This window comes from Kitasatospora sp. CM 4170 (genome assembly GCF_032110285.1).
Lineage (GTDB): Bacteria > Actinomycetota > Actinomycetes > Streptomycetales > Streptomycetaceae > Kitasatospora > Kitasatospora aburaviensis.
In genome coordinates this window covers 5,309,942-5,365,868 of sequence record NZ_CP134877.1, presented here as the reverse complement: position 1 = coordinate 5,365,868, position 55,927 = coordinate 5,309,942, and the positions used below count along the sequence as shown (strand labels likewise).

The 55,927-nt window shown below is 71.7% G+C and carries 53 protein-coding genes and 1 tRNA gene (2 of these 54 cut by a window edge); 19 read left to right on the top strand and 35 right to left on the bottom strand.

Features of this window, described 5'->3' with window-relative positions; genetic code table 11:
* Window positions 1–1,244 carry the 3' portion of an SIR2 family protein gene (locus RMN57_RS22995; RefSeq protein ID WP_313765220.1) on the top strand. The gene continues 1,231 nt to the left of window position 1, outside the view, so 1,244 of the gene's 2,475 nt are visible here — the last part of the coding sequence; the start codon falls outside the window, past its left edge; it ends in the stop codon at window positions 1,242–1,244.
* A 309-nt stretch (window positions 1,245–1,553) separates the two neighbouring features.
* Here the strand turns inward: RMN57_RS22995 and RMN57_RS22990 are convergent, their stop codons facing one another.
* From RMN57_RS22990 to RMN57_RS22960, 7 genes are all read right to left on the bottom strand, one after another.
* Window positions 1,554–2,717, bottom strand: coding sequence for a hypothetical protein (locus RMN57_RS22990; RefSeq protein WP_313765219.1), 1,164 nt, complete (start codon window positions 2,715–2,717; stop codon window positions 1,554–1,556).
* On the bottom strand, window positions 2,696–3,217 hold the full coding sequence (locus RMN57_RS22985; protein WP_313765218.1) for a DUF4365 domain-containing protein: 522 nt from the start codon (window positions 3,215–3,217) through the stop codon (window positions 2,696–2,698). Before RMN57_RS22985 ends, RMN57_RS22990 begins: the two co-directional genes overlap by 22 nt.
* A 253-nt stretch (window positions 3,218–3,470) precedes the next feature.
* A complete protein-coding gene (locus RMN57_RS22980; protein WP_313765217.1) occupies window positions 3,471–4,295 on the bottom strand; it encodes a hypothetical protein in 825 nt (274 codons plus the stop codon).
* Window positions 4,296–4,437: 142 nt separating this feature from the next.
* On the bottom strand, window positions 4,438–4,668 hold the full coding sequence (locus RMN57_RS22975) for a hypothetical protein (RefSeq protein WP_313765216.1): 231 nt from the start codon (window positions 4,666–4,668) through the stop codon (window positions 4,438–4,440).
* A 171-nt stretch (window positions 4,669–4,839) separates the two neighbouring features.
* Complete coding sequence (locus RMN57_RS22970) at window positions 4,840–5,424, bottom strand: hypothetical protein (RefSeq protein ID WP_313765215.1); 585 nt, start codon at window positions 5,422–5,424, stop codon at window positions 4,840–4,842.
* Window positions 5,425–5,489: 65 nt separating this feature from the next.
* Complete coding sequence (locus RMN57_RS22965) at window positions 5,490–6,158, bottom strand: Crp/Fnr family transcriptional regulator (RefSeq protein WP_313765214.1); 669 nt, start codon at window positions 6,156–6,158, stop codon at window positions 5,490–5,492.
* A 169-nt stretch (window positions 6,159–6,327) separates the two neighbouring features.
* On the bottom strand, window positions 6,328–7,278 hold the full coding sequence (locus tag RMN57_RS22960; RefSeq protein WP_313765213.1) for a hypothetical protein: 951 nt from the start codon (window positions 7,276–7,278) through the stop codon (window positions 6,328–6,330).
* 213 nt (window positions 7,279–7,491) lie between these two features.
* On the opposite strand from RMN57_RS22960, the gene RMN57_RS22955 reads away from it, so the two are divergent.
* The gene (locus RMN57_RS22955) at window positions 7,492–8,553 is read left to right on the top strand and encodes a phosphotransferase (RefSeq protein WP_313765212.1); all 1,062 of its coding nucleotides are present in this window, start codon (window positions 7,492–7,494) and stop codon (window positions 8,551–8,553) included.
* Here the strand turns inward: RMN57_RS22955 and RMN57_RS22950 are convergent.
* The 8 genes from RMN57_RS22950 to RMN57_RS22915 all read right to left on the bottom strand — a co-directional run bounded on the left by RMN57_RS22950 (window position 8,543) and on the right by RMN57_RS22915 (window position 15,940).
* Window positions 8,543–9,751, bottom strand: a complete 1,209-nt coding sequence (locus tag RMN57_RS22950) for a DegT/DnrJ/EryC1/StrS family aminotransferase (RefSeq protein ID WP_313765211.1) — start codon at window positions 9,749–9,751, stop codon at window positions 8,543–8,545. The two genes, RMN57_RS22955 and RMN57_RS22950, sit on opposite strands and share 11 nt — an antisense overlap.
* Window positions 9,752–9,792: 41 nt before the next feature.
* Window positions 9,793–10,761 (bottom strand): aminoglycoside phosphotransferase family protein, encoded by a 969-nt coding sequence (locus tag RMN57_RS22945; RefSeq protein ID WP_313765210.1) that lies wholly within the window; start codon window positions 10,759–10,761, stop codon window positions 9,793–9,795.
* Complete coding sequence (locus RMN57_RS22940; RefSeq protein ID WP_313765209.1) at window positions 10,748–11,716, bottom strand: Gfo/Idh/MocA family oxidoreductase; 969 nt, start codon at window positions 11,714–11,716, stop codon at window positions 10,748–10,750. The genes RMN57_RS22945 and RMN57_RS22940 overlap by 14 nt, the downstream gene beginning before the upstream one ends.
* The gene (locus RMN57_RS22935) at window positions 11,713–12,324 is read right to left on the bottom strand and encodes an AAA family ATPase (protein ID WP_313765208.1); all 612 of its coding nucleotides are present in this window, start codon (window positions 12,322–12,324) and stop codon (window positions 11,713–11,715) included. The genes RMN57_RS22940 and RMN57_RS22935 overlap by 4 nt, the downstream gene beginning before the upstream one ends.
* Window positions 12,321–13,850, bottom strand: a complete 1,530-nt coding sequence (locus RMN57_RS22930) for a hypothetical protein (RefSeq protein ID WP_313765207.1) — start codon at window positions 13,848–13,850, stop codon at window positions 12,321–12,323. The genes RMN57_RS22935 and RMN57_RS22930 overlap by 4 nt, the downstream gene beginning before the upstream one ends.
* The gene (locus RMN57_RS22925) at window positions 13,847–14,725 is read right to left on the bottom strand and encodes a glycosyltransferase family 8 protein (protein ID WP_313765206.1); all 879 of its coding nucleotides are present in this window, start codon (window positions 14,723–14,725) and stop codon (window positions 13,847–13,849) included. Before RMN57_RS22925 ends, RMN57_RS22930 begins: the two co-directional genes overlap by 4 nt.
* On the bottom strand, window positions 14,722–15,711 hold the full coding sequence (locus RMN57_RS22920) for a UDP-glucuronic acid decarboxylase family protein (RefSeq protein WP_313767926.1): 990 nt from the start codon (window positions 15,709–15,711) through the stop codon (window positions 14,722–14,724). Before RMN57_RS22920 ends, RMN57_RS22925 begins: the two co-directional genes overlap by 4 nt.
* A 97-nt stretch (window positions 15,712–15,808) precedes the next feature.
* The gene (locus tag RMN57_RS22915; RefSeq protein WP_313765205.1) at window positions 15,809–15,940 is read right to left on the bottom strand and encodes a hypothetical protein; all 132 of its coding nucleotides are present in this window, start codon (window positions 15,938–15,940) and stop codon (window positions 15,809–15,811) included.
* A 234-nt stretch (window positions 15,941–16,174) separates the two neighbouring features.
* Between RMN57_RS22915 and RMN57_RS22910 the strand changes: the two genes are divergently transcribed.
* The 3 genes from RMN57_RS22910 to RMN57_RS22900 all read left to right on the top strand — a co-directional run bounded on the left by RMN57_RS22910 (window position 16,175) and on the right by RMN57_RS22900 (window position 19,397).
* On the top strand, window positions 16,175–17,521 hold the full coding sequence (locus RMN57_RS22910) for a transcriptional regulator (RefSeq protein ID WP_313765204.1): 1,347 nt from the start codon (window positions 16,175–16,177) through the stop codon (window positions 17,519–17,521).
* A 115-nt stretch (window positions 17,522–17,636) separates the two neighbouring features.
* Window positions 17,637–18,098, top strand: coding sequence for a hypothetical protein (locus RMN57_RS22905; RefSeq protein ID WP_313765203.1), 462 nt, complete (start codon window positions 17,637–17,639; stop codon window positions 18,096–18,098).
* A 264-nt stretch (window positions 18,099–18,362) separates the two neighbouring features.
* Window positions 18,363–19,397, top strand: a complete 1,035-nt coding sequence (locus RMN57_RS22900; protein ID WP_313765202.1) for a YncE family protein — start codon at window positions 18,363–18,365, stop codon at window positions 19,395–19,397.
* Between the two features lie 154 nt (window positions 19,398–19,551).
* On the opposite strand, the gene RMN57_RS22895 is transcribed toward RMN57_RS22900, so the two are convergent.
* From RMN57_RS22895 to RMN57_RS22865, 7 genes are all read right to left on the bottom strand, one after another.
* Complete coding sequence (locus RMN57_RS22895; protein WP_313765201.1) at window positions 19,552–19,878, bottom strand: hypothetical protein; 327 nt, start codon at window positions 19,876–19,878, stop codon at window positions 19,552–19,554.
* A gap of 137 nt (window positions 19,879–20,015) precedes the next feature.
* Window positions 20,016–20,399 carry a hypothetical protein gene (locus RMN57_RS22890; RefSeq protein WP_313765200.1) on the bottom strand — a complete coding sequence of 128 codons (384 nt, stop codon included), beginning with the start codon at window positions 20,397–20,399 and terminating at the stop codon, window positions 20,016–20,018.
* Between the two features lie 208 nt (window positions 20,400–20,607).
* Window positions 20,608–22,341, bottom strand: a complete 1,734-nt coding sequence (locus RMN57_RS22885) for a relaxase/mobilization nuclease domain-containing protein (RefSeq protein ID WP_313765199.1) — start codon at window positions 22,339–22,341, stop codon at window positions 20,608–20,610.
* Window positions 22,338–22,892, bottom strand: coding sequence for a plasmid mobilization relaxosome protein MobC (gene mobC / locus RMN57_RS22880; RefSeq protein ID WP_313765198.1), 555 nt, complete (start codon window positions 22,890–22,892; stop codon window positions 22,338–22,340). The genes RMN57_RS22885 and mobC overlap by 4 nt, the downstream gene beginning before the upstream one ends.
* Before the next feature lie 284 nt (window positions 22,893–23,176).
* Window positions 23,177–24,073: a DUF2637 domain-containing protein gene (locus RMN57_RS22875; RefSeq protein ID WP_313765197.1), complete on the bottom strand. Its 897-nt coding sequence runs from the start codon at window positions 24,071–24,073 to the stop codon at window positions 23,177–23,179.
* Between the two features lie 271 nt (window positions 24,074–24,344).
* Window positions 24,345–25,625 (bottom strand): DUF3631 domain-containing protein, encoded by a 1,281-nt coding sequence (locus RMN57_RS22870; protein ID WP_313765196.1) that lies wholly within the window; start codon window positions 25,623–25,625, stop codon window positions 24,345–24,347.
* A 203-nt stretch (window positions 25,626–25,828) separates the two neighbouring features.
* Entirely contained in the window at window positions 25,829–26,056 is a 228-nt protein-coding gene (locus tag RMN57_RS22865; RefSeq protein WP_313765195.1) for a helix-turn-helix domain-containing protein, read from the bottom strand.
* A gap of 531 nt (window positions 26,057–26,587) precedes the next feature.
* Between RMN57_RS22865 and RMN57_RS22860 the strand changes: the two genes are divergently transcribed.
* Window positions 26,588–27,844, top strand: coding sequence for a tyrosine-type recombinase/integrase (locus RMN57_RS22860; RefSeq protein ID WP_313765194.1), 1,257 nt, complete (start codon window positions 26,588–26,590; stop codon window positions 27,842–27,844).
* A 53-nt stretch (window positions 27,845–27,897) separates the two neighbouring features.
* Here the strand turns inward: RMN57_RS22860 and RMN57_RS22855 are convergent, their stop codons facing one another.
* Window positions 27,898–28,278 carry a hypothetical protein gene (locus tag RMN57_RS22855; RefSeq protein WP_313765193.1) on the bottom strand — a complete coding sequence of 127 codons (381 nt, stop codon included), beginning with the start codon at window positions 28,276–28,278 and terminating at the stop codon, window positions 27,898–27,900.
* Between the two features lie 111 nt (window positions 28,279–28,389).
* Window positions 28,390–28,462, bottom strand: a tRNA-Arg gene (locus RMN57_RS22850).
* Window positions 28,463–28,805: 343 nt separating this feature from the next.
* Between RMN57_RS22850 and RMN57_RS22845 the strand changes: the two genes are divergently transcribed.
* On the top strand, window positions 28,806–30,341 hold the full coding sequence (locus tag RMN57_RS22845; RefSeq protein WP_313765192.1) for a glycosyltransferase family 39 protein: 1,536 nt from the start codon (window positions 28,806–28,808) through the stop codon (window positions 30,339–30,341).
* A gap of 276 nt (window positions 30,342–30,617) precedes the next feature.
* On the top strand, window positions 30,618–31,508 hold the full coding sequence (locus RMN57_RS22840) for a YhjD/YihY/BrkB family envelope integrity protein (protein WP_313765191.1): 891 nt from the start codon (window positions 30,618–30,620) through the stop codon (window positions 31,506–31,508).
* 125 nt (window positions 31,509–31,633) lie between these two features.
* Here RMN57_RS22840 and RMN57_RS22835 read toward each other — a convergent pair whose 3' ends face one another.
* Complete coding sequence (locus tag RMN57_RS22835) at window positions 31,634–34,048, bottom strand: D-alanyl-D-alanine carboxypeptidase (protein ID WP_313765190.1); 2,415 nt, start codon at window positions 34,046–34,048, stop codon at window positions 31,634–31,636.
* Between the two features lie 297 nt (window positions 34,049–34,345).
* Here RMN57_RS22835 and RMN57_RS22830 point away from each other — a divergent pair, with 297 nt between their 5' ends.
* From RMN57_RS22830 to RMN57_RS22820, 3 genes are all read left to right on the top strand, one after another.
* Complete coding sequence (locus RMN57_RS22830) at window positions 34,346–35,095, top strand: GPP34 family phosphoprotein (protein WP_313765189.1); 750 nt, start codon at window positions 34,346–34,348, stop codon at window positions 35,093–35,095.
* Window positions 35,096–35,869: 774 nt separating this feature from the next.
* Window positions 35,870–36,733, top strand: coding sequence for a helix-turn-helix transcriptional regulator (locus RMN57_RS22825; RefSeq protein ID WP_313765188.1), 864 nt, complete (start codon window positions 35,870–35,872; stop codon window positions 36,731–36,733).
* The gene (locus RMN57_RS22820; protein WP_313765187.1) at window positions 36,730–36,939 is read left to right on the top strand and encodes a DUF397 domain-containing protein; all 210 of its coding nucleotides are present in this window, start codon (window positions 36,730–36,732) and stop codon (window positions 36,937–36,939) included. Before RMN57_RS22825 ends, RMN57_RS22820 begins: the two co-directional genes overlap by 4 nt.
* Window positions 36,940–37,132: 193 nt before the next feature.
* On the opposite strand, the gene RMN57_RS22815 is transcribed toward RMN57_RS22820, so the two are convergent.
* Window positions 37,133–38,248, bottom strand: a complete 1,116-nt coding sequence (locus tag RMN57_RS22815) for an ADP-ribosylglycohydrolase family protein (protein ID WP_313765186.1) — start codon at window positions 38,246–38,248, stop codon at window positions 37,133–37,135.
* On the opposite strand from RMN57_RS22815, the gene RMN57_RS22810 reads away from it, so the two are divergent.
* On the top strand, window positions 38,151–38,615 hold the full coding sequence (locus RMN57_RS22810; protein WP_313765185.1) for a tyrosine-protein phosphatase: 465 nt from the start codon (window positions 38,151–38,153) through the stop codon (window positions 38,613–38,615). The genes RMN57_RS22815 and RMN57_RS22810 overlap by 98 nt on opposite strands.
* Window positions 38,616–38,664: 49 nt before the next feature.
* Here RMN57_RS22810 and RMN57_RS22805 read toward each other — a convergent pair whose 3' ends face one another.
* On the bottom strand, window positions 38,665–39,045 hold the full coding sequence (locus RMN57_RS22805; protein WP_313765184.1) for a hypothetical protein: 381 nt from the start codon (window positions 39,043–39,045) through the stop codon (window positions 38,665–38,667).
* Between the two features lie 150 nt (window positions 39,046–39,195).
* A complete protein-coding gene (locus tag RMN57_RS22800; RefSeq protein ID WP_313765183.1) occupies window positions 39,196–41,769 on the bottom strand; it encodes a bifunctional FO biosynthesis protein CofGH in 2,574 nt (857 codons plus the stop codon).
* Between the two features lie 181 nt (window positions 41,770–41,950).
* On the opposite strand from RMN57_RS22800, the gene RMN57_RS22795 reads away from it, so the two are divergent.
* The 3 genes from RMN57_RS22795 to RMN57_RS22785 all read left to right on the top strand — a co-directional run bounded on the left by RMN57_RS22795 (window position 41,951) and on the right by RMN57_RS22785 (window position 45,125).
* Window positions 41,951–43,210, top strand: a complete 1,260-nt coding sequence (locus RMN57_RS22795) for a DUF2092 domain-containing protein (RefSeq protein WP_313765182.1) — start codon at window positions 41,951–41,953, stop codon at window positions 43,208–43,210.
* Window positions 43,211–43,285: 75 nt separating this feature from the next.
* Window positions 43,286–44,263: an ABC transporter ATP-binding protein gene (locus tag RMN57_RS22790; protein WP_313765181.1), complete on the top strand. Its 978-nt coding sequence runs from the start codon at window positions 43,286–43,288 to the stop codon at window positions 44,261–44,263.
* Window positions 44,250–45,125: an ABC transporter permease gene (locus RMN57_RS22785; RefSeq protein ID WP_313765180.1), complete on the top strand. Its 876-nt coding sequence runs from the start codon at window positions 44,250–44,252 to the stop codon at window positions 45,123–45,125. The genes RMN57_RS22790 and RMN57_RS22785 overlap by 14 nt, the downstream gene beginning before the upstream one ends.
* Before the next feature lie 102 nt (window positions 45,126–45,227).
* Here RMN57_RS22785 and rarD read toward each other — a convergent pair whose 3' ends face one another.
* Together rarD and RMN57_RS22775 are read right to left on the bottom strand one after the other, a co-directional pair.
* Window positions 45,228–46,316, bottom strand: a complete 1,089-nt coding sequence (rarD, locus tag RMN57_RS22780) for an EamA family transporter RarD (RefSeq protein ID WP_313765179.1) — start codon at window positions 46,314–46,316, stop codon at window positions 45,228–45,230.
* A gap of 114 nt (window positions 46,317–46,430) precedes the next feature.
* Window positions 46,431–47,294 (bottom strand): SDR family oxidoreductase, encoded by an 864-nt coding sequence (locus RMN57_RS22775; RefSeq protein ID WP_313767925.1) that lies wholly within the window; start codon window positions 47,292–47,294, stop codon window positions 46,431–46,433.
* Window positions 47,295–47,415: 121 nt separating this feature from the next.
* Between RMN57_RS22775 and RMN57_RS22770 the strand changes: the two genes are divergently transcribed.
* Window positions 47,416–47,805, top strand: a complete 390-nt coding sequence (locus tag RMN57_RS22770) for a helix-turn-helix domain-containing protein (protein ID WP_313767924.1) — start codon at window positions 47,416–47,418, stop codon at window positions 47,803–47,805.
* Between the two features lie 380 nt (window positions 47,806–48,185).
* Here the strand turns inward: RMN57_RS22770 and RMN57_RS22765 are convergent, their stop codons facing one another.
* Window positions 48,186–48,962 carry a TetR/AcrR family transcriptional regulator gene (locus RMN57_RS22765; RefSeq protein ID WP_313765178.1) on the bottom strand — a complete coding sequence of 259 codons (777 nt, stop codon included), beginning with the start codon at window positions 48,960–48,962 and terminating at the stop codon, window positions 48,186–48,188.
* A 51-nt stretch (window positions 48,963–49,013) separates the two neighbouring features.
* On the opposite strand from RMN57_RS22765, the gene RMN57_RS22760 reads away from it, so the two are divergent.
* The 3 genes from RMN57_RS22760 (at window position 49,014) to RMN57_RS22750 (ending at window position 50,887) form a co-directional block, all read left to right on the top strand.
* On the top strand, window positions 49,014–49,238 hold the full coding sequence (locus RMN57_RS22760; RefSeq protein WP_313765177.1) for a DUF6011 domain-containing protein: 225 nt from the start codon (window positions 49,014–49,016) through the stop codon (window positions 49,236–49,238).
* A 295-nt stretch (window positions 49,239–49,533) separates the two neighbouring features.
* Complete coding sequence (locus tag RMN57_RS22755) at window positions 49,534–50,268, top strand: hypothetical protein (RefSeq protein WP_313765176.1); 735 nt, start codon at window positions 49,534–49,536, stop codon at window positions 50,266–50,268.
* A 232-nt stretch (window positions 50,269–50,500) separates the two neighbouring features.
* Window positions 50,501–50,887, top strand: a complete 387-nt coding sequence (locus RMN57_RS22750) for a VOC family protein (protein ID WP_313765175.1) — start codon at window positions 50,501–50,503, stop codon at window positions 50,885–50,887.
* A 124-nt stretch (window positions 50,888–51,011) separates the two neighbouring features.
* On the opposite strand, the gene RMN57_RS22745 is transcribed toward RMN57_RS22750, so the two are convergent.
* The 4 genes from RMN57_RS22745 to RMN57_RS22730 all read right to left on the bottom strand — a co-directional run.
* Window positions 51,012–52,067 (bottom strand): 2-oxoacid:ferredoxin oxidoreductase subunit beta, encoded by a 1,056-nt coding sequence (locus tag RMN57_RS22745; RefSeq protein ID WP_313765174.1) that lies wholly within the window; start codon window positions 52,065–52,067, stop codon window positions 51,012–51,014.
* The gene (locus tag RMN57_RS22740) at window positions 52,064–54,151 is read right to left on the bottom strand and encodes a 2-oxoacid:acceptor oxidoreductase subunit alpha (protein WP_396327939.1); all 2,088 of its coding nucleotides are present in this window, start codon (window positions 54,149–54,151) and stop codon (window positions 52,064–52,066) included. The genes RMN57_RS22745 and RMN57_RS22740 overlap by 4 nt, the downstream gene beginning before the upstream one ends.
* 439 nt (window positions 54,152–54,590) lie before the next feature.
* Window positions 54,591–55,253 carry a response regulator transcription factor gene (locus RMN57_RS22735; protein ID WP_313765173.1) on the bottom strand — a complete coding sequence of 221 codons (663 nt, stop codon included), beginning with the start codon at window positions 55,251–55,253 and terminating at the stop codon, window positions 54,591–54,593.
* A 268-nt stretch (window positions 55,254–55,521) separates the two neighbouring features.
* Window positions 55,522–55,927: the 3' end of a polyprenyl synthetase family protein gene (locus RMN57_RS22730; RefSeq protein WP_313765172.1), read on the bottom strand. It continues 605 nt past the right edge of the window; only the last 406 of its 1,011 coding nucleotides appear in the window; the start codon falls outside the window, past its right edge; the stop codon is at window positions 55,522–55,524.

Genomic DNA, 55,927 nt, shown 5'->3' with positions numbered 1-55,927 from the left:
TTTCGAACGACATCGATCAACTGCTCCGAGAGGCCGCCACCAGCGATGCCAGCCTCTATGTCGTAGTCACGGAGTCTCCACAGAATGACCTCCGGCTAGAGGGGCGGCTTGGGGGCGGCTACCAGAAGAACATCACTCGAATTCCGTTCCGCCTCGACCGCAACGCGGCTGTTGCACTCGCTAAGAAGCTGGATGAGTTTGCTCGGCTGGGCTCGCTGGAGCTAGAGAATTCGAGCAGTCAGATCAGGCACTTCAAGGGGCGCGATGTCTTCTCCGCCCTGATGGAGGTCGAGCACGCCATCGGCTTCCGGAAGCGCCTCGAGGGTGAGGTCCACGCACTAGACACGCCCTGGAAGAGGGACCTCCTCCTGCTGCTGTCGATCGCCGCACAAGGCGCCCGCCAGGTGGGCATCGTGGAGGCTGCAATCGCAGTCGGCCAGCCATCCGACCGCCTATCCCGGGAGATCCTCCAGGACGAACATCTCAGCGCCGTGATCGAAGACGTTGCATCTCATCTGGTCGCACGGCAGCGCGAGTATGCGATCAAGGCAATCGTCAACGAGATCGGCCCAGACCAGGCTATCGCGCGAGTGAGAGAGATGGTCGAGAACCTCGCACCTCTGGCCACCAGGAACAGCCTCCAACAGCGCAACCGACCAGTGCAGCTGGTCGGCTACCTGATGACAGCCAAGCAGCTGCAAAACAACTTCCCGAATGTCGACCTCGACATAGACTTCTACGACCGCATGCGACCACTCTTCGGCGACTGGAACGGACGCTACTGGGAGCAGCGAGCCATCTACTCGAAGCGTCGCGGCATTTGGGCAACCGCCGAGTCGTTCGCGGCGCGAGCAGTCATGCTCTATGACGACGCCTTCACGCGAACAACCTACGGAACCATCCTTATCAACAAGGCTGCGAGCTTCGCGTCATTGGAGAACCCGACCTGGCACGAGTTCTATGCAAGGGGCCGCACGGAGTTCGAAACTGCCATGAAGCGTGAGAGCGGGAACAGGGTCACCGTATTTGCTTACCTTACCGCGGGGCTGGAGCTGGCCCAGTTCGTGGTGCCCTGGCAAAGCAAGGTTCAGGACGGATCGCCGGTCGGATCGGTCGCTGAGCTAAAGGAGGACTGGGAGCAGACCTATAACGGCCTGCGTATCTCGCTGGTCGGCGAGGAGAACTTCGAGTCGGCGCGACGTGCCGAGCAGCTGTCTTCGCAGTGGCAGGCGATCTGGGTTTGATCCAACCATCCGGACTGGTTCCTTCGAGCGGGGCAGTCGACCTCGCAGCGTCTGCTGGCTGTGCCGCCGGGCGGCACAGCCAGCAGACGGGTGCTGTGCCTGTCATGGTTGGTACTCGGGCTGGTCTGATAATTGATCGCTTGATCATCGCAAGCCATGACCTGCGGGTTCAACCCGGAATATACCGCTGACCAAGCGAAACTACCTTCAGTAGTGGCACTGGGTCAGCGGCATATTTGGACCTCATGTGCCCCAATCTGCCCTGTCCTTGCACGAGACTCCAGTGTGTGCAGCCGGAGACCCTTTCGCTCATGGGAGAGCGAGTTGAAGCTCGTCGATCGGTCGACACTTGACAGGATGGTCAACCACGAGCCGTCGGCCCACGCCGACAGCCACTTCTCCCTCAACGATGACGGCTCGCTGGGCGCGGTGCCACGAAACGGCAGCCTGGTAATGGGAGAACGGCAGTCGCACGCGGATCTCGGACACTCGCCCCCGGCGGACGGTGGAGACCGTCACGAAGCCGTAGGGGTCGTCCGTGCGCCGGCGTAGCTCGATGATGCTCCCCGAGAAGGTTGACCCTGCGTCGATGCGGCTTCTCTTGAGCAGCGCAGCGGCGTTCTCGATCTTCAGATGAGCCTCGTGCTCGATCGAGATGGAGCCGGGCATCGTGGCCGGGCCAGGCAGGGACTCCGCCCAGTCGAAGGTTGTCTCGAACTCCCCGACCGCCGGTTCGGCAAGGATTTGCGCGAGTGCCGCACAGAACTCTCTACTGACGCCCCGTTCGACGACGGTGTGGAGGTCGCTTACCGAGGGCGACCGCTCGGGATCGACAATGATCTCCTTCACGGCCATGATCGATTGTGCGAAGGTTCGCGTGACGCGCCTTTCGAACGGCTCAGGGGCGGCGGTGTAGAGCTCCATGTCCGGCAAGGTCATCTGCTCGCCCGCAACCTCGGGCGGTTCGGGCAATGGAACCAGCACCGGGATGATGAAGGAACCCTCCTGGGTATGGTCCATACGGGCCTTCTTGAGGACTTCATCCCCGCGGCGTGAGTAGTTCCCGCCGATGTCGCCGCGCTCGTGCCATGCGGTGGTGCCAGCAGCTCGTAGCAGCTTTCGGGCGGAGCCGATCACCGTGGCTGCGGCCTCGAACGGAATGGTGTCCGTGATGCGGTGGTCGTTGGCCGCCCGAAGTAGCGTCACGTCCATGCGGTGATACCTGATCTTGGGTGCGAGAGCGGCGGCAGAAGTGCGCTCGTGCGCCGCAAGGCGCTCCAAAACGCCCTTCGCGATCACGGGGTCATTCCTTGACAGCGTCGGGATCCCGATCTTGGCATCGCCTTTGATCCAGATGGCACCTCCCGCGCCTGGAGGTTGACTCAGCCAACCGGAGTGCTTCATGTAGGCACGTAGCTGCAGCAGCGTTGGGAGCCGCACCGGAGAGCTGCCTATGCCGCTGGGCTGAAGCATGCCTCCACCTCCTGGTGCCAGAGTCTCAACACGTCAGCGGTCAGCCGCTGCGACTTCGGGATCCGGATCTTGTCTCCGATCTCGCTCTGGTTCACCCTTACCCAGAAGGCGGCCGCTCTATGGTCGGTGCCGGCGTCGTGGTGATTGATCCAATGATGCCGGTCGTCCACATCGAGGATGACGAGGACGAAGTAGACCGGCAGGAGGCTCTGGGACCACTGTTCACGCCAGTAGAGTTCGGATTGCCACGTGGCGCTCTTGCCGGCGATGGAGAAGCCAGCCGAGCACTTGATCTGGATCCGTGCCGGTGCGAGCGCAAAGTCGACAGTGGCATCGACCGCGAGGACGTCCTCGTCCGGCGAGGTTTCGGTAAAGCCGACGCCCGCCTGACTTACTATCGAACGCACATACGAGACGCCGTAGCGCCCTTTGGCACCGTTCTGACTTAGGGTCACTACGCTGGAGAGGTCGGGTTCCACGCGCGGCAGCGGCACAGTCATGCCGGATATCTTGAGCCGTGTTGTCTGCTCCTGTCAGCGACTTGGTAATAATCGGTTCGCGAACCGCCACTTTTCCGTCACGCGGCTCCGTCTTTCAACAGGTCAGCAAGCTGGCAGGCTCACGCTTCGCGGCGCGCCGACACGGCTCAGGCTGACGATCTTGCTTGTGCGGCCCAGAGCTGGCGCACTCCAAACTCACCTCGGAGTACAGCAGGCCGGGCGTCTTCCCGGGGCACTGCGATGGTGTGCCCTGTCAGCTCGTGTAGGGCGCGTTCGTCGTAAGCGTCAGGTAGCCGATGCCAGCGTCGGTGATCCACTCGGCGGTAGCTCCGTCCAGTTCCCATGGCGCCTTCAAGAGCGTCGCGCGCACGGTGCTGCGGTCCCGCAGGCCGAGCGGTTCGGGCAGCAGTCGCTCGCGGTACTTCGCGCTGGGTCCCCAGTGGTCATCTTCGAGGTTGTCGAGCATGGCCATGAACCGGTCCACGCGTTCTGGCCAAGTAGGGTGGCCCCACCACTGCTGGCAGGCCAGCGCACCATGGCAAGCCGTGCGGAGCAGCCCGAAGCGAACGCCCTTGTCCTCCATCTGCGCGACGAAGCCGCGCAGGCTCTGGTCGGCGTGTTCCACGTACTCGTCGAGGTCCGCCTCGGTCCTCGCAAGCTCGCCAAGCGTGGCACCGGCCTGGAGCTTCCGCTCTGGATTGGTCAGCCACCGGAAGAGCCGGTAGCCGAGCGCATCGGCATCGTCCACGGTGAGCCCCGCCAATCCTTCACTGCTGCTGACGCCGAACTCCCTCGTCCACCCCCGAAGCCGCTGGCGCACGCCATGGGTGGTGTGGCTGTTAACCCGCATCATGTCGCCGTCGGACAGGCGCCCCTCGGCATGCCAGTTCTCGAGGCAACTGTTGCGCCAGGAGCCGTTGGTGATGCCGATCGCGAGAACGTCCAGCAGTGCGGCCAGATCGGCGGGGTCGGTCCCTGACTTCGCGAGCATTCCCTCGAAGACCTCTTCGGTCATCGCGGCCTGGGCCTCGTCGATGCGACGCTGGATATCATCCGCGATGCTGCTCGCGTCGGCCATCGGACTTCCTTTCAGGGTCTGTGTTCTGCCCAGGCGATCCTAGGCGGCACAGGGATGGCTCGACGGCCGGATCCGCGGCCCTGGCCGACAGTCCGCCTGCCAGGGCCGCGGTTCTGCAGGGCTCCTGCAGCCCGTGCGGGAGCTACGGCTCCTTGATCATCACAGCTGCGCGGTCGGCGGACTCTGCCTCTGGGCGATGTACAACCTCGGAATCAGGGCGGCCGACCTGGTTGCGCTCACCGCGGTGCAACCTGTCGCGGATGCCGTCTCGAACATCAAGCACCGCGTGCGCCAACTCGCCGATCTTGTTCACGACGATGGCTGCGCCAGCAAGCACTCCGATCACCGTTCCAACCCATCCAGCGGCGTTCAACTGCCAACCTCCTCGGCAATCAGCGGGACCGCGCACTTGCTCGTTGGTTGCCCATACACAGGGACAGCGCGTCGACTCTGGACCGCATCGTTCTTCGCCACGCGCTGCGATCGGGTCGGCCGGCAGCCGAAGGGAGTGGCGCGTGCGAACGCTGACGCGTCGATCATGCGCTCACCCGACCAGGGCGGGGCTTGCCCCGAACTCGGCTACCCAAGCTCGGGCGGCGCGCTCCTTGGTGCTGATCAGAATGCTGGTGAACTCAGGTCCGCCGGGGGTAGGAGGCTCCAACTCGCGCCACGCGCTCTCGGACACAGCCAGCGCCAGGACAGCGACGCTCGCGGCCAGAGTCCCCCGCAGTTCTGGGCCGTCGAGCAGACGGAACGCATGACTCACGTGTCGGCCGACGTAGCCGTGGTCGTCTCGGAAAACGTCACCACTGTGCAGTGCGGCGCGGAGCCGAATCTGAGCATCCGGCCGGGCTGAGTGGTTGTACTCGTGGATGGCGGAGGTCAGTGCTGGGACAACCCTGGAGGCCACAGTGTGGAGTTCTACGGACTCGTCGATCACAGCCATGATGCCGTCACCACGGTCAAGCAGGTCGTAACTCTCCGCCTCCAAACTGCCAGCGGCCAGCGCTCGACCAAGCGCGTCGTACAGGCCTCGACGCATATCGAGGCAGGCGATGTCCGTGCGGCCTGTTTGGTTGAAGCCGACGATGTCCAGGCCGAAGAAGATCTTGCGTACGTGCTCAATCAAGCGGTCACGCCCCCGAGAGTGGTATTCCTCAGCGTTCTGACTGAGTCAGAATACCACTCTGACGGCTAGTCACCAGCCTTGGACCGCAAGGACTCCAAGTCGTGGATGACGATCTGCCGCCGTTCGGTGGTCACTACACCCTCATCCCGCAGCAACCGCAGCGTCCTCACGACCGCCTCGCGGGAGGCGCCGGCCCATCCGGCCAGGTCCTGCTGGGAAAGGGGTAGCCGTACGACCCCAGCTGCTTCGTCCACTACTCCGATCTGCGGCACCAGGGCTACCAACCGCTCGGCGACACGCTGGGCAACGGTGTGGGTCGCCAGCTCCAGCCGACCTTGGTCAGCCTCGCGGAGCCGCTCGGTCACAATCCCGAGCACGGCGGCTGCAGCTTCAGGGTGCTTCGCTACCAGGGTCCGGAAGTCCTCAGCCGAGACTGCGAGGGCTGTCACATCGGTCAAGGCAATCACCGAGGCCGACCTTGGCGTGCCGTTGAGGGCGGCCTGCTCGCCGATGATCTCCGGCGCAGCTCGCAGGCCCAAGATGATCTCGACGTCATCTGCGTTGCGAGTGACCACCTTGGCGGATCCGGTGCGCAACATCACCACGTGGTTCGAGAGATCGCCCTCTTGGATGATCGTCTGACCTGCACGGAACCGGATCGCGGAGCCCATATCCTCCGCCGCAACCAGGCGCTCCAAGAGTGCGGCCTTCGAGAGGGCGCTTGCATCAGACATGGGAACTTCCTTCTGGACTCGGGCGGGCTCGCCCACAACGTAGAACACTTTGGTTGGACCCGGAATGACGGGAATTCAGCCTGGTCACGGTTGAGCTCGCCTGCGCCACGACGGACGTTGACTGGGCCATCAGGGCGAGGGTGGCCACCAGCGGGGGTCTCGGTGTTCCTCAGACGGTGGCAGCCTGCACCAGGCTCCTGCCCTCCAGAGCAGTCCTTGCCGCGTTCATCGCTGCCCTGGCCCGAGCAGCTCCCTGAGTGGCGATGCGTGCTCCGCTGACGCGTCCGGCCGCGCGGGGGCTGTGGCCCGCACAGGGCCTGCACATGCCCGGCTGGGGCACTGGGTCGCGGCACACGGCGCACTCTGCGTATGCAGGCCTTGCAGGCCGAACCGGTGGTGGCATCTTGCGCCCCAGGCGGGATCGGAGCACCGCCACCGCCGCATGCACCGGGGTCGGCAGGCCGGGCAGCAGGGCGTGCGCGAGGTCGGCCTGGGTCGCTCCGCGATCCAGCCACTGGGCGACCAGCGGGGCGAGCGTCCGCGCCTCGGCCTCGCCAAGGTGCAGGCGAGGTTCGGGGCGGATCACCCGGAACAGGGTGGCGACCGCCTCGCAGACCTGCTCGTCCGGCATCGCCGGGGCATCCACGGCGTCCGGGCGGTCTTCCTCCCGCCCTCCCGGCTCCTCGCTCGCCTCGTCGGCGGCCGGCTGGCCGTCGACCTGGCCGGCAGGGAGGGTGGGTTCTTGGTACCGGTTCTTTACTACAGGGGCGTCAGCATCACTGGTGGTCGCTTCACCGGAGACCGGACGGGTGGCACCCGGCAGCGCGAGCTGCGGGGTGTCGTAGACGTGGGTCTCGGTGCGGATGGTGCCGTCGGACATCCGGATCTTCTCGACCCGGTAGAAGCCGGCCTCGGTCAGCTCCTTCAGGGCCTTGCGGATCGCGCCGCGCCCCTGGGGGCTGGTGTCGGCCATGTGCCGGCCGTCCTCGCGCCAGCCGTCCGGGCGGGAGAGGAGGTCCGCGAGCAGGCCGCGGGCGGTGTAGCTCAGCCGCCGGTACTGGAGTACGGCGTTGGGCAGCACGGTGAAGTTGCGCACGTGGGCGCTACGATGGACGCGCATCTGGAGTGTCAGCTCCTGTTGCCGGACCCCGGAGCGTTGGCGCGCTGCCGGGGTCGCCTATTTTCGGTTGGATCACGGAACGTACCACGTCACGCCAGGCAGCAAGGGCCTTTTGCCGCAGCGGCCTTGATCACATTCCATGCTGGTCGATGGCATGGTTCGTGATGCTCGAACCGGCCGCGTTCGTGCTCCGGCTCCGCTAGCCTGCTTGGAGTGACGGAAGCGACTTACGACACCCCGAGCGGCGCGCGCTACAGCGAGATCACTGAGGATCTGGCGGTACTCGGCGAGGCTTTCGGGCTGGGTGAGGTCCGGCGATGCCGCTTCCTGTCGGACGGCCTGATGAACGGGAACTGGCGGCTGGATGCGGCCGAGGGCTCGTTCGCGTTGAAGCGGATCATGGATGTGCCGCTGCCGTTGGCTCGTCGGAATCTGGCTGTGCTGACGGCGCTGGCCGACGATGGCCTGCCGGTGGGCCGGGCCCGGATCTCCTCGATCGGAGACACGGTGAGCGAGGTCGCCGACCGCGGGTACTGCCTGATTCCATGGATGGAAGGCAGCCACCAGCCGGGCACGGCGCTCTCGATCGACCAGGCTGCTGACCTCGGCGTTCTCCTCGGGCAGATCCATCGGAGCCTGAACGGTGAGCGGCTGGCCGGCCTGCTGCCGCCTGGGCCGGAGCAGATGACCGTCTCGGTGACCAGGCCCGCTGCGGCCCTCCAGGAGGCGGACCGGTTCGTCGCGTTGGTCGCGGCCTTGGAGAGCCGGACGGCGTTCGACGCCGAGGCGGCCGCGGCGCTGGCCGAGCGCAAGGTGCTGTTGGAGAAGTACGGGCACGAGCGCCCGGCCGGCGAGGTGGCGGTCGGGCCGGTGGGGTGGACGCACGGGGATGTGCAGCACCGGAACGTGCTGTGGCTCGACGGCAAGATCACCGGGGTGATCGACTGGGACCGGATCCGGGTCCGGCCGTTCGGCGAGGAGGTCGCCCGCACCGCCACGGTGCAGTTCGGCGGTGAGGACGGCTTCCTCGATCTGGAGCGGACCTCCGCGTTCGTGGCCGGCTACCGGTCGGTGGTGCCGATCCCGGTGCCGGCGCTGGCGGACGCGGTGGAGCGGCTGTGGTGGAAGCGCATGTCGGACTACTGGCAGCTGGTCTTCCACTACGACCGCGCCGACCACTCGTGCGACCACTTGTTCCTGCCTGCCGAGCGCTTCCTGGCCTGGTGGACCGAGCGGCGTGCGGACGTGCAGGAGGCGTTCGCGGCTATGCCGTGAGCACCGCGCGGGCCAGGACGGTGGCGAGGGCCTCGGCCACCTGTTCCATGTAGTCAGAGGCAGGGACCTGCGGGACTTTGAGAACGATCATCTGCCGCAGGGCCTTGTAGTAGTTCGGCAGCGCATCCCTGGTCGGCAGCCGGTACGGGCTGGCGGCGAGGTGGGGCCAGTAGCGGGCGGCCAGGTCGGGACGTTGCAGCAGCGGTGTCTGGGTCCAGTCCTCGTACTGCGAGCGGATGGGGACACCGGCTGCCTTGCACTGCTCGTACAGCGCCCTGGGGTCGGGTACGCGGGCGCTGATCGTCAGCGGGGTGCCGTACCAGCCTCGGACCGAAAGCTCGCCGATCGAGGGCCAAGCGATGGGCGCGTCGTACTCCTCCAGGGCTTTGCGGAGGGTGGCCAGGTTCTGTTCCGCGGCGAGCATCCGGGTGGGCAGGGAGCGGAGCTGCTGGCGGGCGATGACGGCGGAGACAGCCGGCATCCGGTACTTGTAGGCGGCTCCGGTGCCGGTGAGTGGCCAGAGTTCGGGGAAGGTGAGTTCGGCGGCCAGCCGGGCAGGGTGATGGCCGAGGGTGAGGGCGCGCTCGTAGATCTCCCGGTCGGAGGTGGTGAGCACGCCGCCTTCGCCGCCGGAGACGGCCTTGGATTCCTGGAGGCTGAAGCACCCGGCGGCTCCCCAGGAGCCGACGGCCCGGCCCTGGTAGACGGCGCCGTGGGCGTGCGAGCAGTCCTCGACGATCGGCAGCTCGGTGGCCTTGGCGAGCTGGTCCATGCGGGCGGGAATGCCCCAGGTGTGGGTGGCGAGGACGGCGGAGCACTCGTCGGCAGACTGGGCGACGGCAGTGGCGGCGATGTTCGGGCTGTCCGGCTCGATGTCGCAGAAGACGGGGTAGCTGCCGGCCTGGAAGACCGCGGTGATGGCGGAGATCCAGGTCATCGGGGAGACGGCGACGCCGGCTTCGGGGTTGGCGCCGACCGCGTGGAGCGCGGCGTGCAGGGAGGCGGTGCCGGAGTTCAACGACAGCGCGTGGCGTGTGCCGGTGAGGCGAGTGAAGGCGGCTTCGAGCGCGTTGGTGGCCGGACCCCGGTTGATCTCGGAGAGGTGGCCGTCGTCGAGGAGCTTGAGGACGGCGTCCTTCTCGGCCTGTCCGTACTTGGGCTCGCGGGGGAACGGGAGCGTGACCTTGGGGTCGTTCATGGCGTCCTTCCAGTCGGAGCGGTGAGGGGGTGGCGGAGCGACTACGGGCGTCGCCGTTCGGAGGAGTGGCCGTCGGGGGTGATGCGGGGGACGGCGGTCAGGTGGCCGTGGTCGAGGTCGTCGAGGTCGGCCTGGATCTGGGCAGCTCGCAGCCGGAGCATGCTGTGGTCGTCGCAGGAAGCGTGGAAGCGCAGCAGCGAGACCGCGATGCGCAGGCGGAACAGGACGAGCGGCAGCAGGCTCTCGGCTGGGAACGGTCCGTCGAAGTAGCCGTCGAGGAGGGCCTCGGTCATCGGGGCCGGTTCGCGTAGGGACCAGCCGGCGAGTTCGGCCAGCGGGTGACCGCCTCGGACGCTCTCCAAGTCGACGACGCCGGTGATGTGCCGGCCGTCCGTGAAGAGGTGGCGTCCGGCCCAGTCGCCGTGCAGGAGCTTGGGCGGCGCCGGCGGGAGGCGGTCGGCTCCGGCTTCGAGAGTGCACCGGATGCGATCCAGCAGTCCGGGCAGGTCGAGGCCGTCGAGGCTGGGGGCGCTGCGGGTGGGCAGGGCGAGGAACCAGCCTTGGATGGTGGAGTGTTGGCCGATGCCGTGTCCGTCGAGCTGGCCGAAGCTGCTGACCTCGATGGTGTGCAGTCGGCGGAGGACCTCTCCGGCTCGGGCGGCGGCGTCCAGGTCTTGCGGCTGTGGCGGCTCCGCTTCGATCGGTTGGCCCTGGCACCGGGTCTCGACGCATGCCTCCCTGCTATGCCAGAGGACGTGGGCGGCAGGGATGCCTATTTCTCGCATCCGGGCGGAGGCCCAGGCGGCGGTCGGGTATCGCGAACGGCTGCCCGCACGGCGGACTTTGACGACCAGGTCGTGGCCGCTGCGGGTGGCGACGGCGAAGGGAAGGCTGTCCGTTCCGGACCGCAGGGGCGTGAAGCGCGCGTCGGTGGCGTCGAAGCCCGCTGCGGTGAGCACGTCGAGCAGCAGCGGGTGCGGGCGGTTGATCACGGCATCAGGGGCGGACATCGGGCACCTCCGGCACCGCGATGGGGCGGCGGCGGACAGCGGACTGGAGGGCGGCGTCCAGCAGCGCGATCGAGCCGAGGTTGTCAGCGGCGGGCACGGGAATGGCGTCCGCCTGGTGGAGGGCGTCCACCATGGCGGTGATGCACCGCTGGTAGGCCGGCGGCCCGGCCTCGGCCGCCTTCTGCCGGTTGGCGGGGTCTGGGGCCCAGCGTGCGGCGAAGCCACGGGCCTCCACACACCAGGTGCCGTTGGCGTCGGTCCGCAGGAACGGGTCCACGATGTACCCGCCCCGGTGGGTGAACAGCGAGCCGTCGGCGAACCGCACGGTGATCGCGGCGAGCGCGCTGTGCGGTGCGAGGAAGCCGGTCGGCGTCTCGGTGCAGGTGACCTCGGTCGGCGGTGCAGTGATCAGGGCGCGGACCTGGTCGAAGGCGTGCACCGCGAGGTCGGTGGTGACGGGCAGGTGCTGGCCGCTGCGGAAGCCCGGTCCGGACAGGGTGACGAGGGTGTCGGCGGTGACGACGAAGGGCGGCCTGCCGCCGAGGCGGACCGTGTCACGGAAGGCGAGGAAGCCAGGGTCGGCGCCTCGGTTCTGCATGACGGCCAGCAGCAGGCCGCGGTCCCGTGCGAGGTGGACGAGGTCCAGGGCGTCGGGCAGGTTCAGGGCCAGGGGCTTCTCGGTCAGGACGTGGAGTCCCTGGGAGAGGGCTTCACGGCTGACGCGGTAGTGGTGGTCGGGCGGGGTGAGGTTGACGACGACGTCGACCGGGGCCAGGGCGCGCGCCTCGTCGAGCGTCGTGGCGAACGCCGGGCTCAGCTCGTACCGGTCGGCGAGAGCGCGCGCCGCCTGCTTGTCGGGGTCGACGAGAGCGGCGATCTCGATGCGGTGGTCTGCGAGCAGGGAGCGAACCCAGCGGCTTGCGATGGCTCCGCAGCCGATCAGTGCGGCCTTCACGATGCCTCCTGGCGCTCGCCGGCCTGGTGGCGGTGGATGTGGTCGAGGGCGCGTGCGGCGAGTTCCTCGGGCGAGCCGGTGGTGGTGTCGAGTCGGACGACGGCGGGGGCGAGCGGGTGGTCGAAGTAGGCGTTGAAATGCTCGCTGAAGTGACGGTCGTAGAAGATCGTCGGCATGCCCTTGCGCAGGCGGGCCCGACAGGCGAGCACGTCCGGGTCTGCGGTGAGGACGACCGTCAGGTCGGGCATCGCCACGGCCCGGCTGGTGACGGCGTGTTGGGCCTGGTCGTCGCAGTCGAAGCCGTTCATCCGGCCGACGGCGTGCGCGTGGGCGAGGAGGGTGTCCACGGTGCGGTCGAGGATCACGTCTCGCCCCTCGGCGAGGGCCCGTCGGGCCCCGGCGAGCCGGAGGTCCTCGACGTCGAGGAACTGGGTGATGTTGGCGAGTTGGTGCTCGGCCGTGAAGGGTTCGGGGGCCGGCAGCCGGGTGGGGTCCGGACTGGCGTGGAAGTAGCAGGGGATGACAGCGGGCTGGTTGAGGTGCGTGGCGAGTGCGGCGGCCAGCGTGGTCTTGCCGACGCAGCTGACGCCCTCGATGCCGAGGATCACGGTGTCTCCCTGTCCGTGGTGAGGGGTGGGTCCGTGCGGCGGTTGCTCTTGGGGGCGAGCGCCGAGCACCTGGTGCCGGTGACGGCCCAGCGGCCGAGGGCGGTCAGCGGGCCGATGCTCTTGAGCAGCAGTCCGGCCAGCGTCTCCGCGCTCTGCGCGGCGGTCTCCCGTACGGTCAGCGACCGGCCTTCGGCCTTGGCAAGCCAGCGGACCGGAGCGACGGTGGCTGCCCAGATCGCGGTCGTGGCCACTGCCCGTACTGGCAGGCGCGTACGCGGCCCGAGCACGAGGGCCAGGCAGGCGGCCGTCGCGGGCGAGACCAGCAGCCAGGCCATGCCCCGGTAGGTGCCGATGGTGAGGGCTGCTGCGTGATCGAGGCGGCTGCCGTGGCCCTGGGCGTACCAGCGGGCGGCGCACTGCGGGTAGTCGAGGTAGCTCTGGAACCAGCGCTCGCTCTGGGACAGCAGCTCCGGCAGGTACTCGGCCGCCGGCACGGTGGTGGTGAAGGGGAAGCTGTCGACCGGGATGCTGTCCAGGGTGAGCCGGTAGCCGAAGGCGACGTCGTCGAGGACGGTGAAGGTGGGCAGCCCGCCGACCTCGTGGAAGACGTCCATACGCACGAGCAGCCCATGGCCGACCGTCTGGGCCAGGCCGCGAAGGCCGGTGTCCGGGCGGCGGGTGGCGTCGGCGTACCGGCGGAGGTTGGGAATCTCGCGGCGGAGAGTCCACAACGTCTGGGCTCGGGCGGCGCCTCGGCACAGGGCCCGCTCCCATGAGGTGCCGGCGGCGCCCTGGGTGGCGAAGCGAGCGGACTGCTGGACGACGCGGGGCAGCTCGCCGTGCTCCGCCCGGTGGCGCGCCAGGAACTCGGCGGTGCGCTGCAGCAGCTCACCGCTCGGACGGGAATCGATGTCGTAGACGGCGACGTACTCCTCGGCGGAGCCGGTTCCGAGCTGCTCGGCAGCGGTGTTCACCTGCGCGGCCTTCCGCCCGTCGCCTTGGTGGTGGACGTGCCGGACCACCGGCTCACGGAGGTGCGCGATCTCGCTCGCGATGACGTCCGCCGTGGTGGGGAAGGCCGACAGGGCCTCGGCGGCCGTCGCCGGTGTGAGCGCCTGCTCGCCGGTCCTGGCCAGCGCCTCGGCGAGAGCGGCCAACTCGTCGTCGGTCAGCTGCGGGAAGCGCTGCACCGTAAGGTCGGCCGCCGTCGCCCCGGCCAGCCGGCCGACGAGGTGTTCGCGCTCGCGCTCCTCGCGCGCCGTGGACACCAGGGTCAGCGTCGACCCCGGGAACTGGCGCAGGAGCGGCACGAACCACGCCAGCGCACCGGCGATGTGCCGCTGCTCGCGCAGCACCGGGATGACGACGTGCAGCACCATCGGCTCCACCGCCGACGGCGGCGGGGCGGGCCGGTCTACCTGGGCCAGTGTCTGGCGAACCTGCCTCAGCCCGTTCAGGTTGCGCGCGGCCACGGCGGCGGCGATCCACCAGGTGGGGCGCCGCCAGAACGGCTTGTAGTCGTTCACTCGGGTTCTCCCGAGCCGACGTAGTCGTGGAACAGCCGGTAGGTGTCCCGGAGCTGTCCGGCCGGGTAGCCGTCCTGCCAGGGCTTGTCGGGACCGGCGAAGTGCACCAGGGCGGCGGTCTGTTCGTCCTCCAGGAGCTGGGCGAGCGGGCTGTCGGCCTCGGCGTAGTGGATGAACCCGGGCTGGGCGGCCTGCGGGGACATGGCGAAGGTGTTCCAACGCCGTTCCAGTCGGTGCCAGTTGTCGTCGACGGCCCAGTTCAGCGCGTCCTGGTCCCAGAACCGGACCTTGTCCGGGTGCTCGGACAGGAACTGCCGCGACCGTTCGAAGACGCCGAGCCGCTGGCAGCGGTCGAGGTCGATGAGCATCACGCCGCTGTTGAAGTAGTCCCGGCCGTACGGCACTCCGAGCTGGTCCCAGCCCGGCAGCTGGATGCCTCGGCCGATGACCGGGTTCTGTGGGTCGCGCACCGCGCCGATCGGGCGCCCGTCGAGGGACTGCCTCAGCAGCGGGCGCAGGTCCCCGAGCACCAGGGTGTCGGCGTCCAGGTAGAGCACCCGGCGTTCGTCGGGGATGACCTCCGGGATGGCCAGGCGTACGTACACCGCGCCGCTCACCCAGTCGGAGACCGGGTAGCGCGGGTCGGTCATGGGTGCCGGCCGCAGCTCGGTCCGCAGGCCCATGCGGTCGGCGTCCCGCAGGATCGCCTGCCGGTTGGCGTCGCTGACCTGCTGGTCGAGAACAATCAGACGGAACTCGTCGACGGCACCAGGGTGGGCGGCGGCGATCGAGTGCATCAGCGTCCTCAGCGGGCGGGCGTATCCGTCGTCGACGCCGCAGACGATCGGGGGCAGTGGGCGCGGGACGGTGCTCACGAGTCGCTCCTTCCGGTGGTGGCGGTGGCCTGGTGAGGGAAGTGCTGCTCGGCCCAGTCGAGGGTCTGGCGCAGGCCGTCGCGCAGGTGGGTGGTGGGCTCCCAGCCGAGGTGGGCGCGGGCCGCGGTGATGTCGGGGCAGCGGCGCTTCGGGTCGTCGGCGGGCAGCGGGACGAAGGTGATCGCGGACGAGGAACAGGCCAGCGCCCGGATCTCCTCGGCGAGCTGGAGCATGGTGATCTCATGCGGGTTGCCCAGGTTCACCGGGTCGGTGTGCTCCGTCGTGGCGGCGGCGAGGAGGCCATTGACGGTGTCGGCCACGAAGCACAGCGAGCGCGTCTGGCTGCCGTCGCCGGCCACGGTGAGCGGATCGCCCGCCAACGCCTGCTGGATAAACACGGGCACGGCACGGCCGTCGTCGGCGCGCATCCTGGGGCCGTAGGTGTTGAAGATCCGCACGATCCGAGTGCGGGTGTTGCCGGAGCGCTGGAAGCACGAGGTCAGCGCCTCGGCGTACCGCTTGGCCTCGTCGTACACACTCCGAGGGCCCACCGGGTTCACGTTGCCCCAGTACCGCTCCGGCTGCGGGTGCACGAGCGGGTCGCCGTACACCTCGGACGTCGACGCGAGCAGGAACCGGGCGCGCTTGGCCTCGGCCAGCTCCAGAGCGTTGAGCGTGCCCATCGCACCGACCTTCAGGGTGGCCAGCGGGTGGCGGGCGTAGTCGAGGGGCGACGCGGGCGAGGCCAGGTGGAAGACGAAGTCCACCGGCCCGGCCACGGCGAAGGGCCGGCTCACGTCGTCGGTCTGGAAGCTGAACCTTCCGGCCGAGCGCAGGCCCGACAGGTTGTCGAGGCGGCCGGTCAGCAGGTTGTCGACGGCGATCACCTCCGCGCCGAGGTCCAGCAGGCGCTCGCACAGGTGCGAGCCGATGAACCCGGCGGCCCCGGTGACGACGGCGGTGCGGCCGGCGTAGGCGCTGGTTATTGCCGTTCCTGCCGAATCCCGCGGAACCGACTGTGGTGTGGGTGGGTGTGGCACGGTGCTTCTCCTCCAACTCGTAGGCGGGCGGCGGACTGGAGCCTCAGGCGACCGACTCCCCATCCGGGAGGGCGCGCGCCGGCGGCACCGCGAACTGCTGCTCGGCACCGAGCTGGTGCTGGGCAACGCTCCCGAGCAGCGCGAGTGTGACGATGTGGCCCAGCCTCCACAGCACGGCGAGCGCCGTACCCAGCGGGTCGCTATGTCCCCCGCGGTGACGGCCTCGCTTCGGGATCACGGCTGCGTCCATGGCTGGTTCCCCTCCGCTCTCGTCGGACGACGGCTGGCCCAGCGTCGCGGCGTGGCCGATCGTCGCGGAACGTTTCCAGGGGGTTTCTCTCCGAGATCGCCCGCGCCGCGGCGGGTAGCAGTACGCTCACCAACAGGGCTTTGATCGGCGGGGGTTGAGATGAGCGACGACGTTCTGGCGGTCCATCCGCTCACCTATCTCCTGCGGTCACGCGGATGGGGAAAGATCCAGTTCGCGCGAATGATGTGCGCTCACGGCGCCACGCTGAAGATCCACCTGGCGACCAACCGGACGCTGGTTTGGAAGTGGGAGCAGGGCCAGGCACCCGAGCCGGATGCGCAGTACGTCCTGGCAGACCTTCTGGGCATCAACCCTCGTAGCCTGGTGGCCAATCCGTGGCCGCGATGGCTCCCCGTCTGGGAGGTGACCGGCATCACGGCGCCGTGGACAAAGGCCGGTACCGTGGACGTACTGGTGGAACTGGTCAGGAGTGGTCATATGGATCGGCGGGGCTTTCTCACCATCACCGGGGCCGCCATGGCCACCGTCGCCGCGAGCTGGGCCTCAGCCTCACCGGCCTTCGCTTCGGCCCTCAACGGCGACCAGGTGACCGACGCCATGGTCGACACCCTGGAAGCCCGCGTCGCCACCCTCCAGACCTTGGACGCCCAGATGGGCGGCGCTCGCCTCATCGAGCAGGCCCGCGGCGACCTCGCGATCATCACCACCCTGCTCAAGCAGGGCCGCCACACCGAAGCCGTCGAAGCCCGCCTCTACGGTCTGGCCGCCCAGGTCAACTACATCGCCGGCTGGATGGCCTACGACAGCGGCCTCCGGTCCGCCGGCCAGCAGTACTACCTCGGCGCGCTCCGCGCCGCCAAGACCGTCGGCGACGACGCCCTCGGCGCCTTCCTGCTCGCCGAGATGGGCGTCCACCTCTCCGACAACGGCAACCCCGCCGAGCGCGTGGCCCAGGTCGAGACCGCGCTCGCCAACACCCCCACGACGATGCAGCCCGGCGTCCGCAGCTACCTCGAACTCCACCACGCCGAGAGCCTCTCCCGCGACGGCCGGCACCAGAAGGCCGGCTCCGCCCTCAACCGCGCCCACGACCTCTGGGCGAAGAACGGCGGCGACCAGCTCCCGAGCTGGCTGTCCTGGTACGGCGACGCCCAACTCAGCTCCACCGAGGGCAAGGTCATGCTCCGCGCCGGCCAGGTCGAGCGCGCCACCAGCGCCCTCGCCTCCTCCATCGACCACGCCGTCCCCCGCGACCAGGCCGTCCGCTCCGGCCGCCTCGCCACCGCCCGACTCGCCGGCAAGGACCTCGACGGCGCCCTCGACGCCGCCAGCCGCGGCCTCGGCCTCCTCGAAACCAAGGTCCACTCCGTCCGAGCCGTCAACCGCCTCACCAAGTTCGACGGCTACCTCAAGCCGTACGCCGCCGAGCCCGCCGTCGCCGAGTTCCGCGAGCGCCTGCGCGCGCTGCCGGCCATGGCGGCCTGAGATCGCCGAGGCGGGCCCGTCCACTGTGCGGGCATGATCACCGGCGACGGCGGGCCTCGGCGCCCGCCGCGTCGAAGCGAGGAAGGGAGGAAGGGAGGACGCCATGGTGTCGAGCATGACCGAGTCAGCAGCTCGCGCACAGTTGCTGCAGCACCTCACCGAGACACTCCGGAACCTGCCGGCCGGGTCGGCGCTCGTACGATTGCACCCCGACCTTCCGAAGGCGGCCTTCAATGCTGGTGCCACAGTGCGGTTCGAGCACGATCTCGCTGACGTTGATGAGACCATCGTCCCCGCGCGCTTCAACATCGCGTACTGGGTGAGCGGCCTCTCCCCCGCCGACTCCGATCGGAACTTCGACCTCCTGCTGGAGGCTTGGCGGGACAGCGGCTGGCGGACAAATGCCACGCGGGATGCCGGCCCGCGCGCCGGCTACGCCGATACCATCGACGGTTTCCATCTCGCGCTCCAGCAGAGCGTGCAGGGGTACCTCAGCCTGCACGGATCAACGCCCCGCTTCTGGCCAGGCCCGGACGAGGGCAGCCCTCTCCCGGACCGCATCGACCACCCTGCCTGAACACCTGACCTGAGCCCCAGGCAGACCAACACCGACGCACTTTCTGGCGCGGGAGTGCCGCCCGCGCGATCAAGGTGATGGCCGAAGGACCAGTGCCATCCTCGTCGCGTGCTGCGGAGGCCGGCACTCTTCCAGGTGATTGACATACAGATCCGCTGACGGACAGTCAGCCGCGGCGGTACACCGGATGGCACGAGAGACCATCACCTCGATCCGGAGGTCCACGTGTACTTTCAGCGATCCGCTGTACGGCGAACCATCGCGGTGGCCATCGCTTCAGGGCTGGCGCTCCTGGCACCCGCGCCTGCCACGGCCGCCCCGAACCCGCCGAAGCCGCACCGGCAGGTCTACGCCTACGTCACCAGCTCCGACGGGCACGTCTACCTGATCGACACGAGGACCAACGCCGTCCAAGGGCTCGGGACCACCGCCATCGGCGGCGGCCCCGACCAGGTGGCGGTCACCCCCGACGGCGCCGGCCTCTACGTGACCAACGCCTTCAAGTACGTGTCGGCGGTCAACATCGCCAAGAAGAGCGTCACGAACATCCCCTTCGACAAGAGCGAACTCTCTCCCGACATCCTCTACGGGGAAGCGATCGCCCCCGACGGCAAGCACGTCTACGTGGCCGTCCAGAACCCCTTCCACGGGGACAAGGTGTCGGTGATCGACACCGCCACCAACCAGGTCTCCGCCACCATCCAGATCAGCAGGCCCCACCAGGTGGTGATCAGTCCCAACGGCAAGCGCCTCTACGTGACCGGCGACAAGGGCGGCCTGTCCGTGATCAACACCACCAACGACCAGATCATCACCACCATCCACCTCGACGAGCCGGCCAACGGCGTGGCGGTCACCCCCGACGGCAAGCGCCTCTACGTGACCGGGAACAGCGGGACCGTCTCGGTGATCAACCTCGCCAAGCGGAAGATCGTCCGCACCATCCCCGGTGCCGGCACGGGCGGGCTGGCGATCAGCCCGAACGGCAACCGGGCCTACGTGGTCGGCGTCGACAACAAGGCCAAGCAGGGCAAGGTGTCAGTGATCAACACCACCACCGGCAAGGTCACCAAGACCATCCCCATCGGCGACGCCCTGCCGACCAACGGCTCGGGCAGGTACTTCCTTCCCTCGGAGGTGGCCCTCACCCCCGACGGAAAGAGCGCCTACGTGGTCGGCTCCTACGGCCACGGGACAGCCCAGGGGACGGTGTTCGCGATCAACACCGCGACCGACGCGGTGACCCCCATCACCGTTGGCGCCGGCGACACCATGGGAGTGGCCACTGGGCGGCTGTGACGGCGACATGAGCTGACGCAACATCATCGCATCGGATACGCACCTCGGCCCTGGCCCCAAGAGGGGGTCGATCCCGAGTCGGCACCCTCGGAAATCAGCAGGCCAGTCGCCTGCGCCGGTCATGCCGAACGCCGCATCCGACGCACACCGCGCATTATCCGAGGTAGGTGTACCGAAAGAGCCCGTCGAAGCCGAGTCCTCGGTACATCTGGTCGAACGACTCCCACTCGCGGTCGTCTCCGGTGTCGTCTCGGGCTGCGGTGACGTCGGCGGTCTCCAGGCCGTGCTCGCGCCACTCGTGGGCGCAGCGACAACGGACGAAGACCAGGTCGGGTTGGACGTGGATCAGGAGCCAGTCGCGGGCGGCGTCGCACATGGCGCAGGTGATGGTGATGCCGCGGGGGTTGAGGGGTTCGGGGTGGGGGACGGCGAGGACGACGTTGCGGTGGGGGTTGCGGTTGGCGTCAGCGGGGTTGGTCAAGTGCGGTGCCCTTCCGTGGTGTGACGGGTTCAAGCACCACACGACGACGGAGGGGCTGGGATGCTTCCCGATCGCGCAAGAAGACATCAAATCGACACCCCGGCCGGGCGGTTGCCCGGCCGGGGTGCGGTGGAGGGTCAGTCCTTGCTGGGGATGAAGAGCCAGTCGCTGTCACCGACGATGCCGTAGAGGCGGTCGAACTCGGCCCGGTCGTGGCCGGACATGGCATCGACGGCGTCGCCGACGACGCTGCCGGCCGGGAGCTTGGCGAAGTACCGGAGCAGGAGGGCGATGAGGGCCTGGGTGGCGTCGTCCGTCATGCGTGCGTGCACGACCTCGCGGTTGTGCCGGGTCATACATGCATCGAGCTCTTCGTGGGTGGCGCTGTCAGCGAGGGCGCGCTCCTCCGTGGTGAAGGGGCGCCCGTCCTGGTGGAGCAGGATGTTGGTGCTGCGGTACTGCGAGAAGTCCGCGTTGCACAGCAGGTCGATGACGTTGGGGCGGATGCTGGGCTGGGTCATGAGTCTCCTGGTGGAAGGGGATGGGGTGTGCCGAAGGCGGCGGAGGTGGGACGGGAAACCGGTTGCCGGCCGCCGTCAGAGGAGGTCGAACCGGCGCCTGGCCGGGTGGGGCCACTCGACGACGGCCCGAGCTGTGCCCAGGGAAGGCGTGGCGCCAGGGGCTGAGGGGACTCCTCCTTCGCGGATGGGACGGGCAGGTCCTGGAGTTTCAGCGCCTGCGGTGCTGCGAGCCCCAGCCGAGCCGCAACGAAGGCGCGGGCGTGGGCTGGGCCGTGTCGCGGCTGGGGACGGTGAGCCTGGTGGTGCGCAGGCGGGCGGCGTCGGCGGCGCGGTTGGGTGTGGGGTTGCGGCTGGTGTGCTGGATGCGGCCGAGGAGGACCTTGGCGGGTTGGCGGGCTGTGCCGAGTTCGCGGCGGGCGGCTGCTTCGGTGAGGAGTTGGCGGGGTTGGTGGCCGGCGGCTTCGGCGTCGGCGAGGACGGTGGCGAGGGCGGGCCAGGTGGGGTCGGTGAGGATGCGTGCGGCGTGGTCGGGGATGGCGGCGCGCAGGTCGTGGGAAAGGTCGTTGATCGTCTCTTTCGTGGGTTGGCGGTGGGTGAGGGCGGCGAGGTGGTCGGCGACGGCTTGGTCGTAGGCGGCTTGGAGGTGCTGGACGGCGGTGTGGGCGGCTTGGGCCTGTTGGTGGTGGCCTCGGGCGTGGTGCCAGCGTTCGGCGAGGATCGCCGCCCACACGAGGGCCGCGATCAGGGCGGCGAGGGTGCTGCCGGGTCCGTTGGCGGTGTGGAGGATGTCGCGGGCGGCTCGGCGAAGGTCTGCGGCGGCTTGGTGGTCGGCGCGGACCTGGGAGCGCTGGGCGCGGGCGAACGCCCGGGTGGCGGCTCGCAGTTCGGCCCGCAGCTCGGCGGGGGCGGTCTGGGCGGTGGCGTTGATGATGTCGCCGAGCGCGGTGATCTGGGCCTGTGCGAGCGCGCCGTCCCCGTCCGTGTCGCCGGTGGTGTCGTCGGTGAGGTGGTGGTGGAGGGTGTCGAGGGTGTCGGTGGTGCGCTGCCAGCTGGTGCTGTGGCGGTAGCGGCGGGCGGTGGGGTGTTCCTCCGGGGCGCTCGCGGTGAGGAGGGCTTGGAGCTTGGGTAGGGACAGGTCGGGGGCGATGTCGCTGCCGGAGAGGTAGTTGGGTGTCCCGTCGGCCTTGAGGTCGCCGGGGCGGGCTACGGCGTAGCCCTTCAGGTCACCCGACGGGAGGCGGCGGATCTTGACCTGGATGCCGTCGGCCTGGAGGTAGGCGAGGAACTGCTCGATGTCGGCGGCGTGAGGGATGGCGTCGCGGATGCGCTCTTCGAGCCAGGTGCGGCTGGTCTGCTTCCAGCCGAGGCGCTTGGCCTTGTGCATCTCGGCCTGGGTGGGTCGCTTGGCGGCGGTGCCGTCTCCGGGCTTGAGTTGGCGCAGGCCGTAGTCCTTCTCGATCTGCCGGCAGGCCGTGGCGAGGCGGCGCCCGCTGCCGTGGAGCTTGGGGCGGCGGCCGTCCTCGCGCACGGTGGTGGCCAGGATGTGCACGTGGTCGTCGGCGTGGCGTACGGCGATCCAGCGGCAGGCGAGGTCGTCGCCGTCGGGGGCGATGCCGGCGGCCTGGACGATGCGGCGGGCGATGTCGGCCCACTCGGTGTCGGAGAGGTGGCGGTCCTCGGGAGCGGCGCGGACGGGGCAGTGCCACACGTGGCCGGTGAGCTTGGTGCCGACCTCGCTGTTGCGCAGGCGGACGGGCTCGTCGAGGTAGCGGGCTAGCTGGGTGAGGGTCGCCTGCTCGTCGCGGCCGGGGTCGGGCATGGCGAGCATCGCGAAGCCGGCGACGATGTGCGGATCCGCGTGTTCGTCGTGGCGGCCGGGGCCGTAGAGGTAGGCGAGCAGGCCGCGGGTGTTGGAGCCGGGGTCCTTGATGGCGGCGATCACGGGTGGGGCTGGGTCTCCTGGGTGGCGGACGGGCGGAGGGCGTGGGCGATCTCGGTCTGCAGGCGCAGGAGCTGGTCGATGGTGCGGGGGCTGTGGGCTGGGCGGTCGTAGCCGCCGTTGTCGGCGCGGGCGATCTGGTTGACGTTGTTGCCCAGCCGGTCGTGCTTGCGTAGGAAGACCGACCGGAAGTGGTGGGTGGCCCGCCGCTGTTCGGCGAGGGGCAGGTCGATGAAGAACCGGCCGTCGACGAACGCCATGACGACATCGGCGGCGAAGCCGGACACGCCGTTGTAGCCGTGGGCGAGGGCGGCCGTCCGCAGCCTCGTGTGCTCGTCGGGCTTGAACCGCAGCGGGCCGACGCGTTCCTCGCGCTTGACGCCCTCGAAGCGGCGGTTCCTCGGCTCGGCGCCGTCGGCCTCGCTCTCGTTGGCGCTCTGGTGGTGGTCGGCGAGGATCTCGCTTTGCACGGTGTGGAGTTCGTCCGGTTCGGGGCCGTCCTCGGCCTCGAACCTCTCGTCCGGCGCGCCCTCGCGCCGGGCCCGCTCCGCCACCCCTGGGGCGGAGCTTCCCCGTGTCCGGCCGCGAGTCGGACTCGGGGTACTACTGGCTCCGCCGGGGGTGCCCAGGTCGAACGCTCGCCGCAGATCGCGGGTGAGGGTAGGCGAGTTGAGAAGCGCCTCCAGGCCGTTGTCGGTGCGGTCGGCGTGCTCGGGGTCGTGCTGGTGGATCGGCAGAGGAACTCCTGGGGATCGGACGACGGGAGCAGGGGGAGGGAAGCCGGGTGCCTCGCGGGACGAGGCGGGCGAGGCACCCGGGGTGAGCACAGGTGTGCGGATCAGGCGTCGGCTGGAGCGTGGTCGTCCAGCTCGTTCGGGCGGACCATCTTCATGACCGTGGTGAGCCGCTCGTCGGAGAGCGTGAGGCCCTGGGCGCGGACCGCGTCCCGGACGACGGAGCGGCTCAGCCTCCCGGTGTCCGTCCACGCCTGGACGGCGATGTCGGCCAGTTCGTCCAGTGAGACGCCCGGCGGACGGCCGGCGGGCTTGGCCGCCGGGGGCTGAGCGGTATTACCGCACGACCGCTGACCTGCGGCTTCGTTGTCCACGGTGTCGGTGGCCCAGGCGTGCTCCACGCTGCCCGGAACCGTCCACCCGAGGTCATCGCCCACAGCAGACCAACCGCGCGGCAAGGGATCGTCCACCCTCTCCTGCGGACGGAGACTGCCAGACGGCTCGCTGACCCGCGGCGCCGCGTCCACCGTAGGCATGCCGTGGACGGCCGGTTGGGTATGGCGGGTGGTGTGGATGCCGAGGTGGACGGCTCCGGCGAGGGCGAGCGGGGAGATGGCGGACAGGACGCCGACCGCTGTGTCGCTCAGGTGCAGGTGCCCGCTGGTGGCCAGGGTCTGCTGGTTGAGGCGGACGGCGTGGAGGGTGTTGGCCCAGATGCTGGCGGCGGTCGAGGCGCCGAACAGCAGCCAGACGTAGGCGCGTGCGGTCAACGGCGCGGTGCGCAGGAGTAGGAGCGCGCGGACGCTGTAGGCGACGAACCCGTCGATGATGAGCGGGAACAGGTAGGTCAGCGGGCCACGTACGTGGATGGCGATGGCCATCTGGCGCAGGGCGTCGTAGGACAGGGCGAAGCCGGCGGCGGCGAGCAGGCCGATCGCGGCGTAGTCCCAGACGGTCACACGGCTGGTGCGGGCGGAGCGGTCCGTGGTGGCGTTGGGCATGCGGGTGGTGGTCCTCCTCGGGGGTGGTCGGGTGTTCGGGATGGTGGGCCGTCGCATCCGTCTTGGGCGTCCAGGCCCTTGCCGCGCTTGGCCAGTCGGGCTGGTGAAGCCGTCCCGCTCGCCGTCCTGGCGGCATAAGGGGGAGCCGGACGGCAGGAGGGGTCCGGGACGGGCTGTGCGACGGCCGGCGAGGCGGGCCGTCCTGGCGCAGGCCGTGCGGGCACAGGGATGCGACGGCGGGGACGGCGTCTACCGCATCCGGCGGGTGGGGTCAGGCAGCGACCGCAGACGCGCGGGGCGGGAGCGGGTGGACCTTGGGGCAGTAGCGGCGCCAGGAGTCGGCGAACTTGTTGAAGGTGTAGCCCTTGCGCTGGGTGCCGTCGGGCAGGCGGATGTTGGACGAGGAGATCTGGTAGTCCTTCAGCAGCCCGGCCAGCGCGCGGGCCGACAGGCCGCCGCGTCCGTGCTCGGCCCACGGCGCCTCGGGATCGTCGTTCAGCGCCGCGAGGATCGCGGTCGTGGGCAGGATGGCCGGGTCGCCGTGCGAGAAGAAGATCCGGCGGACGTCGGCGAGGATCCTCGCCCCGCCGCAGCTGTCCTCCTCGATCTCCGCCTCGGCAGCGACCATCGCCACGCACGCCTGCCGGGCCCGGCGCGGCCAGGAGCCGCCCGCGAGGTCTGCGACCGCGACCAGCGGCTCCCACGTGTCGGCGGCCCTGTCCTCGACCGGCATGTCCGGCCGAAGCGCCCTGGCCTCCTCGCTGACCTCCAAGGCCCACCGGGAGAGCTTGTCGCGGGTCTCCCGCAGCAGGACGCCGTCGCGGCGGTCCCGCAGCGGCGCGACGACCTCGCCATCGGCGCGGCGGCGCATGCGGATCACGATGGAGCGGTCCATGATCGTGCCGGGCAGGTCGCCGATCCCGGCGAGGGCTGCCATGGCGAAGGTGCTGAACTCGCGCGACTGGTGGTCGTTGCCGGCGGACCGGGTGACCGGTCGGTTGCGCTGGTGCCCGGCGTTCAGCAGGCCGCGCAGGTCCTCGTACTTCTCGGCGGCCCTGGGGTTGCCGAAGATCGTGTCGACCTCATCGATCAGCAGCGTCCTGGGCCGCTCGGCGATCGTGCGGTAGATCGCCGACGCGCTGGTGTTGACCGTGATCAGCGGGTCGTAGACCGTCTCGACCAGGATGTCGAGCAGCCGGGACTTCCCGCACCGCCGGGCCGGCGCCACGATCGCCAGACGCGGCGCGTGGTGCCACACCGCCTGCAGGTGCGTCGCGGCAGCCCACAGCGTCACCGCGTCCACCGCCCCCGGCGACGGCAGCACCGCGTACCGGCAGATGTGAGCGTGCAGCTCCTCCAACAGCGCCGCGCCCGGCGACTGCGGCTCGTCCGGCACCGGGTCGACGCCAGGCAGGCCCTCGGCCACCGGATCGGCGGCGATGGGCTCTCCACAGGCTGTGGACTCCGGCAGCGGCTCGGCATGGGGCTGGACGCCGGGCTGGCCCGGCTCGGCGACCGGAGGCCAGGCGGCCACGGCGGGCACGGGGGACATAGAGGTAATGGAGGACTCCAGACTGCGGCGCGGTGGGCAATCCACCACGCCAACGGACGACGACAGGAAGAGGCGGGAGGGGAGGGGGCGCCGAGGCCGACGGGGACGGCCGAGGGACCACGGACCCTACGACCGCTAGGCGGGGAGATCCACTGCGTGCGGGGCGGGTACGCCGACGGCAGACAGTCGGTCCGCCCGGTGTGTCACGCGGCCTGGCCTGCGCTCTGAGCGTCCAGCCAGGCTTCCACCTCCGCCCACCGGTAGCGCAGATGCCGGCCGACCTTGATCGCGGCCGGCCCCTGGCTCCGGTGCCGCCAGGCGTAGACCGTGCCGAGCGGCACGCCGAGGTAGGCGGCGAGTTCCTCGGCCGTGGCCAGCGGGCGGCGGGCGACGACGGCGGTGCGGGACGTGTTGGGCAAAGAGGTCTCCATCGGGTCGGGGGAAGGGGCTGCGGGCAGGCCGAAGAAGCCCCCGGGAGGGGGCATTGCGTCGCCGCGTGGAGAGAAGTCTCCACGCGAACCGGCTCGCGACCTAAAACGGCGCCGGGGCCAGCGCGCGGGGCGCCCGAGGGAAAGGCGGATGCATTCCATCGGGCGGCCCGATCGAGAAATATACGGACCGGCATATCTATCGACCTAGCGGTTCAGGAAACTTTCCGAAAAGATCTTGATGCCCTCCCGGGCGCGCGCTGCCGGGCAAGTTCTCCCAGATCACAGCACACTGTGAGCGCGAGTGAACGCCGATGGGCGCCAATGCGCACCCATGGCCAGAAGGGCGCCCGGACCGGCCGAGACTATCCGGAACTATTTGGCATGATCGAGCCCCTGCGGGACTTTCCGGTAGCCCCAACTTGACAATCTTCCGCAGGTCGATAAACATCCAACACCCGCTCCGCTGAGCGCGCCGACCGCCCTCATCTAGGGCGCCGACCACTCCACCACCCCCTACCGAAGGGAATGTCTTTGTCCCGAGTCTGGATCGAGGACCGCATCGACCACGCCGACTACAAGGCCGCTGTCGCCCGCGCTCGCGTCACTGGGCGACGCGCGCCGGGCCGCTACCGTGTCCGCTGGTACGACCCGACCGGCAAGCCCAAGGCGAAGGTCGTCACCCGAAAGGTGGATGCCGAGGCCGAGCGCACCAAGATCGAGTCCAAGCTCACGGACGGCACCTACCGCGACCCCAATCTGGCAAAGGTGAAGCTCGCGGTGGTGGCCGACGAGTGGCTCGGCTCACTCGTCCACACCAAACGCTCAACGCTCGGCCGCTACCGCGGCGCCTACCTGGTCCACATCCTGCCGCGCTGGGGCACCACGCCTCTGAACCAGATCAAGTTCGAGGACGTCGCCAAGTGGCTGGCGGACCTGCTGTCCGGCGATGCCACCGGCGGGCGGAAGCTCAAGCCCCGGTCCGTACGGAAGATCTACAACGTCTTCAACCTGATCCTCGGGTTCGCCCTGCGGTCCGAGCGCCTCTCGGTCAACCCCGCCCAGGGTATGAAGTTGCCGAAGGCGCTGCCGGCCGACCACGTCTATCTGACGCACGTCCAGGTGGAAGAGCTCGCTGACGCCGCCAAGGAGTACCGCCTTCTGGTCCTGGTTCTCGCCTACACCGGCCTCCGCCTGGGCGAGGCCATCGCCCTCAAGGCCGGCCGTGTCGACCTCGACACCCGTCGGGCGCACATTGTCGAGGCGTACGCGCAGGAGTACAACAGCGGCCAGATCTACCTGGACACCCCCAAGGACCACGAGCGCCGTTCGGTCCCACTCCCTGCCTTCCTGGTCAAGGAGCTGCGGGAGTACATGAAGGATCTGTCGCCCAACGATCTGCTGTTCACCGCACCGGAGGGCGGGCCGGTGAACCCCAACAACTTCCGGCGCCGGCAGTTCGGCCCTGCGGTGACGGCCGCGGGGCTGGCGGACCTCGGGATCACGCCGCACAAGCTGCGGCACACGGCGGCCTCGCTGGCCATCGCCGCCGGGGCGGACGTCAAGGTCGTGCAGACCATGCTCGGCCACAAGACGGCCACCATGACACTCGATGTCTACGGGCACCTGTGGCCGGACCGGCTCGACGAGGTCTCCCGCAAGATGAACAAGGCCCGGGCCGAGCAGTTGGCGAAGGCGAAGGCCAAGGCGGAGAAGGCCGAGAAGAAGGCCCGCAAGGCTGCCGCCACCCTCGCGGCCCTGGAGCAGTGCCCCGACGCTTCCTCTGCCTGATCTCCTCCGCTGTGTGCCCTGGCGGACCCCGCCGGGACACACAGCGGTCAGTTCTAGTCCTCGTCGATGCCATTCGGCGGCGCGACCAACCGGAGCCGGGCCCGGGTCATCTCCTGGAAGGTCCGCTCGATGGCATCGCTCGCTGCCTGGTCAGCCAGCTGCCGGATCCGCTCGGGCGGCTCCCGGTCGTCGAGCACGAAGAGGCGGTCGCCGACGGCATGGGTCACCGTCTTCCAGCCGAGGCTCTTGCCGGCCTCACGGGCGGCTTGGCGGACTTCCTTCAGCGCGCCCAGCTCTTCGATCGCCTCGGCCCCCAGCACGACCTGCCCGTAGTAGCCCCCGTACTCTGGCTTGAGGGAGTCCTGCATCACGACTTCGAGGCGCTGCACGAGGTTCCGAAAACGGCGCGTGGCCAGCTCGTCCTTGGTCGCCACACTGCACCTCCCGAGCGGCCCCCGCCCGGGCATGTGTACCAAATGTGTACTGGGACACCACAGGCCCTCCGGCCCGGTTGGGCGGAGGGCCTGTGACCTGCACGTTCATCGTGCCCCAGGCAGGATTCGAACCTGCGACACCGGCTTTAGGAGAGCCGTGCTCTATCCCCTGAGCTACTGAGGCGGGGGTCTGCCGGACGGACGCCGACAAGACTGTGAGCGCCGGGTTGGCAGGGCGCCGGCCCGCGCCCGTGGGGGTGCGGTGGACGCCCGCCTGGACGCTCGATCCACAGAGTACCGGATCGGGTGTGCTGCGGGCGCTGAGGTTGCGGGAGCTCGCCGACGGCGCCGGAGGAGGGACGCCGGACGCGCTGGACCCCGGCCGGGGTCCGCCGGTCCGGGTCCGCAGTGGCGGTGGACCGTCAAGGCGGCTCCGGCCAAAGGGAAGGGGCCCGACAGGGCGTCAGGAGACGTCCAGTAGCCTGCCAAGGAAGACCGCGTCCGCACGAACCCCTAAGGCCTCCCGCATGCGACCAGCCGCCGCCCCGCACCCGGCGATCCGACTGCTCGGGCAGGTCTGGGTGTGGCCGGCACTGGCCATGCTCTGCGTCGGCGGGTACCGGCTCGGCACGCCCGAGCTCTGGCGGGACGAGGTCGCGACCTGGAGCGCGGCCTCCCGCTCGCTCGGCGACCTGCTGCGGCTGCTGCAGCACATCGACGCCAGCAACGGCGCCTACTACCTGCTGATGCACTTCTGGACGGCGCTCTTCGGCGAGTCGATGATCGCGCTGCGGCTGCCCTCGGTGCTGGCCATGGCCGGCGCGGCGGCGTTCGTGGCGCTCACCGCGGAGCGGCTGTTCGGCGGCCGGGTGGCCGCGATCGGCGGCGGGCTGCTGTTCACCGTGGTCCCGATGGTCTCCCGGTACGCCCAGGAGGCGCGCTCGTACGCCCTGGTGACCTGCGCGGTCGCCGCGGCGACCTGGTTCCTGCTGCGCGCGCTGGAACGGCCGGGGCTGCGGCGCTGGGCGCCGTACTGTGCGTCGATGGCCGTGGCCGGGGCGGGCCACGTGATCTCGTTCAGCACGGTCGCCGGGCAGCTGGCGGTGGTGCTGCTGCACCTGTGGCGGACCCGCGACGCGGTGCAGCGGCGGCTGCTCTGGCAGTACCCGCTGGCCGTGGCCGTGGCCGCGCTGCCGGCGGTGCCCGTCCTGGTGCTGGGCAGCCGGCAGTCCGGGCGCCAGCTCGGCTGGATAACGACGCCCGGTCTCTCCTCCCTGTGGCGCGTGGGCGCGTCGCTGTTCGGGTCGGCCAACGTCTTCCACGTCTTCCTGCTGCTCGCCCTGCTCGCGCTGGTCCTGCCCGGGCGGCGGCCGTCCGCGCTGCAACTGGCCCTGCTCGCGACCCTGCCGGTGCTGGTCGTCTGGCTGGCGTCGCGCGGCGGCACCTCGTACTTCCTCGACCGGTACCTGCTGTTCACCGTGCCGGCCTGGGCGTCGCTGGCCGGCGGCGGGATACGCGCGGTCTACACGACGGTGGCGGCGGCCGCCCGGCGCAGCCGGACACCGCGGCAGCTCCGGGCCGCCGGGCTGCTGCTGGCCGTCGGGCTCCTGGCCGTCCCGACCGCGGCCGCGCTGCCCGAGCAGTCCTCGGTGCGGCACGCCGACTCGCACTCCGAGGAGCCCTACCGGGCGGCGGCCGACCTGATAGCCGCCGGCTACCGGCCGGGGGACGGTCTGGCGGCCCCGCTCGGCGACCAGAGCTGGGCCATGCTCGGGCCGGGCGTCTCCTACTACCTGCCGGCCGGTGTCCGCCCCTACCCGGTCTTCGTCGAGCGCAGCGCCGAGCAGGCCGAGGACCTCTTCCCCACCCAGTGCCCGCAGCCGGAGCGGTGCGTGGGCCAGGGGCAGCGAATATGGCTGCTGGTGCTGGGGGACACCGCCGAGCCGCTCGCCGAGCTGCCGGACGATCAGGCCCGCGCCCTCCGCTCCCACTACGGCACGCCGGATCGGGTCACCGCGCTCGGCGGCGTGACGCTCGCCCTGCTGGACCGGACGGCCCGCTGACACCCCTCCGACGACCGGCGGCGGGCGGCCGACGGCCACTACCGGCGACCGACGCCCACTACCGGCGGGCCCGCCGTCCGGGCCGCGCCGGACCGGTCGGTGCCCCGCAGCGGATGCGGCGGCCCGGGGGCGGGGTGACCATGGAGCACGACGACCGGGCGCCTCCGGCCGACCGTGCCGGCCGATCACCCGCGGACCACCCGCCCGCCGATCACCCGCCGCCGGTCGACGGTCGCCCAGCCGCCCCCGGCCGCGCCGTGCCCCAGGAGGTTGCCCGTGAGCGAGCCGCCTCCCGGGCGGATGGCCCGGCTGAAGCAGCGGTCGGCCGAGGTGGCCGAGTTCCTGCGGGTGCTGCCCGAGCAGGTGCCGATGATCGGGCGGGCGCTCCATCAGCTGCTGCACGTGAGACTGCTGGACTGCGCCACCCGATTGGCCGCCCAGTCCTTCCTCAGCGCGCTGCCCGCGCTGTTCGTGCTGGCCGTGTTCGCCCCGTCCTCGATCCGGGACGGGGTGGTGCACTCGCTCCGCCACGAACTCGGGCTGCAGGGCCAGGCCGGGGAGTCCGTGCAGCAACTGCTGCAGACCGGCAAGGACCAGGAGACCGGCTTCGGCGTGGTCGGTGCCCTGGTCACGCTGCTGTCGGCGACGGCGCTGAGCCGGGCGGTGCAGCGGGTCTGCGAGCGGTGCTGGGAGCTGCCGAAGTCCGGGACCCGGATGGCCGCCTGGCGATGGCTGGTCCTGTTGCTGGTCTGGCTGGTCGTCCTGGTGTTCCAGGCCCCGCTGCGGAACGGCTTCGGTCTGGGCGGCTGGTTGGGGATCCCGCTGACCTTCCTCGCGGCGTGCGCCCTCTGGTGGTGGACCCAGCACCTGCTGCTGGCCCGCCGGGTGCGCTGGCTGCCGCTGCTGCCGGGCTCGCTGCTCTGCGGAGTGGCGGTGATCGGCCTCGGCCTCGCGGCCCGGATCTACCTGCCGCGGGCGATGACGCGCAGCGTGCAGCAGTTCGGCTCGTACGGGGTCGTCTTCACCAGCCTCTCCTGGCTGATCGTGCTGTTCGCCGGTTTGACGCTGGCGATCGCGATGGGGCGGGTGATCGCCGAGGAGCCGCAGATCGCGCACTGGCTGGGCGGTCGGACCGAGCCCGGTGTCTGGGGAGGCCCCCGCTTCTAGGCCCGCCCCTCCGGATCGTGCCGGCCGCGCGGCGGCCCCGCAGAACGACTGAGTGGGAAGTCGGACCGGCCGACTTCCCACTCCGTCACGCGTATCGGCGCACGCCCCGGGTGGGCGCGCTCCGCTCAGAGCAGCCGGGTCAGCCGCGACAGGATGGACGGCGGCGCCAGGTCGGACTGCAGGACGACCGGGACCTCCACCTTGCCGTCGCCCGCGCCCACCCGCAGCACACCCACCTGGGTGCCGGCCTTGGCCGTGTGGCCGAGCTTCGCCGGGTCGAGGGTGAGGGTGCCGGAGATGCCGGGGAAGCCGGCCGTGGTCAGCTCCTTGGCCGCGACCACCGGGACGGTGCCGCCCAGGCCGTTGTCGACCTGACCGACCACCTCGCCCTGCTTGGCCAGCGTCTGCCCGGTCAGCCCGTTCTGCGCGGCCTGGATCTGCTTGGCGCTGACGTTCTGGACCACCTTGAGGATGCTCGGCTCGGCGGTGGTCGCCGGCTGGCCCAGGGTGACGCCGAGGATCAGCCGCCGCACCCCGCCGATCTCCTTGTAGGCGGCCCACATCAGGCAGCCGCCGGCCGGGGTGCTGGAGCCGGTCTTGACGCCGATGATGCCGTTCTTCGGGGAGATCAGGGTGTTGGTGTTGGAGATCTTCTGGTTGTTGAAGGTGGTGTCCGGGGTGGAGACGATCTGCCGGAAGATCTCGTCCTGCATCACCTGGCCGGCCAGCTTCAGCTGGTCCTTGGCGGTGCTCTTGGTGTCCGGGCTGAAGCCGGCCGGGTCGGTGTAGGTGGTGTTGGCCATCCCGAACCTGGCGGCGGCGTCGTTCATCTTCTTGACGAACGCGTCCTCCGAGCCGGAGTCCCAGCGGGCCAGCAGCCGGGCCACGTTGTTGGCCGAGGGCAGCATCAGCAGTTCCAGCGCCTGGTACTGGCTGATCTGCTGCCCCTCGACGAGGGGCACCCGGGACTCGTCGACGTTGCCGGACTCCTGGGCGGCCTGCTTGTCGACGGTGATCTTCGGGCCGCTCTCGCCCTTCTTGAGCGGGTGCGCCTGGAGGATCAGGTAGGCGTTCATCACCTTGGTGACGCTGGCGATCGAGGCCGGCGCCTCCGTACCGGAGCTGCCGAGGCTGCCGACGCCGACCACCTCGGCGGCCGACTGGCCCTTGGCCGGCCAGGCCAGGTCGAGCGGGTCGCCGCCGAAGCTGAAGCTGCCCGGGGCGGTCAGCTTGACCTTGGCGTCCGGCAGCGGCCGGAGCAGCTGGGCGACGACGACGGCGCCGAGCACCACGCCGAGGAAGACGGTCCAGATGGTGATCCGCTTGAGCGCGCGGCGAAGCGGCGAGACCGGGCGGGCGTTGAGCGCGGCCAGCACCTCCATCGCCTCGGCCGTGTTCTCCGGAGCCGGCAGCGGTTCGGGGGCGGGCATCGGCTCGGGGGCCGGCAGCGGCTCCGGCTTCGGCAGCGGCGGGACCGGCGGCACGGGCCGCGGGTCGGGGGTGGGCAGCGGCGAGGGGGCCGGGCGGGGACCGGGCTTCGGGGCCGGCCCGGGCTTCGGCAGCGGCTCCGGACCGGGCGTCGGCTCCGGTTCGGGGACGGGCTTCGGCTCCGGGTGCGGCTCGGGCACCGGCTCGGGGACGGGGCCCGGTTCGGGCAGCGGCCGCGGGGCCGGCGGCTCGGGGACGGTGCCCGAGCCGGGGGCCCGGAACGCCTTGGGCTTCTCCAGCTTCTCGGCCTGCTCCGACCGCGCCGGGGCGTGGGCGGTCCCGGCGTCCCGCTCACCCTTCTCCTCCTGCTCGGTGTCCCGCGTCTCCTCCTGCTCGGTGTCCCGCACGGAGCCCCGCCCGGACACCGGCTCGGGCGCGGCCGCGGGCGCGGCCTCCGCCTCGGGTCCGGACTCCGCCCCGGGCTCCGACCCGGCCTCGGGCGCCGACTCCGCGTCAGGCGCCGCCTCGGGTGCCGGCCCCGCCCCGGGCCGCTCGGACCGGTCCGCGACGGACGTCCGGAGGGCAAGACGCGGGTCGACGCCGGACGGGCGGCCGGCGGGCGCGGCGGCCGCCGCCCGCTTCGCCGACGGGGCGTCACCGGTGCCGCCCGCACCGCCGTCAGCTGCCGCTTCCCCGGCACCGGGGGCGGGCTCGCTGAGCTCGGGGGGCAGGCGCAGGGCGGTGGTGGCGTTGTCGACGGGCAGTCGCAGCATGGTGGTCCTGGTGTCCACATCCCGGACGCGGAGCTGCACGGTGGAACCCGCCCGGGCCGTTCCCGACGGAGCGTCCGACGAGGCCTCCGCCGCCGCGGACCCCTCGGGGGCCGCGGGCTCCGCGTCGGCCGCGGACGCCCCGGCGGGCGCGCCGTCCGCGGCCGCCCCCGAAGCCGGCCCCGAGTCCGCCACCGCCTCGGCCGCGGCACCGGCGCCGTCCGACACGCCGGCGGTGTCCGCACCGTCCGTGCCGTCCTCCCGGACGCCGGCCGGGCGTTCCCGGTCCCGCTCCCGCGCCCGCTCGCCGTCCCGCAGCACCCTGTCGGGGGACTCGCCCACGTAACCCAGCCTCCTCAACGCCCGGCGGGGCACCGGCCGACCCGATTTCGGGAAGCCGACGCCCCGCCCCGTGTACCTGTACAGTCTCCGCCACCGGCGGCCATCCGGCTGCCCTCACCCCGCCCGACCGGCACCGATTGCCGCCGCACGGCCGCACCACGGCCCGTTCACCGCTCAGACGCCGCCCCCGAGACCACCGGTTCCGCGCCCCGGTGGCAAGGTCACGATTCGGAGGCGTACTCGACAAGCCCGTGTGAGAGGCGTCACGCTGTTTCCCATCCACGCGGGGAGGCTTGGATGGGCAAGAGCCGCAGAACTGTTCCCGAGGAACTCTTGCTGCTCGCCCTGGACCCGACCACGGGTACCACGGCGCAGCCGCAGACCCTCGACCTCGGACTCGCCGGGGCACAGCTCGTCGAGCTGTCCCTGGCCGGACGGATCGTCCCGGAGGGCGACCGGATCGCCGTGGTGCTGCCACGGCCGACCGGCGACCCGACCCTGGACCATGCACTGGAGCTGCTGCGCCGACGCGGCAGTCCGGTCCGCGCCGCGCACTGGATCGGCGGGCCCCGGCTGGGGCTGCGGCAGACCTACCTGGCGCACCTGGAGAGGTGCGGCATGGTCACCGCCGTGCCGGGCCAGGTGTGCGGCGTGCTGCCGACGACGCGTTACCAGGCGTCGGACGACTGCACCAACGCCGCGATCAAGCAGCGGCTGGACACCGCGATCCGCACCGGCGTGCCGCCGGACCCGCGGACGGCCGCACTCGCCGCCCTGGCCCACTCGGTGGGTCTGGGCAAGCACCTGTACCCGGGCAACGAGGGACGGTCCTCACGGTCGCGGCTGCGCGACCTGATCCGCTACGACCCGCTGGGCGGGATGGTCGCGCACGCCGTGATGGACGTGCAGAACGGCCTGCCGTCGCAGCAGAACCGTTCCTCCCAGGCCGCGGGCGGCCCGGCGGGCTCGGGTCGGCCGGTCCAGCGCGGGGCCGGTCGCAGCGGCGCCGGCGGCCGGGTGGCGGCGCCCCGGGTGGGCGTCCGCTGAGACGGCGGACCGGAGCACCGAACGCACCGCCGGGCACCGCGGCACCGAGCCGAAGCACCAAGCACAAGCACCGAGCACCAAGCACCACCAGGCACCGCACCGCCGGTAGTCGCAACGGCCGCACCGAGGGCACACCCGCAGCGGCGGAACGGCACGCGGCAGCACCGGCACCGGCACCGGCACCGGCACCGGCACCACGGGCGTACGCCACCGCCGCACCGCTCACGCGGGCGGGAGGGGGCGCGCGCCGCGCCGTGGGCGCCGTCGTCCGGCGGTGAGCAACCAGGAGCACGGAGGGGCGGTCGCCCGCGACGGAAGTCGCCGGGCGACCGCCCCTCCGCCGTCCCGAGGGCGGCCCGGCCGCCCTCGGGGCCCGGCCGGGCCCGTCCCGAGAACACCTGCAGACACACCCGGGGCTCCTCGGCGGCACGCACCGCCCGCACGTGCCACCAGCACATCCGCGCCCGCCGGGCGCGTCCCGCGCCATCGTCACCGCACCACCGCAGTAGCGCAGTACCGCACCACCGCAGTACCGCCAGAGAACCGCCGCAGCACCCCGGATCGGGCCGCCACCCCGCCTTACCACTCGGTAGCATCCGCTGTCTCGCCGAAGCGCTTTTCCGATGATCTGTTCTACCGCGCTCCTGCGATTCCCCGGCGCCGACCTGATCCCAGGTGTCATGCTGCTCAGAGCCAGGGGGGTTGGTCCCAATGTCCACAGTGTTCCGAGGGCTGCCGTTCCAACGATCACCAGAGGTCCGGCCGGAGGTCGACGTGTCCGCGAACATCAATCCCACCGTGCGCCGCAGGCGTCTGGGCTCCGAGCTCCGCAAGCTCCGCGAGGGGCTCTCCATGACGGCCGAAGAGGTGGCCGGCCGGCTGATGGTGTCCCAGTCGAAGATCAGCCGGCTGGAGAACGGCCGCCGCAGCATCAGCCAGCGCGACGTGCGGGACCTCTGCGACGTCTACAACGTCACCGACGAGGCGATGCGAGCCAGTCTGATGGAGATGGCCCGGGAGTCCCGGCAGCGCGGCTGGTGGCACGACTTCAACGACATGCCGACCCCGTACAGCGTCTACATCGGCCTGGAGGCCGAGGCCTCCTCGATCCGCGCCTACGAGTCCTCGTTCGTCCCCGGCCTGCTGCAGACCGAGCAGTACGCCCAGGCCGTGGTGGAGGGCACCCAGCCGGACACCGACGCGCTCGCCGTCCAGCGCCGGGTGCAGGTCCGGATGAAGCGCCAGGACCGCGTCAACGGCGAGAACCAGCTCGGCAGCCTCTGGACCGTCATAGACGAGTCGGTGCTGCGCCGGGAGGTCGGCGGACGGGCCGTGATGGCCGATCAGCTGAAGCACATGCTGGAACTGAGCCAGCGCCCCAACATCACCATCCAGGTGATCCCGTTCTCCCAGGGGGCGCACCCCGGTATGACCGGGACATTCTCCCTGCTGGAGTTCCCCGAGTCAGCCGATTCCACAGTTGTCTACTTCGAAGGGGTGACGAGCGATCTCTACCTGGAGAAGGAGGCCGACGTCCGCCGCTATACCTCTCTCTACGACCACCTGCGGGCCGCCGCGCTCGGGGTGGCCGAGAGTCGGTCACTGATAGCCACGATTGCGGAGGACTACCACGCATGAGCACCACCTTCGAGAGCGGAACGGTCTGGCGGAAGAGCAGCCACAGCGGCGGCAACGGCGCGTGTGTGGAGATCGCCACACCGGTCGGGGGCGCGGTGGCGGTCCGGGACTCAAAGGACCCGCAGGGCCCGCAGCTGCACTTCTCGGCCGAGGCGTGGCAGGCGTTCGCCGGGGCCGCCGGAGCAGGGGCGTTCGGCGCGTTCTGATCCGCGTCCACCGTTCTCGGAGCAGGTGCCCGTAGCGGCGCCCGTCGCCCCTCCCGGCGGCGGGCACCGCTACGGGCACCTCTTTGTTCGGGGGGTCCCGGACGAGGGCCCGGCCCGGGCGAAGGCCGCCTCGACGGGGGCCCGCCTCTACGAAGACCCGCCTCGGCGAGGGCCCGCCCGTCGGCGGTGCGGCTCAGCCCAGCACCGGGTAGCGGGCCGCCCAGGCCGCGCCGCCCGCGGCGTCGGGGCCGTGCAACTCCGGCCCGTGCATCAGCTCCAGCACGAAGTCGTCCGCCAGCTCCAGCAGCGCCGCGCGCCCCTCCAGACCGGCCACCAGACCGGGCGGCAGCGCGGTGTCCCCGTGCAGGACGCCGAGCAGGTTGCCGCAGATCGCGCCGGTGGAGTCGCTGTCCCCCGAGTGGTTCACCGCCAGCAGCAGGCCCGAGCGGATGTCGTGGGCGACCAGCGCGCAGTACACCCCGATGGCCAGCGCCTCCTCGGCGACCCACCCCTCCCCCAGGGCCTCGACCCGCTCGGCGGACGGTTCCCCCGCGCGGACCGCGTCCAGTGCCGCCCGCAGCGCCGTCGTGGTCTCCTCGTGCGCGGGCCGCTCGGAGAGCAGCGCCAGCGCCAGGTGGACCCCCTCCTCCAGGGTGCCGCCGCGGGCCGCGGTCTGGACGATCACCGCGAGCGCGCCCGCCGAGAGGTAGCCGGTGGGGTGGCCGTGCGTCAGCACCGAGCACTCCACGGCCAGCTGGAAGACCAGGCCCGGGTCCCAGGTGGTGAGCAGCCCGAACGGGGCCGCCCGCATCACCGTTCCGCAGCCCTTGGAGTGCGGGTTCTTGGGCGCCTCCAGCGTGCCGAGGCGCTCGGCGTCCGGCCCGGAGAGGCCGGAGAGGCAGGCCTGGCCGGGCGCCCGCTGGGCGTACAGCCACTCCTCGCGGCCGAGCCAGCCGAGGTCCGCCCGGCGCTCGTCCGGGCCCCAGTCCCGCTGGGTGGCGGCCCAGCGCAGGTAGGCGAGGTGGAGGTCGGTCGGCGGGTGCCAGCTGCCGGTGTCCCGGCGGATGTGCGCCCGGATCAGCCCGTCCAGGGTGAACAGCACCATCTGGGTGTCGTCCGTGACCGCACCGAGCCGCCCGTAGGCGGGGACGTAGCCGGTGACGCCCTGCGGGCCGTGCACCGCGCGGATCTTCTCCAGCGACTCGAACTCGATGCCGGCGCCGAGCGCGTCACCGATCGCGCCGCCCAGCAGACAGCCCCGCACCCGGCTGCGGAAGTCCTGCTGCTGTGCGCGTGACCAGAGTGGCATCACGACGGGAGGCCTTTCGTCCGGGAAGCGGGCCGCGCGACGGGGCCGGCCGCGCGCCCCCGACTGTATTCGAATGGCCGTACAAGTCGAGGGGCGGACCGGAACACCAGCACTTCAACAAAATGTTGCTGCACCGCCATGCGGCGGCCACCGGGTGCGGACGGGCGTGGTCTACCGCTCGGGCGGCCTCTCCGGGCTGACCGGGCAGGACCTCGCCAAGCTGCGCCGCCTCGGCATCCGCACCGTGTTCGACTTGCGCACCCCGGCCGAGCAGAAGGCCGCCCCGGACCGTATCCCGGCCGGCGTCACCGCCGTGGTGCCGGTCGGCTGGCCACCGGTCGGCTGCCGACCTGCCGCCGACCGGTGACGGGGCTGGGGCGGGGCGGGTGACCGGCCCGATCCGCCCCGGCGGACCGTCACTCGCAGCTGTTCCCCATGGTGTTCGGGCCGGTCAGGACGTCCACCGCGGTGAACACCTCGCCGACGGCCAACAGCACGGCCACCACGGCCAGCAGGCTCCCGACCACGAGCAGGGCCGGCCGCCGGTGCGACCGCACCGCGACCCACCCGGCGGCCACCCCGGCCGCCAGGCTCAGCGCCGGCGCCAGCACCGCCGCCGCGACCGGCGGGCCCGACAGCTTCCCGACCTTGGCGCAGTGCTGGAGCGGCCCCCAGATGTCGCGGTGGTACGCGTCCGCCGCGTACATCGCGAACACCCAGCCCAGGACGCCTGCGAGGACCACCGCCCCGAGCACACCCCACCGGCCGGCGCCGCCCCTGACCGCTGCCGTCTCCACCCGTCGTCCCCCTCCGTCGTGGCCCCTCCCGGGGCTGCCACGACGTGGACGCGGACACCGGGGTTCCGGTTCCGGCTGACGGCCGGGGCCCGGCGCGGTCCGGCTCTCCGCTGCCGCGCCCGGATCCCCGGCACCCGTCCAGGACCGGCGTCAGTCCAGGACCGGCAGCAGCTCCGGCAGGTGCCCGTCCGAGGCCAGCGCCACGGCCCGGCGCTCGGCCGGCACCTCCCCGTACGTGGTGGTGCGCTGACGGTGCGGGCGGCCCGCCGCCTCCGCGATCGCCTGGAGGTCCCGCACGGACTTGTAGCTCCCGTACGCCGAGCCGGCCATCCGCGAGATGGTCTCCTCCATCAGCGTGCCGCCCAGGTCGTTGGCGCCCGAGCGGAGCATCTCGGCCGCGCCCTCGGCGCCCAGCTTCACCCAGCTGGTCTGGATGTTGGGGATGTGCGGGTGGAGCAGCAGCCGTGCCATCGCCACCACCGCCCGGTTGTCCCGGGCGGTCGGGCCGGGCCGGGCGATGCCGGCCAGGTAGACCGGAGCGTTGGTGTGGATGAAGGGCAGCGTCACGAACTCGGTGAAGCCGCCGGTGCGCTGCTGGATCTCCGCGAGCAGCCGCAGGTGGCCCAGCCAGTGCCGCGGGGTGTCCACGTGCCCGTACATCATCGTGGACGAGGAGCGGATGCCCAGCTCGTGCGCGGTGGTGACGACCTCCACCCAGGTCGCGGCCGGCAGCTTGCCCTTGGTCAGCACCCAGCGGACGTCGTCGTCCAGGATCTCGGCGGCCGTTCCCGGGATGGTGTCCAGGCCGGCCTCCCTGGCCCGCTGCAGCCACTCGCGGACGGACAGGCCGGTCCGGGTCGCGCCGTTGACCACCTCCATCGGCGAGAAGGCGTGCACGTGGATGCCCGGCACCCGCTCCTTCACCGCCCGCGCGATGTCGAAGTAGGCGGTCCCGGGCAGGTCCGGGTGGATGCCGCCCTGCATGCAGACCTCGGTGGCGCCGACCTCCCAGGCCTGCGCGGCCCGGTCGGCCACCTGCTGCAGGGAGAGGGTGTAGGCGTCGGCGTCGGTGCGGCGCTGCGCGAAGGCGCAGAACCGGCAGCCGGTGTAGCAGACGTTGGTGAAGTTGATGTTCCGGGTGACGCAGTAGGTGACGTCCTCCCCCACGGCGTCGCGGCGGACGTCGTCGGCGATCCGGCAGAGCGCGTCCAGGGCCGGGCCGTCCGCGTGGAACAGCGCCAGCGCCTGGTCGTCCGTCAGCCGGGCGGGGTCGTCGGCGGCCGCCGCCAGGGCCGCCCGCAGGTCTCCGGCCAGCCGCTCGGGGGCGCCCTCGGCCAGGACCCGCTCGCGCAGCACCTCCCAGTCGCCGTAGACGTCCTCGAAGTCGGCGCGCCGGTCGCCGGTGCGGCCCTCGGTGTCGACGGCGGTGTGCAGGTCCGTCCGCCCGTACGAGGCCGGCAGGTCCTCCGGCTCCTGCCAGGGGTGGCCCTGGACCACCGCGTCCGGGCGGGCCAGACCGGTCTCCGGGTCGGCCAGCGCGCGGACGTGCGGCAGCACCCGCGGGTCCAGCCACGGCTCGCCGCGGCGGACGTACTCCGGGTAGACGGCCAGGCGCTCGCGCAGCTCGAAGCCGGCCGCCGCCGAGTGCTCGGCCAGCCGGTCGATCTGCGGCCAGGGGCGCTCCGGGTTCACGTGGTCGGGCGTCAGCGGCGAGACCCCGCCCCAGTCGTCGATCCCGGCCCCGATCAGCCGCGCGTACTCGCCGTCCACCAGGTTCGGCGGGGCCTGCAGACAGGCCGACGGGCCCATGACGTGGCGGGCCACGGCCACCGTGGCGACCAGCTCGTCCAGCTCGGCGTCGGGCATGCCGCGCATCGCCGTGTCCGGCTTGGCGCGGAAGTTCTGCAGGATCAGCTCCTGGATGCCGTGGTAGGCGCGGGCGACCCGGCGCAGCGCGAACAGCGACTCGGCGCGCTCCTGGTAGGTCTCGCCGATGCCGATCAGCAGCCCACTGGTGAAGGGGACGGAGCTGCGCCCGGCGTCCTCCAGCACCCGCAGCCGGACGGCCGGCTCCTTGTCGGGCGAGCCGTGGTGCGGGCCGCCGGGCTCGCTCCACAGCCGCGTCGCGGTGGTCTCCAGCATCATGCCCATCGAGGCCGACACCGGCTTGAGCCGCTGGAAGTCCGTCCAGCTCAGCACCCCGGGGTTGAGGTGCGGCAACAGGCCGGTCTCCTCCAGGATGCGGATCGACATCGCCCGGACGTAGGCCACGGTGTCGTCGTACCCGTGGGCGTCCAGCCACTCGCGGGCCTCCGGCCAGCGGTCCTCGGGCTTGTCCCCGAGCGTGATCAGGGCCTCCTTGCAGCCCAGTTCGGCGCCCCTCCGGGCCACCTCCAGCACCTCGTCCGGGGACATGTACATCCCGTGCCCGGCCCGGCGCAGCTTGCCGGGGACGGTGGCGAAGGTGCAGTAGTGGCACTTGTCCCGGCAGAGCCGGGTGAGCGGGATGAACACGCTCCTGGAGTAGGTGATGACGCCGGGGCGCCCGGCCTCGGCGAGGCCCGCGTCGCGCACCCGGGCGGCGCTCGCACAGAGGTCCGTCAGGTCCTCGCCTCTGGCCTGGAGCAGCACCGCCGCCTCGGCCGCGTCCAGCGCGACACCGTCCCGGGCGCGGCGCAGGGCCCGCCGCATCGCGTTCGACGTCGGGGAGATGGTTCCGTCCATGGCGCGACCCTACGCCAGTTCTCGTACGTCCGGAGTAGCCGACCCTGAGGACGTATCAGGGTCGGCTGCGCCGCGAGGTCGACCCCGATCTGGCCCTGCAGGGCGATGACTCCGGCGCCCCCCGGCCGTGTAATGGAGACCAGAGACGAACTCGGTCACGGTTACGGAAGGGTTGGACGCCATGACGGACGAAAGGCCGGCTGAGCGGCAGCAGGACGACGGGGGTGTCCCGTACCGCGCGGGGCGGCGCACCGCGGTACGGGTGGCGGTCCCGGTGGCGGTGGCGGCGGTGATCGCGGCCGGGGTCGGCCTGGTCCCGGCCCTCGCGGCCGACTCACCGCCGGACCTCCCGGCGCTGACGGCGGAGCAGCTGGTCGCCAAGGCGCTCGGCTCCCAGACGCAGACTCTCTCCGGCACCGTCGCGGTCTCCGCCGACCTCGGGGTGCCGGCCCAGCTGCTGTCGGGCGGCGTCGGCGTCGGCTCGGGCGGCACCGGCCGCACCGGCGGCACCGGGCCGTCGGCGGCCGCGCCGGAGGCCAAGCTGACCGCGCTGCTCGGCGGCGAGCACACCCTGCGGGTCGCCGTGGACGGCCCGGACCGCCAGCGGGTCGGCCTGGTCGAGAAGCTGGCCGGGTACGAGCTGATCCACAACGGTGACCAGGTCTGGGCCTGGGACAGCAGCAGCAACGAGGCGGTGCACCTGACCACCCCGCAGGGCGCCGGCAAGGGCGCCCACGGCGGCCTGCCGGAGGGCTTCGGCGGCGCGGAGGGCAAGGCGCCGCTGACCGGGGTGCCGGCCACCCCGCAGGAGGCGGCCCGTCAGTTCCTCGCCGCGAGTGCGGGCACCACCGCCGTGACCGTCGACGGCACCACCACCGTCGCCGGGCAGAAGGCGTACCAGCTCAGCGTGAAGCCCGCCCGGTCCGGCTCGACCATCGGCGAGGTCCGGATCGCGGTGGCCGCCGAGAACGGCGTGCCGCTCGCGGTCCTGGTCAAGGACACCGGCGGTGGCAAGGTGTTCGACCTCCACTTCACCGAGGTGTCGTTCGCCCGGCCGGCCGCCAAGACCTTCGACTTCACCGTGCCCAAGGGCGCCAAGGTGACGGAGCGCAAGGCCGGGAACGAGCCGAAGGCCCCGTCCGAGCAGGAGGTGCGCGAGGCGGCCGAGGGGCTGAACGTGGTCGGCGAGGGCTGGACGGCGGTGCTCACCGCCAAGCTGCCGACCGGCGAGGTCCCGGTTCCGTCCGAGGGCCGGCACGGCGGCTCCGGCAAGTCCGCGCCGCAGAGCCCGCTGGCGCTGGCGAAGTCGCTCGGCAAGCCGGTCAAGGGCGGCTCGCTGATCAGCACCAAGGTGCTGAACGTGCTGGTCACCGATGACGGCCGGGTCTTCGCGGGCGCGGTGACGCTGCCGGTGCTGCAGAGTGCGGCCGGGGTGAAGTAAGTGACCCAGGCTCCTGTAACGGGGGACGTTACGGAGCCGGCCGGGGGCCGGGGCGCCGATGGGCGCCCGGCCCCCGTGGCCGTTCCCTCCCGTACCCCGTCCTCGGCTCCGTCGGACGACGTGATCAGAACCCGGGGGCTGACCAAGCGCTTCCGCGGCGGCCAGCTCGCCGTGGACGGCCTGGACCTGACCGTGCCGCGCGGCTCGGTCTTCGGCTTCCTCGGCCCCAACGGCTCCGGCAAGACCACCACCATCCGGATGCTGATGGGCCTGATCGCGCCCAGCTCCGGCGTGGCCACCGTGCTCGGCGAGTCGATGCCGCAGTCGGTCGGCTCGGTCCTGCCCCGGGTCGGCGCGCTGATCGAGGGCCCCGCCCTCTACGGCTTCCTCTCCGGCCGGGACAACCTGGCCCGGTTCGACGCGGCCGACCCGACCGCCGACCCGCGCACCCGGCAGCGACGCGTCGCCGAGGCGCTGGACCGGGTCGGGCTCAGCGCCGCGGCCGGCAAGAAGGCGCGGGCGTACTCGCTGGGCATGAAGCAGCGGCTCGGGCTGGCCTCGGCACTGCTCCAGCCGCGCGAACTGCTGGTGCTGGACGAGCCGACCAACGGCCTCGACCCGCAGGGCATGCGGGAGATCCGGGCGCTGGTCCGCGAGGTCGCCGCCGAGGGGACGACCGTCTTCCTCTCCTCCCACCTGCTGGACGAGATCGAGCAGGTCTGCACCCACGCCGCGGTGATGTCGCGCGGCCGGCTGCTGGTGCAGGGCACGGTGGCCGAGCTGGCCGCCCGGGCCCAGGGCCGGCTGGTGGTCCGCACCCCGGACGTGGCGCGGGCCGCCGAGGTGCTGGCGGCCCGGCAGGTCACCGACCTGCGCTCCGCCGAGGGCCGGGTGGACGGCGAGCTGGACGCGCCGGCCGACGACGTGCTGCCGGCGATCTGCGCGGCACTGGTCGAGGCCGGGGTGCGGGTGCGCGGCTTCGGTGTGGAGCGGGGCACGTTGGAGGACGCCTTCGTGGCGCTGACCGGGGAGGGCTTCGATGTCGCGGGCTGACCTGCTGGTGACCCCCGTCGCCGGGCGGCGGCCGCCGACGGCGGCCGGGTTCCTGGCGCTGTTCCGCAACGAGCTGCTGCTGACCTTCCGCCGGGTGCGGACCATGGTGCTGCTGGGCATCCTGGCCGTGCTGCCGGTCCTGATCGGCGTGGTGGTCCGGATCGAGACGGACGGCCCGCGCGGCGGCGACGGACCGGCCTTCATCGCGCAGGTGACGCAGAACGGCCTCTTCCTGGTCTTCACCGCACTCGCGGTGGCGCTGCCGGTCTTCCTGCCGATGACGGTGGGCGTGGTCGCCGGCGATTCGGTGGCCGGCGAGGCGGCGAGCGGCACGCTCCGCTACCTGCTGGTGGCCCCGGCCGGGCGGACCAGGCTGCTCGCCGCCAAGTTCACCGCCGGACTGGCGTTCTGCCTGGCGGCCACCCTGACCGTCGCCCTGGCGGCCCTGGCCACCGGCGCGGCACTTTTCCCGCTCGGCGACGTCACGCTGATCTCGGGCGAGACCATCGGGCTCGGCTCGGCGCTGCTGCGGGCCGTGCTGGTGGCCCTGGTGGTGGCGGCCTCGCTGGCCGGGCTGGTCTCGATCGGGCTCTTCGTCTCGACGCTCACCGGCAGCGGCATCGCGGCGATGGCCGCCACCGTCGGTCTGATGATCACCGTGCAGATCCTGGACAGCTTCCCGCAGCTGCACGCGATCCAGCCGTTCCTCTTCACCCACCACTGGCTGAGCTTCGGGGACCTGCTGCGGGAGCCGATGTACTGGGACGGCGTGCTGAAGAACCTCGGGCTGCAGGCGGCGTACGTCGCGGTGTTCGGCTCGGCCGCCTGGGCGCGGTTCACCAGCCGGGACATCACCGCGTAGCGGGGCGGTGAGGTCGGCGGGCGGCCGCCGACGCCCCGCCGAGGCCGCCGAGGCCGCTGGCCTGCCCCGGCGGGGCGTCGGCGGCGGCGGGGCGGCGGCCCCTCAGCGGGCGGGGGCCGGCGCGGTGTCCGTCGGCGCCCCACCGGTCGACGCCCTGCCGGCCGGGGAGGCGTCGCCCGGAACGGCGTCGCGCGGAACGGCGTCGCCCGGAACGGCGTCGCGCCGGGCCGCGTCGGCCGCGGTGGTGGCCTCCAGCCGGGCCAGGGCGGCCGCGCGCTCCAGCCGGTCGGCCCGCACCCGGCGCAGCGCGTCCCAGGTGAGCACCGCGAGCGCGGCCCAGACCAGGGCGAACCCGGCCCAGCGGGCGGGCGGCATCGACTCGTGGAACACCGCGACGCCGATCAGGAACTGGAACACCGGCGCCAGGTACTGCAGCAGCCCGAGCATGGTGAGCGGCACCCGGACCGCGGCCGCGCCGAAGCAGAGCAGCGGGATCGCGGTGATCACCCCGCTGAGCATCAGCAGCCCCGAGTGCCCCCAGCCGTACTCGCCGGCCACGGTGTGCCCGAAGGTGCCCTTCCCGCTGAGCTCCAGGTGGACGAGGTACCCGAGGGCGAACGGGAACATGAAGGCGCTCTCGGCCGCCAGGCTCTCCAGGCCGCTCAGCCCGACCTTCTTCTTCAGCAGGCCGTAGGTGGCGAAGGAGAGCGCCAGGGTCAGCGCGATCCAGGGCAGCCGCCCGTACCCGATCGTCAGCACCGCGACCGCGAGGGCACCGACCCCGACGGCGGCCCACTGCGCCGCCCGCAGCCGCTCCTTGAGCACCAGGACGCCGAAGGCGATGGTCACCAGCGGGTTGATGAAGTAGCCGAGACTGGTCTCGACCACGTGGCCGGCGTTGACGCCCCAGATGTAGACGCCCCAGTTGACCGAGATCACGGCGGCGGCGGCGCCCAGCATGGCGAGCCGGCGCGGCTGGCGCAGCAGCGGGCGTATCCAGCCCCAGTGCCGCTGCGCGACCAGCAGCAGCACGACCGCGACCAGGGACCAGACCATCCGGTTGGCCAGGATGTCGTCGGCGGCGCCCGGCTCCAGCAGCGGCCAGAACAGGGGGAAGAGCCCCCACATGCCGTACGCGGCGAAGCCGTACCAGAGTCCTCTTCCGGCCTCCTGCTGCCCTGTCTCCGGCATTGACCGCCTGCCCTCCGCGCGCGCCTGTGTCGAGCCGACGGTAGCGGGCGCGGGGGCAGGATGTCATCTCCGTATTCCGTTTTTGGTCATGACAGGGCGTGCGGGACGACCGCCTCAGCCCTTCAGCGCGGTGCGCACGCTCTCCGCCAGCGGGACGGTCGGACGCCCGATCAGGCGGGCCAGGTCGCCGGGGGTGCCGGCCAGCTCACCGCGCGCGATGCCGGCGTCCACGTCCACCAGGACCTCGGCGAAGCCCTCCGGCAGGCCGGCGCCGACCAGCACCTCGCGGTGCTCGGCCGGGGTCACGTCGCGGTGCCCGACCGGCCGGCCCGAGGCCTTCGCCAGCTCGGCGGCCAGCTCCGGCAGGCTCCAGGCGACGTCGCCGCTCAGCTCGTAGACGGTGTCCGCGTGGCCGCCCTCGTCGCCCTCGCCGACCAGCACCGCCACGGCGGCGTCGGCGTAGTCCTTGCGCGGGGCGCTGGCGATCCGGCCCTCGCCGGCGCTGCCGATCACGATGCCGCGGTCGACGGTCCCGGCGGCGTCGCCCAGGTAGTTCTCGGTGTACCAGCCGTTGCGGAGGAAGGAGTAGCGCAGGCCGGACTCCCGGATCGCCGCCTCGGTCGCCTTGTGCTCGTCGGCCAGCCGGAAGGTGGCCGCGCCGGGCGCACTGGTGTAGGCGAGCAGCGCGACCCCGGCGGCGCGCGCCGCCTCGACCACCGCGGTGTGCTGCGGGATGCGGCGGCCGACCTCGCTGCCGGAGATCAGCAGCACCCGGTCGCCGGCCCCGAAGGCGCCGGCCAGGCTCTCGGGCCGGTCGTAGTCGACCTCCCGGACGGTCACGCCGCGCGCGGCGAGGTCGGCGGCCTTCCCGGCGGAGCGGACGGCCACGGCCACCTCGCTCGCGGGCACCCTGGCCAGCAGGCCCTCGACGACCAGGCGGCCGAGCTGTCCGGTGGCTCCGGTGACGACGTACATGATGCGGCTCCCTCGTTCGGGCGATGCGACGATTCGCTGTCTCGTTGACCTCGCAACTAACCCTAGGGACGGCACTTACTTCCGGAAAGTACGCACTTCAAAGTAGGGTACTGACATGGAGGTAATGACCCAGGTGGACCGCGACGGCCGGCTGCCCCCGCCGGACGTCTTCGACCGCATGTGCCCCTCGCGAGGGGTGCTGGAGCACGTCACCAGCCGCTGGGGCGTGCTCGTCCTCGGGGCCCTCGACGAGCGCGGCTACCGCTTCAGCGAGCTGCGGCGGAAGGTCTCGGGGGTGAGCGAGAAGATGCTCGCCCAGACCCTGCAGACCCTGGAGCGCGACGGCTTCGTCCTGCGCGAGGCCCACCCCGTCATTCCACCCCGGGTCGACTACAGCCTGACCCCGCTGGGCCGTGAGGCCGCCCGGCTGGTTGCGGCCCTCGCCCACTGGTCCGAGGAGCGCGTCCCGGCCGTCCTCTCGGCGCGCGCCGAGTACGACGCCCGACCGCGCTGACGGGGCAGGCTCGGCGAGGACCGGGTCGGCGGGTCGGGCCGCGGCTGCGGGCTCTGGGCCTTCGGCCGTGGGCTGCGGGCTGCGGGCCGTGGGCTGCGCGGATCGCGCAGGAATCCTGCACGCATCGAACACCGGCGCGTCCCGTCCGCTCCTAGGCTGACCTGCGGGATCACCCGAGAGCGGCGCTCCTCGGTGGTGCCCGGGCACGGGGGTCCCGGGCACCACCCCGAGAGCCGGCGCCGACTCGGGGGGTCGCGCCGACGCGGGGGCGCGTCCGGGGGCATGCGAGTGGTTCCGGGGGGCTCCGCGGCGACCGGCGTCGGCGGCCGGCGGCCGACCCACGGCGTCCCGGCCGCAGCGTCCTGGCTACGCCGCGCCGGCTACGGCGCCCGGTGCGCCTCGACCAGTGCCGCCAGGCCGTCCAGGACCCGGGCCAGGCCGAAGGCGTACGCGTGGTCCGGGCTGTACGCGCCGCCGTGGGCCTCCCCGGCGGCGGCACCCACGCGCGTGGCGACCGGGAAGCGCTCGGGATCCACCACCCGGGCGAGCAGCTCGGCGTTGGCGGACCACCACTGCTCGTCGCTCATCCGGCTGTCCTGCTCGGCGCCGCGCTCGTCGGCGGCCATCCGGGCACAGGTCTGCACGAAGCCGAGCAGGTGGGTGAGGGCCGCGTCCAGCTCGACGTCCGGCAAGCCGGTGCCCTCCAGGGCGCGGAGCTCGTACTCGTACTTGGCCATCAGCCCCGGCCCGAGCGGCGGCCGGCTGGTGGCGATCCCGGCGACCCAGGGGTGGGCCCGGTGCAGGGCCCGGTTGTCGCCCGCCACCGCGGCCACCCGGGCCCGCCAGCCGTCCTCGGCGGGGTCGGCGCGCCGCATGGTCGCGTACACGGTGTCCAGCATCAGGTCCAGCAGCTCGGCCTTGCCCGGCACGTAGGTGTAGAGCGCCATCGCCGAGACCCCGAGCTCCTGGGCGACCCGGCGCATCGTCACGGCGTCCACGCCCTCGGCGTCCGCCAGCGCGATCGCCGCGGCGGCGATCTCCGCCGGGGACTTCGCCTGCCGGGGGCCGCGACGGCCCGGCTTCTCCTCCGCCGAGAGCCCCCAGAGCAGGGCCAGCGTCCGGGCGGGATCTCCCGCGCTGCTGCGATCGCTTGCCATGGACCGATCCTTTCACGCCCGCGCCCCGCTCGGCCGGGCTACCGTCTGCCCATGACCGACGCCGCCCCCGACGCCGCCCCGAACGCCCGGCCCGAACCGCTTCCGGGCACCTCGACCGTGCGACCGCTGCGCCCGCGCGTCACCTGCCGTCGCTGCCACCGCCCGCTGCACGACCCGGAGTCGCGCATGCTCCGGCTCGGACCGGAGTGCCGCGACCCGGCCGAACGCGTCCCGCGGCACGAGGTCGACCAGGACCCGCTGCCGGGCCTGGCCTGACCCGCGGCGGGGCGGCTCGGACATCGGCCGGGCGACTCGAAGGGCCCCGCCCGGCCTCCGCTCCTGCTCTGCTCCTGCCCTGCTCCTGCTCTGCTCCTGCTCTGCTCTTGCCGCCCAACTCCTGTTCCGCAGGCGGGATTCGGTGCAGTGTGCGCAAACACGCCGACTTCTCGACAGCTCCGCTGCGGAGTTGTCACGTCCGCGTCCGACCGGTAGCCCGCCGCTGCCCTCCCGCGCTATCAACGTCTGCAGGAGGGCCGCCACTTGGCGGCCCCGAACAACCGGGGGACCTCACATGACCACGATCCGCACCGGCAGGACCGCGCCCGCGTTCATCGCCCTCGCCGCGGTCGGCGCACTGGCTCTGACGGCCTGCAACGACGACAGCTCGGCCGACTCGACCCAGACCGCTCCGCCCACCGCCGCCGCCGCCGCCGCGCCGGCCTCCAGCCCGGCCACCGCACCCACCACCCCGGCCGGCTCCGCAGCCCCGAGTACGCCGGCCGGCTCGGCCGCCGCGTCCACCCCGGCCGCTCCCGCCCCGACCGGCAGCGCGCCCGCGGCCGGGGGCGGCGGGCCGTTCGCAACCCCGGGCCAGACCTTCAAGATCGGCCAGCCGGCCCAGATCCAGTTCACCTCCGGCAGCACCAAGGGCACCGTCGCGCTGACCGTGACCTCGATCGACGCCGGCGACCCGGCCGACCTCGAACCCCTGAAGCTCGGCGACAAGGTCAAGGGCCTGGTGCCGTACTACATCCACTACAGCATCACGAACACCGGCACCACCGACCTGTCCCACACCAGCGTGGACCACATGAAGGGCCTGCTGCCGGACGGCACCGAGGCCCAGGAGGTCATGGTCATCGGGAACTTCGCCAAGTGCCCGAGCCCCTCGCTGCCGAAGGGCTTCACCAACGGCCAGACCGCGCAGTCCTGTTCGCTGGCGGTCGCCCCGGCGGCCACCAAGGTCACCGGCGCCGAGTACTGGGGCTCGCCCTACACCCTCGGCAAGGGCGTCAACTGGAAGTAGCCGCGGAGAGGGAACCGCGAAGAAGCAGCCACGGGGAAGTGGCCGCCGGGAGGCGGCCACCGGGGTGCGGCCGCAGCGAAGCCGCAAGGGAAGCGGCAGGGACGCGGCCGCACCCGGTCGGCGATCGAATCGAGAGGCATCCGGGACTTCGCACGATTCCCCCTTGCCAGATTCTCTGTACGTTGTACGGTGTACGGCGTACGGGGTAATCGCCGACGAGAGGGCACGACTCATGCAGATCACCGGCTCCGCTGTATCGCTCACCGTCGAGGACGTCGCCGCCTCCGCCGCCTTCCTGAAGGCGCACTTCGGGTTCGCCGAGCAGATGGCGGCCGACGGCTTCGCCTCGCTCGGCCGGGAGGACGCCGGGATGAACGTCGTCTACCTGCAGCGCGGCACCGAGGTCCTGCCCGAGGGGTTCCGCGACCAGCACGCCGCCGGGCTCATCCTGGCCTTCGTCGTGGCCGACCTGGCCGGCGAGGAGGCCAGGCTGCGGGCGGAGGGCGTGGCGATCACCATGCCGCTGCGCGAGGAGCCCTGGGGCGAGAAGCTGTTCCAGGTCACCGACCCGAACGGCGTGATCGTCCAGCTCGTCGAGTGGGCGCAGCCGCAGCAGTGACAGCGCCGAGCTGGCGCGCAGAACGAGCGCCTCGCAGCAGGAACAGCACGCAGTAGGGAACGGCGCAGACGAGCGGAGCCCCCGGCCGAGGCCGGGGGCTCCGCTCCGTTGTGCCGCCGGAAGGTCAGCCGACCGTCCAGGTGTCGCTCCCCGACAGCAGCGAAGCGAGGTCGCCCGGGCCGCGCTGGGCCTGCGCCGTGGCCAGCTGGTCGGCCATCAGCTCGTCGTACACCGGCCGCTCGACGCTGCGCAGCACGCCGATCGGCGTGTGGTGCAGGGTGTCCGCGTCCGCGATCCGGGAGAGTGCGAACGCCGCCGCCGGGCCGGCCGCGTGGGCGTCGTGGACCAGTACGGCCGACTCGTTCTCCGCCGTGACCGCGGCCACGAACAGCTCACCGTCCGCAGCCCGGAAGACTCCCTGGCCGTGGTCGGCGCCGAAGCGGATCGGCTGCCCGTGCTCCAGCCGGATCAGTGCCTCGTCCCGGCTGCCCGGTTCCTTCAGGATCTCGAAGGCGCCGTCGTTGAAGATGTTGCAGTTCTGGTAGATCTCCACCAGCGCCGTGCCCCTGTGCTCCGCCGCCGCCCGCAGCACGGACTGCAGGTGCTGGCGGTCGGAGTCGATCGTCCGGGCGACGAAGGTGGCCTCCGCGCCGATCGCCAGCGAGAGCGGGTTGAACGGGGCGTCCAGCGAGCCCATCGGCGTGGACTTGGTGATCTTGCCGAGCTCACTGGTCGGCGAGTACTGGCCCTTGGTAAGTCCGTAGATGCGGTTGTTGAACAACAGGATCTTCAGATTCACATTGCGGCGCAGTGCATGGATCAGGTGGTTGCCGCCGATGGACAGCGCGTCGCCGTCGCCCGTCACCACCCAGACGCTGAGGTCCTGCCGCGAGGACGCCAGACCGGTGGCGATGGCCGGCGCGCGCCCGTGGATCGAGTGCACCCCGTAGGTGTTCATGTAGTACGGGAACCGCGACGAGCAACCGATCCCGGAGACGAAGACGGTGTTCTCCCGCTTGATCCCCAGCTCCGGCATGAACGCCTGCACCGCCGCCAGGATCGCGTAGTCACCGCATCCCGGGCACCAGCGCACCTCCTGGTCGGTCTTGAAGTCCTTGGCACTCTGCGGCGCTTCGGCCTTCGGCACCAGCTTCAACGAGGGGAACTTCTGCTCGCTCATCGGTTGTCCTCCTCGCTCGCCGAACCGGCGGTCGCCCCGGTGGTCGTGTCGACGGCCGGCCCGGTGGTCGTGCCGGCGGGCGGCCCGGCGGGCGCGCCGGTGGTCGTGCCGGCGGGCGCACCGCCCTCCGACCCGATCGCCGCCCACAGCACGTCGGCCAACTGCGCCGCCTTGAACGGAAGTCCGCGCACCTGGTTGTAGGACTGCGCGTCCACCAGGTACTTGGCCCGCAGCAGCAGCGCCAGCTGCCCGAGGTTCATCTCGGGGACGATGACCTTCTCGTAACCCCTCAGCACCGCGCCGAGGTTGGCCGGGAAGGGGTTGAGGTTGCGCAGGTGGGCCTGGGCGATGCGGCCGCCGTCCGCCCGGACCCGCCGCACGGCCGCGGTGATCGGGCCGTACGTCGACCCCCAGCCGAGGACCAGCACCCGCGCCTCGCCGTCCGGGTCGTCGACCTCCAGCGGCGGGACGGCGATGCCGTCCACCTTGGCCTGCCGGGTGCGGACCATGAAGTCGTGGTTGGCCGGGTCGTAGGAGATGTTGCCGGTGCCGTCCTGCTTCTCGATACCGCCGATCCGGTGCTCCAGGCCGGGCGTGCCGGGCACCGCCCAGGGGCGGGCCAGGGTCTGCGGATCGCGCAGGTAGGGCCAGAACGAGCCGTCCTCGCGGTTCGGACCGGTCGCGAATCCCGGGGTGATCTCGGGCAGTTCGTCGACCTCCGGGATCCGCCACGGCTCGGAGCCGTTGGCCAGGTAGCCGTCCGAGAGCAGGAAGACCGGCGTCCGGTAGGTGACGGCGATCCGGGCCGCCTCCAGCGCCGCGTCGAAGCACTCGGCCGGGGTGGCCGGGGCGACGATCGGCACCGGCGCCTCGCCGTTGCGGCCGAACATCGCCTGCAGCAGGTCCGCCTGCTCGGTCTTGGTCGGCAGTCCGGTGGACGGGCCACCGCGCTGGATGTCGACCACCAGCAACGGCAGTTCGAGCGAGACGGCCAGGCCGATGGTCTCGCTCTTGAGCGCCACGCCGGGGCCGGAGGTGGTGGTCACGCCGAGCGCGCCGCCGAAGGCCGCGCCGAGTGCCGCCCCGATGCCGGCGATCTCGTCCTCGGCCTGGAAGGTGCGGACGCCGAAGTTCTTGTGCTTGCTGAGCTCGTGCAGGATGTCGGAGGCCGGAGTGATCGGGTACGAGCCGAGGTAGAGCGGCAGCCCGGCGCGCTCCGCGGCGGCGATCAGGCCGTAGGAGAGGGCGAGGTTGCCGGAGATGTTGCGGTAGCGGCCGGCCGGGAGCTTGGCCGGCGGCACCTCGTAGGAGACCGCGAAGGACTCGGTGGTCTCACCGAAGTTCCAGCCCGCCCGGAAGGCGCTGATGTTCGCCTCGGCGATCTGCGGCTTCTTGGCGAACTTGCTGCGCAGGAAGGACTCGGTGCCGTGGGTGGGCCGGTGGTACATCCAGGAGAGCAGACCCAGCGCGAACATGTTCTTCGCCCGCTCGGCGTCCTTGCGCGCCAGCCCGCTGTCCTTGAGCGCCTCCAGCGTCAGCGTGGTCAGCGGCACCTTGTGCAGGTGGTACGCCTCCAGCGAGCCGTCGGCCAGCGGATCCGCCGGGTAGCCGACCTTGGACAGCGCGCGCTTGGTGAACTCGTCGGTGTTGACGATGATCTCCGCGCCGCGCGGCAGGTCCGGCAGGTTGGCCTTGAGGGCGGCCGGGTTCATCGCCACCAGGACGTTGGGTGCGTCCCCCGGGGTCAGGATGTCGTGGTCCGCGAAGTGCAGCTGGAAGGACGAGACACCCGGCAGCGTGCCGGCGGGGGCCCGGATCTCGGCCGGGAAGTTGGGCAGGGTGGAGAGGTCGTTGCCGAAGGACGCCGTCTCCGAGGTGAAGCGATCGCCGGTGAGCTGCATGCCGTCGCCGGAGTCCCCGGCGAACCGGATGATCACCCGGTCGAGTCTGCGGATCGGCTTGGCGCGCCTGGGCTGCGGACTGCCCGGCACGGCGGGGCCGGATGGGCCGCCACCGGGCCCGGGGCGGCCCTCGTCGCCGCCCGAGCCGTCCACTGCTTCTGACTGATCGACCTGACTGGTCACTGCCGCGGACCTCCTCGTGGGCACCAGCCGCGGGCGTGAGCCGTGTGCCCCGTCCGCCTGGTGCACCTCTCGCATCCTATGCGGGTGAGGATTGCCTGGGACGGAACTACCCGATGCGGCAGGAAGCTGCCGATGTCACTGCCGCTGTATCCAGGTACAACGCCCGCGGCGGGTCGTCCCATACCGGACCCGCGAACGCTTGTTCGGGTGCGCACGGAAGCCGGCGGCCGCCCGGGCGACGGGCGTGCGGGCGTGCGCCCGGGCGGGTCGCGAGTGGTCCCTCGGACAGGTCGCGGGCGGCCCTCGCAGGGGCGGACGGGGCGCTGCTCGGACGGGCGAGCGGACCGACGCGTGGCCGCTCGTGACCGCTCGGGCGGGTGAACGGACGGACGGGGCGGCGCTCAGGCGGGTGAACGGGGAGATCGCCGGAAGGGGAGGATCAGGAGTTCAGGTAGGTGAGCACGGCCAGCACCCGGCGGTGGTCCTCCGGGCTCTGGGCCAGGCCCAGCTTGAGGAAGATGTTGCTGACGTGCTTCTCCACCGCGCCGTCCGAGACCACCAGCTGCTTGGCCACCGCCGTGTTGGTCCGGCCCTCGGCCATCAGCCCGAGCACCTCGCGCTCGCGCGGGGTCAGCCCGGCCAGCACGTCGCTCTTGCGGCTGCGGCTGAGCAGCTGCTGGACGACCTCCGGGTCCAGCGCGGTGCCGCCCTCGGCGACCCGGACCACCGCGTCGACGAACTCGCGCACCTCGGCGACCCGGTCCTTCAGCAGGTACCCCACGCCCCGGGTGGAGCCCGCCAGCAGCTCGGAGGCGTACCGCTCCTCCACGTACTGCGACAGCACCAGCACGCCCAGCTCCGGGTAGAGGCCGCGCAGGGTGACGCAGGCGCGCACGCCCTCGTCGGTGTGGGTCGGGGGCATCCGGACGTCGGCGACCACGACGTCCGGCAGCGTGCCGGCGGCGGCCAGGTCGTGGACGGCCTTGAGCAGGGCCTCGCCGTCGCCGACACCCGCCACGACCTCAAGACCCCGGTCGGTGAGCAGCCGGGTCAGGCCCTCCCGGAGCAGTACGGAGTCCTCGGCGATGACGACGCGAAGCATGGTGGCCTTCCGGGTTGGCGCGGCTGCGGGCGGGACTGACGGGGCCAGTCTTCCCTACTCACGACACCGCCGGGCGACAAATCACACCGGCGGTCCGGCGGCCGGACGGCCCGCAACCGCACCGGCCCGGGAGCGGGACCACGGCCGGGGTGCAGGCGGGGCCGGGACCGGGCGCGGGGGCCGGGCCCGGCACGGACGAGGGGGCAGGACCCGGCGCGGGGGCCGGGACCCGGGCGGGCCACTGCGCCGCGTCCGCTCCCCCGGTCGGTCACATCGTGCGGATGGCCACCGCGTCGCAGAGGCCCTGGAGCGCCTCCTTGGCCGGGCCCTCGGGCAGCGGGGCGAGCAGCGCGCGGGCCTCCTCGGCGTGCCGCAGGGTCTCCCGGCGGGCGAGCTCCAGTGCGGGGTGGCGGCGCAGCAGCCGCAGCGCCTCGGCGTGCAGCTCGTCGTCGTCGAGGGAGCCGGCGACCAGCTCGCGCAGCCGCAGGTCGGCCGGGTCCGACTCGTCCACCGGCAGCTGCTGGAGCAGCAGGGTGGGCAGGGTCGGGATGCCCTCGCGCAGGTCGGTGCCGGGGGTCTTGCCGGACTCGTGGCCGTCGCTGGCGATGTCCAGGACGTCGTCGGCCAGCTGGAAGGCGATGCCGATCCGCTCGCCGTAGGCGCTGAGGATGTCG

Coding starts and splice junctions, on each gene's coding strand:
- RMN57_RS22770 (WP_313767924.1), top strand. CDS start 47,416: ATGACCCAGGTGGACCGCGACGGCCGGCTGCCCCCGCCGGACGTCTTC.
- RMN57_RS22785 (WP_313765180.1), top strand. CDS start 44,250: ATGTCGCGGGCTGACCTGCTGGTGACCCCCGTCGCCGGGCGGCGGCCG.
- RMN57_RS22800 (WP_313765183.1), bottom strand. CDS start 41,769: ATGGACGGAACCATCTCCCCGACGTCGAACGCGATGCGGCGGGCCCTG.
- RMN57_RS22750 (WP_313765175.1), top strand. CDS start 50,501: ATGCAGATCACCGGCTCCGCTGTATCGCTCACCGTCGAGGACGTCGCC.
- RMN57_RS22755 (WP_313765176.1), top strand. CDS start 49,534: ATGACCACGATCCGCACCGGCAGGACCGCGCCCGCGTTCATCGCCCTC.
- RMN57_RS22820 (WP_313765187.1), top strand. CDS start 36,730: ATGAGCACCACCTTCGAGAGCGGAACGGTCTGGCGGAAGAGCAGCCAC.
- RMN57_RS22980 (WP_313765217.1), bottom strand. CDS start 4,295: ATGGCCGACGCGAGCAGCATCGCGGATGATATCCAGCGTCGCATCGAC.
- RMN57_RS22810 (WP_313765185.1), top strand. CDS start 38,151: ATGCCGGCGCCGAGCGCGTCACCGATCGCGCCGCCCAGCAGACAGCCC.
- RMN57_RS22845 (WP_313765192.1), top strand. CDS start 28,806: ATGCGACCAGCCGCCGCCCCGCACCCGGCGATCCGACTGCTCGGGCAG.
- RMN57_RS22875 (WP_313765197.1), bottom strand. CDS start 24,073: ATGCCCAACGCCACCACGGACCGCTCCGCCCGCACCAGCCGTGTGACC.
- RMN57_RS22745 (WP_313765174.1), bottom strand. CDS start 52,067: ATGAGCGAGCAGAAGTTCCCCTCGTTGAAGCTGGTGCCGAAGGCCGAA.
- RMN57_RS22765 (WP_313765178.1), bottom strand. CDS start 48,962: ATGGCAAGCGATCGCAGCAGCGCGGGAGATCCCGCCCGGACGCTGGCC.
- rarD (WP_313765179.1), bottom strand. CDS start 46,316: ATGCCGGAGACAGGGCAGCAGGAGGCCGGAAGAGGACTCTGGTACGGC.
- RMN57_RS22910 (WP_313765204.1), top strand. CDS start 16,175: ATGAGCGACGACGTTCTGGCGGTCCATCCGCTCACCTATCTCCTGCGG.
- RMN57_RS22760 (WP_313765177.1), top strand. CDS start 49,014: ATGACCGACGCCGCCCCCGACGCCGCCCCGAACGCCCGGCCCGAACCG.
- RMN57_RS22735 (WP_313765173.1), bottom strand. CDS start 55,253: ATGCTTCGCGTCGTCATCGCCGAGGACTCCGTACTGCTCCGGGAGGGC.
- RMN57_RS22905 (WP_313765203.1), top strand. CDS start 17,637: ATGACCGAGTCAGCAGCTCGCGCACAGTTGCTGCAGCACCTCACCGAG.
- RMN57_RS22815 (WP_313765186.1), bottom strand. CDS start 38,248: ATGCCACTCTGGTCACGCGCACAGCAGCAGGACTTCCGCAGCCGGGTG.
- RMN57_RS22990 (WP_313765219.1), bottom strand. CDS start 2,717: ATGCTTCAGCCCAGCGGCATAGGCAGCTCTCCGGTGCGGCTCCCAACG.
- RMN57_RS22830 (WP_313765189.1), top strand. CDS start 34,346: ATGGGCAAGAGCCGCAGAACTGTTCCCGAGGAACTCTTGCTGCTCGCC.
- RMN57_RS22985 (WP_313765218.1), bottom strand. CDS start 3,217: ATGACTGTGCCGCTGCCGCGCGTGGAACCCGACCTCTCCAGCGTAGTG.
- RMN57_RS22965 (WP_313765214.1), bottom strand. CDS start 6,158: ATGTCTGATGCAAGCGCCCTCTCGAAGGCCGCACTCTTGGAGCGCCTG.
- RMN57_RS22945 (WP_313765210.1), bottom strand. CDS start 10,761: ATGTCCGCCCCTGATGCCGTGATCAACCGCCCGCACCCGCTGCTGCTC.
- RMN57_RS22865 (WP_313765195.1), bottom strand. CDS start 26,056: ATGGAGACCTCTTTGCCCAACACGTCCCGCACCGCCGTCGTCGCCCGC.
- RMN57_RS22950 (WP_313765211.1), bottom strand. CDS start 9,751: ATGAACGACCCCAAGGTCACGCTCCCGTTCCCCCGCGAGCCCAAGTAC.
- RMN57_RS22870 (WP_313765196.1), bottom strand. CDS start 25,625: ATGTCCCCCGTGCCCGCCGTGGCCGCCTGGCCTCCGGTCGCCGAGCCG.
- RMN57_RS22890 (WP_313765200.1), bottom strand. CDS start 20,399: ATGACCCAGCCCAGCATCCGCCCCAACGTCATCGACCTGCTGTGCAAC.
- RMN57_RS22960 (WP_313765213.1), bottom strand. CDS start 7,278: ATGCGCGTCCATCGTAGCGCCCACGTGCGCAACTTCACCGTGCTGCCC.
- RMN57_RS22795 (WP_313765182.1), top strand. CDS start 41,951: ATGACGGACGAAAGGCCGGCTGAGCGGCAGCAGGACGACGGGGGTGTC.